The 57671-nt window shown below is 52.4% G+C and carries 58 protein-coding genes and 1 CRISPR repeat array (1 of these 59 running past the window's edge); of the genes, 28 read left to right on the top strand and 30 right to left on the bottom strand.

Translation table 11 applies throughout. The features are described from left to right. The 3 genes from AXA67_03720 to AXA67_03730 form a co-directional block, all read right to left on the bottom strand. A partial coding sequence (locus tag AXA67_03720; protein KXJ41714.1) for a type III-A CRISPR-associated protein Cas10/Csm1 occupies positions 1 to 1891 on the bottom strand: 1891 nt, incomplete at its 3' end. A gap of 102 nt (positions 1892 to 1993) precedes the next feature. Further along, entirely contained in the window at positions 1994 to 3166 is a 1173-nt protein-coding gene (locus tag AXA67_03725) for a CRISPR-associated protein (GenBank protein ID KXJ41715.1), read from the bottom strand. Positions 3167 to 3172: 6 nt separating this feature from the next. Then, the gene (locus tag AXA67_03730; protein ID KXJ41716.1) at positions 3173 to 4132 is read right to left on the bottom strand and encodes a hypothetical protein; all 960 of its coding nucleotides are present in this window, start codon (positions 4130 to 4132) and stop codon (positions 3173 to 3175) included. A gap of 213 nt (positions 4133 to 4345) precedes the next feature. Between AXA67_03730 and AXA67_03735 the strand changes: the two genes are divergently transcribed. Then, the gene (locus AXA67_03735) at positions 4346 to 4951 is read left to right on the top strand and encodes a hypothetical protein (protein ID KXJ41717.1); all 606 of its coding nucleotides are present in this window, start codon (positions 4346 to 4348) and stop codon (positions 4949 to 4951) included. A gap of 275 nt (positions 4952 to 5226) precedes the next feature. Here the strand turns inward: AXA67_03735 and AXA67_03740 are convergent, their stop codons facing one another. The 6 genes from AXA67_03740 to AXA67_03765 form a co-directional block, all read right to left on the bottom strand. Further along, a complete protein-coding gene (locus AXA67_03740; GenBank protein ID KXJ41718.1) occupies positions 5227 to 5481 on the bottom strand; it encodes a hypothetical protein in 255 nt (84 codons plus the stop codon). Between the two features lie 179 nt (positions 5482 to 5660). After that, a CRISPR array of direct repeats spans positions 5661 to 6457; the repeat unit is 36 nt; unit sequence GTCTTAATCCCTTCTTAATCAGGTCACATTCTCGAC. 134 nt (positions 6458 to 6591) lie between these two features. Next, on the bottom strand, positions 6592 to 6909 hold the full coding sequence (locus AXA67_03745) for a hypothetical protein (protein ID KXJ41719.1): 318 nt from the start codon (positions 6907 to 6909) through the stop codon (positions 6592 to 6594). Further along, the gene (locus AXA67_03750; protein ID KXJ41720.1) at positions 6906 to 7670 is read right to left on the bottom strand and encodes a hypothetical protein; all 765 of its coding nucleotides are present in this window, start codon (positions 7668 to 7670) and stop codon (positions 6906 to 6908) included. Before AXA67_03750 ends, AXA67_03745 begins: the two co-directional genes overlap by 4 nt. Then, positions 7652 to 8596, bottom strand: coding sequence for a hypothetical protein (locus AXA67_03755; protein ID KXJ41721.1), 945 nt, complete (start codon positions 8594 to 8596; stop codon positions 7652 to 7654). The genes AXA67_03750 and AXA67_03755 overlap by 19 nt, the downstream gene beginning before the upstream one ends. 5 nt (positions 8597 to 8601) lie before the next feature. After that, positions 8602 to 8886, bottom strand: a complete 285-nt coding sequence (locus AXA67_03760) for a CRISPR-associated protein Cas2 (protein ID KXJ41722.1) — start codon at positions 8884 to 8886, stop codon at positions 8602 to 8604. A 1-nt stretch (position 8887) separates the two neighbouring features. Next, complete coding sequence (locus AXA67_03765; GenBank protein KXJ41723.1) at positions 8888 to 9412, bottom strand: hypothetical protein; 525 nt, start codon at positions 9410 to 9412, stop codon at positions 8888 to 8890. 437 nt (positions 9413 to 9849) lie between these two features. Here AXA67_03765 and AXA67_03770 point away from each other — a divergent pair, with 437 nt between their 5' ends. After that, positions 9850 to 10215 carry a hypothetical protein gene (locus tag AXA67_03770; GenBank protein ID KXJ41724.1) on the top strand — a complete coding sequence of 122 codons (366 nt, stop codon included), beginning with the start codon at positions 9850 to 9852 and terminating at the stop codon, positions 10213 to 10215. Here AXA67_03770 and AXA67_03775 read toward each other — a convergent pair. From AXA67_03775 to AXA67_03820, 10 genes are all read right to left on the bottom strand, one after another. Next, positions 10206 to 10385: a hypothetical protein gene (locus tag AXA67_03775; GenBank protein ID KXJ41725.1), complete on the bottom strand. Its 180-nt coding sequence runs from the start codon at positions 10383 to 10385 to the stop codon at positions 10206 to 10208. The two genes, AXA67_03770 and AXA67_03775, sit on opposite strands and share 10 nt — an antisense overlap. Continuing rightward, positions 10369 to 10818, bottom strand: coding sequence for a hypothetical protein (locus AXA67_03780; GenBank protein ID KXJ41726.1), 450 nt, complete (start codon positions 10816 to 10818; stop codon positions 10369 to 10371). The genes AXA67_03775 and AXA67_03780 overlap by 17 nt, the downstream gene beginning before the upstream one ends. 70 nt (positions 10819 to 10888) lie before the next feature. Then, positions 10889 to 11140 carry a molybdopterin synthase sulfur carrier subunit gene (locus AXA67_03785; protein ID KXJ41727.1) on the bottom strand — a complete coding sequence of 84 codons (252 nt, stop codon included), beginning with the start codon at positions 11138 to 11140 and terminating at the stop codon, positions 10889 to 10891. Continuing rightward, the gene (locus AXA67_03790) at positions 11137 to 12411 is read right to left on the bottom strand and encodes a pyridine nucleotide-disulfide oxidoreductase (protein KXJ41728.1); all 1275 of its coding nucleotides are present in this window, start codon (positions 12409 to 12411) and stop codon (positions 11137 to 11139) included. The genes AXA67_03785 and AXA67_03790 overlap by 4 nt, the downstream gene beginning before the upstream one ends. Positions 12412 to 12686: 275 nt before the next feature. Continuing rightward, positions 12687 to 14537: an aldehyde ferredoxin oxidoreductase gene (locus AXA67_03795; GenBank protein ID KXJ41729.1), complete on the bottom strand. Its 1851-nt coding sequence runs from the start codon at positions 14535 to 14537 to the stop codon at positions 12687 to 12689. Positions 14538 to 14549: 12 nt separating this feature from the next. Further along, complete coding sequence (locus AXA67_03800; protein KXJ41730.1) at positions 14550 to 15014, bottom strand: (Fe-S)-binding protein; 465 nt, start codon at positions 15012 to 15014, stop codon at positions 14550 to 14552. Positions 15015 to 15091: 77 nt separating this feature from the next. Beyond that, positions 15092 to 15871 (bottom strand): hypothetical protein, encoded by a 780-nt coding sequence (locus AXA67_03805; GenBank protein ID KXJ41731.1) that lies wholly within the window; start codon positions 15869 to 15871, stop codon positions 15092 to 15094. Further along, complete coding sequence (locus AXA67_03810; protein ID KXJ41732.1) at positions 15868 to 16707, bottom strand: hypothetical protein; 840 nt, start codon at positions 16705 to 16707, stop codon at positions 15868 to 15870. The genes AXA67_03805 and AXA67_03810 overlap by 4 nt, the downstream gene beginning before the upstream one ends. A gap of 26 nt (positions 16708 to 16733) precedes the next feature. Continuing rightward, positions 16734 to 16964 (bottom strand): hypothetical protein, encoded by a 231-nt coding sequence (locus AXA67_03815; protein ID KXJ41811.1) that lies wholly within the window; start codon positions 16962 to 16964, stop codon positions 16734 to 16736. Positions 16965 to 17230: 266 nt separating this feature from the next. Continuing rightward, entirely contained in the window at positions 17231 to 17800 is a 570-nt protein-coding gene (locus tag AXA67_03820; protein KXJ41812.1) for a CDP-alcohol phosphatidyltransferase, read from the bottom strand. Positions 17801 to 17927: 127 nt separating this feature from the next. Here AXA67_03820 and AXA67_03825 point away from each other — a divergent pair, with 127 nt between their 5' ends. Together AXA67_03825 and AXA67_03830 are read left to right on the top strand one after the other, a co-directional pair. Further along, entirely contained in the window at positions 17928 to 18992 is a 1065-nt protein-coding gene (locus AXA67_03825; GenBank protein ID KXJ41733.1) for a phosphoribosylaminoimidazole synthetase, read from the top strand. A gap of 160 nt (positions 18993 to 19152) precedes the next feature. Then, the gene (locus tag AXA67_03830; GenBank protein KXJ41734.1) at positions 19153 to 19467 is read left to right on the top strand and encodes a TRL-like protein family; all 315 of its coding nucleotides are present in this window, start codon (positions 19153 to 19155) and stop codon (positions 19465 to 19467) included. A gap of 49 nt (positions 19468 to 19516) precedes the next feature. Here the strand turns inward: AXA67_03830 and AXA67_03835 are convergent, their stop codons facing one another. The 3 genes from AXA67_03835 to AXA67_03845 form a co-directional block, all read right to left on the bottom strand. Next, positions 19517 to 19792 carry an acylphosphatase gene (locus AXA67_03835; GenBank protein ID KXJ41735.1) on the bottom strand — a complete coding sequence of 92 codons (276 nt, stop codon included), beginning with the start codon at positions 19790 to 19792 and terminating at the stop codon, positions 19517 to 19519. Positions 19793 to 19933: 141 nt separating this feature from the next. After that, on the bottom strand, positions 19934 to 21568 hold the full coding sequence (gene groEL / locus AXA67_03840; protein ID KXJ41736.1) for a molecular chaperone GroEL: 1635 nt from the start codon (positions 21566 to 21568) through the stop codon (positions 19934 to 19936). Between the two features lie 49 nt (positions 21569 to 21617). Beyond that, positions 21618 to 21908, bottom strand: a complete 291-nt coding sequence (locus tag AXA67_03845) for a co-chaperone GroES (protein ID KXJ41737.1) — start codon at positions 21906 to 21908, stop codon at positions 21618 to 21620. Between the two features lie 113 nt (positions 21909 to 22021). Between AXA67_03845 and AXA67_03850 the strand changes: the two genes are divergently transcribed. Further along, complete coding sequence (locus tag AXA67_03850; GenBank protein KXJ41738.1) at positions 22022 to 22768, top strand: molybdopterin-synthase adenylyltransferase; 747 nt, start codon at positions 22022 to 22024, stop codon at positions 22766 to 22768. A gap of 217 nt (positions 22769 to 22985) precedes the next feature. Here AXA67_03850 and AXA67_03855 read toward each other — a convergent pair whose 3' ends face one another. Then, on the bottom strand, positions 22986 to 24998 hold the full coding sequence (locus AXA67_03855; protein KXJ41739.1) for a hypothetical protein: 2013 nt from the start codon (positions 24996 to 24998) through the stop codon (positions 22986 to 22988). A gap of 209 nt (positions 24999 to 25207) precedes the next feature. On the opposite strand from AXA67_03855, the gene AXA67_03860 reads away from it, so the two are divergent. The 7 genes from AXA67_03860 (at position 25208) to AXA67_03890 (ending at position 33748) form a co-directional block, all read left to right on the top strand. Beyond that, on the top strand, positions 25208 to 25825 hold the full coding sequence (locus AXA67_03860) for a hypothetical protein (protein ID KXJ41740.1): 618 nt from the start codon (positions 25208 to 25210) through the stop codon (positions 25823 to 25825). Positions 25826 to 25904: 79 nt separating this feature from the next. Beyond that, positions 25905 to 27218, top strand: coding sequence for a hypothetical protein (locus AXA67_03865; GenBank protein ID KXJ41741.1), 1314 nt, complete (start codon positions 25905 to 25907; stop codon positions 27216 to 27218). Between the two features lie 134 nt (positions 27219 to 27352). Further along, positions 27353 to 30292: a hypothetical protein gene (locus AXA67_03870; GenBank protein ID KXJ41742.1), complete on the top strand. Its 2940-nt coding sequence runs from the start codon at positions 27353 to 27355 to the stop codon at positions 30290 to 30292. A gap of 460 nt (positions 30293 to 30752) precedes the next feature. Beyond that, positions 30753 to 31664 (top strand): pyrroloquinoline quinone biosynthesis protein B, encoded by a 912-nt coding sequence (locus AXA67_03875; GenBank protein ID KXJ41743.1) that lies wholly within the window; start codon positions 30753 to 30755, stop codon positions 31662 to 31664. Beyond that, positions 31661 to 32389, top strand: coding sequence for a pyrroloquinoline quinone biosynthesis protein C (locus AXA67_03880; GenBank protein ID KXJ41744.1), 729 nt, complete (start codon positions 31661 to 31663; stop codon positions 32387 to 32389). Before AXA67_03875 ends, AXA67_03880 begins: the two co-directional genes overlap by 4 nt. Next, positions 32386 to 32664, top strand: coding sequence for a coenzyme PQQ synthesis protein D (locus AXA67_03885; protein KXJ41745.1), 279 nt, complete (start codon positions 32386 to 32388; stop codon positions 32662 to 32664). The genes AXA67_03880 and AXA67_03885 overlap by 4 nt, the downstream gene beginning before the upstream one ends. Then, on the top strand, positions 32630 to 33748 hold the full coding sequence (locus AXA67_03890) for a pyrroloquinoline quinone biosynthesis protein PqqE (protein KXJ41746.1): 1119 nt from the start codon (positions 32630 to 32632) through the stop codon (positions 33746 to 33748). The genes AXA67_03885 and AXA67_03890 overlap by 35 nt, the downstream gene beginning before the upstream one ends. 56 nt (positions 33749 to 33804) lie before the next feature. Here the strand turns inward: AXA67_03890 and AXA67_03895 are convergent, their stop codons facing one another. From AXA67_03895 to AXA67_03910, 4 genes are all read right to left on the bottom strand, one after another. Further along, positions 33805 to 34554: a hypothetical protein gene (locus AXA67_03895; protein KXJ41747.1), complete on the bottom strand. Its 750-nt coding sequence runs from the start codon at positions 34552 to 34554 to the stop codon at positions 33805 to 33807. A gap of 15 nt (positions 34555 to 34569) precedes the next feature. After that, on the bottom strand, positions 34570 to 35037 hold the full coding sequence (locus AXA67_03900; protein KXJ41748.1) for a hypothetical protein: 468 nt from the start codon (positions 35035 to 35037) through the stop codon (positions 34570 to 34572). Further along, on the bottom strand, positions 35030 to 35350 hold the full coding sequence (locus AXA67_03905; GenBank protein ID KXJ41749.1) for a hypothetical protein: 321 nt from the start codon (positions 35348 to 35350) through the stop codon (positions 35030 to 35032). Before AXA67_03905 ends, AXA67_03900 begins: the two co-directional genes overlap by 8 nt. Before the next feature lie 306 nt (positions 35351 to 35656). Beyond that, the gene (locus AXA67_03910) at positions 35657 to 36310 is read right to left on the bottom strand and encodes a hypothetical protein (protein ID KXJ41750.1); all 654 of its coding nucleotides are present in this window, start codon (positions 36308 to 36310) and stop codon (positions 35657 to 35659) included. 269 nt (positions 36311 to 36579) lie between these two features. On the opposite strand from AXA67_03910, the gene AXA67_03915 reads away from it, so the two are divergent. The 16 genes from AXA67_03915 (at position 36580) to AXA67_03990 (ending at position 54636) form a co-directional block, all read left to right on the top strand. Next, positions 36580 to 37509: a chemotaxis protein CheW gene (locus tag AXA67_03915; protein ID KXJ41751.1), complete on the top strand. Its 930-nt coding sequence runs from the start codon at positions 36580 to 36582 to the stop codon at positions 37507 to 37509. 274 nt (positions 37510 to 37783) lie between these two features. Next, positions 37784 to 38659, top strand: a complete 876-nt coding sequence (locus tag AXA67_03920; protein ID KXJ41752.1) for a hypothetical protein — start codon at positions 37784 to 37786, stop codon at positions 38657 to 38659. Between the two features lie 159 nt (positions 38660 to 38818). Then, positions 38819 to 39211 (top strand): flagellar biosynthesis protein FlgB, encoded by a 393-nt coding sequence (gene flgB / locus AXA67_03925; protein ID KXJ41753.1) that lies wholly within the window; start codon positions 38819 to 38821, stop codon positions 39209 to 39211. 3 nt (positions 39212 to 39214) lie between these two features. Beyond that, the gene (locus AXA67_03930) at positions 39215 to 39634 is read left to right on the top strand and encodes a flagellar basal-body rod protein FlgC (protein ID KXJ41754.1); all 420 of its coding nucleotides are present in this window, start codon (positions 39215 to 39217) and stop codon (positions 39632 to 39634) included. Further along, positions 39631 to 40299, top strand: coding sequence for a flagellar hook capping protein (locus tag AXA67_03935; protein ID KXJ41755.1), 669 nt, complete (start codon positions 39631 to 39633; stop codon positions 40297 to 40299). The genes AXA67_03930 and AXA67_03935 overlap by 4 nt, the downstream gene beginning before the upstream one ends. A 14-nt stretch (positions 40300 to 40313) precedes the next feature. Then, entirely contained in the window at positions 40314 to 41543 is a 1230-nt protein-coding gene (locus tag AXA67_03940) for a hypothetical protein (GenBank protein KXJ41756.1), read from the top strand. Between the two features lie 11 nt (positions 41544 to 41554). Continuing rightward, positions 41555 to 42295, top strand: a complete 741-nt coding sequence (locus AXA67_03945) for a flagellar biosynthesis protein FlgF (GenBank protein ID KXJ41757.1) — start codon at positions 41555 to 41557, stop codon at positions 42293 to 42295. Positions 42296 to 42708: 413 nt separating this feature from the next. Next, entirely contained in the window at positions 42709 to 43497 is a 789-nt protein-coding gene (gene flgG / locus AXA67_03950; GenBank protein KXJ41758.1) for a flagellar basal-body rod protein FlgG, read from the top strand. Positions 43498 to 43777: 280 nt separating this feature from the next. Beyond that, positions 43778 to 44437 (top strand): flagellar basal body L-ring protein, encoded by a 660-nt coding sequence (gene flgH, locus AXA67_03955; GenBank protein ID KXJ41813.1) that lies wholly within the window; start codon positions 43778 to 43780, stop codon positions 44435 to 44437. Positions 44438 to 44482: 45 nt separating this feature from the next. Then, positions 44483 to 45535, top strand: a complete 1053-nt coding sequence (locus AXA67_03960) for a flagellar biosynthesis protein FlgI (protein KXJ41814.1) — start codon at positions 44483 to 44485, stop codon at positions 45533 to 45535. Positions 45536 to 45677: 142 nt separating this feature from the next. Then, complete coding sequence (locus tag AXA67_03965; protein KXJ41759.1) at positions 45678 to 46580, top strand: hypothetical protein; 903 nt, start codon at positions 45678 to 45680, stop codon at positions 46578 to 46580. 14 nt (positions 46581 to 46594) lie between these two features. Beyond that, entirely contained in the window at positions 46595 to 48232 is a 1638-nt protein-coding gene (locus tag AXA67_03970; protein ID KXJ41760.1) for a hypothetical protein, read from the top strand. 3 nt (positions 48233 to 48235) lie between these two features. Beyond that, complete coding sequence (locus AXA67_03975) at positions 48236 to 49225, top strand: hypothetical protein (protein KXJ41761.1); 990 nt, start codon at positions 48236 to 48238, stop codon at positions 49223 to 49225. 300 nt (positions 49226 to 49525) lie between these two features. After that, positions 49526 to 51109 (top strand): hypothetical protein, encoded by a 1584-nt coding sequence (locus AXA67_03980; GenBank protein ID KXJ41762.1) that lies wholly within the window; start codon positions 49526 to 49528, stop codon positions 51107 to 51109. A gap of 5 nt (positions 51110 to 51114) precedes the next feature. Further along, a complete protein-coding gene (locus AXA67_03985) occupies positions 51115 to 54012 on the top strand; it encodes a hypothetical protein (GenBank protein ID KXJ41763.1) in 2898 nt (965 codons plus the stop codon). 24 nt (positions 54013 to 54036) lie between these two features. Beyond that, entirely contained in the window at positions 54037 to 54636 is a 600-nt protein-coding gene (locus tag AXA67_03990; GenBank protein ID KXJ41764.1) for a hypothetical protein, read from the top strand. On the opposite strand, the gene AXA67_03995 is transcribed toward AXA67_03990, so the two are convergent. From AXA67_03995 to AXA67_04005, 3 genes are all read right to left on the bottom strand, one after another. Next, positions 54617 to 55447 (bottom strand): hypothetical protein, encoded by an 831-nt coding sequence (locus tag AXA67_03995; protein KXJ41765.1) that lies wholly within the window; start codon positions 55445 to 55447, stop codon positions 54617 to 54619. The two genes, AXA67_03990 and AXA67_03995, sit on opposite strands and share 20 nt — an antisense overlap. After that, positions 55444 to 56835, bottom strand: coding sequence for a class II fumarate hydratase (gene aspA / locus AXA67_04000; GenBank protein ID KXJ41766.1), 1392 nt, complete (start codon positions 56833 to 56835; stop codon positions 55444 to 55446). Before aspA ends, AXA67_03995 begins: the two co-directional genes overlap by 4 nt. A 131-nt stretch (positions 56836 to 56966) precedes the next feature. Then, positions 56967 to 57671, bottom strand: the 3' portion of a protein-coding gene (locus AXA67_04005; GenBank protein KXJ41767.1) for a 23S rRNA methyltransferase. It continues 69 nt past the right edge of the window; the window shows 705 of its 774 coding nt (coding positions 70-774); its start codon lies off the right edge, out of view; its stop codon occupies positions 56967 to 56969.

A 57671-nucleotide genomic window follows, 5' to 3' on the forward strand; every position in this document is an offset into this window, starting at 1 on the left:
TGGCGTCCAGCCACAAATCGTCTCGGGCAATGTGCTCGAAGCTCTTCGGCGCCAGGGCGTCCCATTCCGCATCTTCTTCGATGCCTTCGTAGCGGTCGGCTTCCCAGGCATTAGCCTCTCCCATTTGCGGCACATAGGCATTGATGCTGCGCCGTGCATAGCCATTGAACAGCACGGCATCCCTGCTTTCGGGCAATGAATAGTCCCAGACGCGGCGCAAGTCTCCCTCGGCAGCCAGCTTGCCGAACTTGCCGCTGGCATCTTCATTTCCAGTAAAGCTGATGTGATAGCCAAACAGGTTCAGCGAAAGGGTATGGTGATTGATGTTGGAGCGCGTTACCAATAGCCGGTCATTGTGAGCCACCCATTTTCCTGTGTTGATCTGATCCAGCGCCAGCAGGCTTATGTACTTGTTGTCTTTTGCCTTGGGGAGTGATTCGCTGGCGGGTGAGCGCCCGTCTATGGCGCAGACGCCTTTGCCATGTTTCTCAAAGCTGTCGAGAAAGCCCTCGAATACCGGCGCGGGCGCGTTGTCACCGCAGAGATCGAGACGGCGCGCCTTGATATCTTCCAGCCGCTTGAAAAGGCGGTCGATGAGCCGTTTGAAAGGCGGCTCGCCATCGCCTCTGTTACGGTCGAGAAAGTCATTGCAGGCCGCCGGTTCCCAAGAGATGCCGATGCCCGATTCGCCCCAGGTCTGTTGCAAAAACCACTGGTTGAATTCGTTCTGAATCCCGGCCAGCTTTTCCCGCACCTCAGACCGGTTGGGTGCGACGATGAGAAACTTGCCCGCCGCGTTGATGACCTGACTGGTGGGCGGCAGACCCAGTTCGTCGAGAATCTTCAGCGCCGCGCATTCAGTGAGCAAGGAGATATAGGCTGAACGCCCCCGCAGCAACCGCGCGGCATTTTTCTGTGTCTCGCTACCACTGGAGAAAATGAACGACTGGATGCCAAAGAAGTCGCCCATCACCAGCAAAAACTTGTCCTCTGTCCATGTCTGCTCCGCCAGCGCCTGGTGCTGCCGCTCCCGATCCCATTGTGCTCGCAGGGCTTCACGAATTTTCTCCGGCTCATCATGCTCGTGATATCGCCACAGTGCAGTGGCCAGAGCGGCGGTAGTTCGGGAATGGTCGTACAGCGATACTTCCGGCTTGGTGTTGCCCGCAGTGGCAGAGGGAATGGCAGAGGCAAACGCCGCCCAAAGCGAATCAAAATGATCCAGCCACAGGCTCCAGTTCTTGCGGTGGCTTTCGGGGATGTTGTCCAGAGCAGCCCGAAAGGCGTCCCACAGCTTGCGGTAGTCCGCCTGGCCCGCCTCGTTGCCCGCCTTTTCGATCTCGCTGGCTGATGCTGGGAAAAGACTGTCTACCGAAAGCGGAGCAAGCGGATAGCGCCAGGCCAGATCCTCCGGCTTGACAGGCTCGCCATTCAGTCGAATCTGTTCGAACAGCGTCAACTGCCGGCGGGTGTAGTGGTTCAGTGGCTTGTTGTCATCATCTACTGCTTGGTTGTAATCATCGAACGCATCGCGCTCGAAACCGGAAGCCACCCGGTCCGCCGTGGCGATAATCCATTGCAGGAAGGTTTGCGGCTTGTGGTGCATGGCGGCGGCATTGATAAGCGAATCGTCAGTACCCTGTTCTTTCCACGCGGTAAATGGGGTAACTTCCACCCCTTTCAGAGGTGGCAGATATTTCTCGATTAAATCGATGGCGATTGCTGTATAAGCCGCATGGACATGCGTGTGGCGCCCATCCCAACTCGGGCAGTAAAGCTGCTTGTTGCGTTCCGCAACGCTATTACCTTGCGCGTCTCTTTCCATTGCTTCCCCGATCCGGGCGCGCTCGGCGAGTTTTCCCAGATCATGGAGATAGGCCGCAAAAGCCATGCGGCAACTGGCATCCAGTCTTGTTCTCATGAATTTAACCTCGATTATTCCTCGGCCATGGAAACTGGCTTCAGAGCTTGACAGGAATTTTGCAATTTTCTTTCATATGCAATTATTTTGTGATGACTCAAAAAGTTTTTCCCCGCCCGCAAGCTTTTCGCCGATAAATGTTATCGCTTCCGGGGCAAGAGTGAGTCCGTAATAGGTATAAGGACGTTGGCCACCTGGGGTAATGAGGTACGATGCGGCCAGGCGTTCACCCAGCGCCCTGACGATGGCCTTGTTGGTTCTCGACAAACGCTGATCGAACCAGTCTTTGCAATCCTCGCAATCCAACGCCTTTTCCGCGCGCACATACTGACCACTGTGCCTGCCGACAACCAAAGCATATTCATTCAAGTAGCGCGGCACCAACGCCTCCGAACGGCTATTCATCGGAGGCAACCCTTCTTTCCGGCTTCGGGCAAACAACGTGTAGAAAGCAAACTCAGCCGGTGACAATTTTATCTGCTCGCCTTGTACATGCAGACAGCGACGCGGCAAGTCAATATCGATATGCGGCGGTAGGCGGGATTTACGCGCTGCGTCAATGGTATCGGAAAAACTGGCCGCGCCTTTCAGTAGCCGATCCGGCAGGCCATCACGCAAACTGACAAAAGGAATCTCCGCCAGGGTCACTTCGGCGTCCCTGGTATCGGCCAGTGCTTTATCGCGGGTTTCGATGATCTGGCTATAGGGGGTGGGGTAGAAAAAATTCCAGCTTGACTCGAAAGGCTCGGACACCAGCACATGGGAAAGCCTGTCCTGGGGCCGGCCGAAGAGCGACAGGGCATACCCCAGATAGTAACCCATGGTCTTGCGCCCGCCGGCGATGGAAACATGCAGTGACGCCGTGGGATCCGCTGTCAAATGACGCACTTTCTCGGTAATAAAGTCAGCGCTGAGGCGGTTATCCTCCGGGGTGCGGATGTCATCAAGTGGTTGCCCCCGGCTGTTTTGCAGTACATGAATATGATCCGCATCGAAAGCAACGGGTGGCAAGTGATAGTCCCGGCATAAACGGTGGAACCAGCCGGGCTCTTCAGACAACAGGCTAAGCTGGGCGCGCCTGGCGCCTTCGGAAGTGGTAATCAGATGAATTTCCGTCGGCACCCAAGGTTCCATCGGATTTTTCACCAATGCGTATAAGGTTTCCGTCACCACCTGGGGGGACAGGCCGGTGACCGCCAGCAATAGGCGCCGGGGATAGGTTTGCGGTAATGCCGGGTCAGGCATAACAAGCTATCCGCCTGGCAATGCCACTGGGCCGCCGCTTAGCCGGTAACCCCCCAGTCCCATCACCGTCCCCTTGCCCACATGCAACCATTGTCCCGCCCATATCCAGGGCCAAAATGGGGCCAAATCACCGCTTTCAAAAGTCAGCCGGCCCATGATCCCGCCCATGTTCATCCAGGTCCGCTGGCGGTTGGAATAGCGGCGCCATTCATTCCAATGCAGATCGGCTTGCACGGGCTTCACCGGGCCGGCCTGTTCCAGCAAGCCCCTAAAATCTAGTGACAATTGTCCTTCTCCATAAAAACAACTCAACAGGGAAAGGCGGCGCATCAACGCCCCCAACCAGCCCCGGAAATGGAAATCCCCCTGCCCCATCAAATTTCCCCGGTATTTAATCCGGGCGGGGGTCGTTAAGTCAATAGAAATCACATCGCCAGGCACCTCTTTTGGAGGAGAAGGCAGCGGTCCGGCCGGGGCAGGCTGTAGATTGTCCGCCCCGGAAATTCCCCGCCAACCAGCGGGAGTCCATTGATCGATTCGTTCCAGTTCAAACCTTCCCTGGCGATTGCCAATACCCTTTTCTCCCATTTTTCGCCAAGCATAAACCAAATAAGGCAAGTGCTGATAACTTTGACCCAGCAAGGTGAGTTCAACGCTGAAGCGGTCGCCCTCGTTCAAACCGCGGGCATTGGTGGCCTCGGGATGGATTATCATTGGATGGGGCGCCGCCGGATATTTCCGCAACACAGGCGAATCCGCCGGCACCGGCGTTTCAAACAGGCTGCTGTAGGCGCAACGGAATTTGAGCAGGCATTGCGCGCAGGATTCAAGACGGGTAATGCATACCGTGCGCCTGAGGGCATGCCCCAGCGCTCCACGCCAGGCGGAACCTGAGTATTTGGGAAACTCGATCAAAGTCTCCGCGCGGCAAAAAAACCGGTAGCGGGCAAAATTCAGGTGATACATCTCAGCTCCTCCTGACTGGAAAATCCAAAGATTACTTCAGCAAGCGGTGACGGGTAAAGCGTTGCAAGCTTGCGGGCGGGCAAGCGTAACAGGAGCCAGGTCTGGACCGGGGCTGGCTAATGGCGCCCTATGTCCGCCGGATCCTGTACCAGGCAAGCCCAATGGGTTATTTGTTAAACTATCCCTTAATTACCTACATTCATGAGAATGCTTATGGCAGAACCCGCCAAACGTCCCGCGACTTACGAGGATCTGTTTGACCTGCCGGAAAACCTGGTGGGCGAGATCATCCACGGCGTGCTCCATACCCACCCGCGCCCGGCGCCAAAACACGCCCGGGCCTATTCCGCCCTGGGACATCATGTTGGTGGCCCATTTGATTATGACTCGGGCGGTCCCGGCGGCTGGTGGATTCTCGACGAGCCGGAGCTGCATTTGGGGGAGAATATTCTGGTTCCGGATCTGGCCGGCTGGCGCCGCGAGCAGATGCCGTCGTTGCCGGAGACCGCCTGGTTCGAGCTGGCGCCGGACTGGGTGTGCGAGATTCTGTCGCCCTCGACGGCGCGGCTGGACCGGGCGGTGAAGATGCCGCTCTACGCCCGCGAAAACATCGGCCACCTGTGGCTGGTGGACCCGGACTTGCAGACGTTGGAAGTGTACGCGCTCGACCGCGATCACGGCGACCCCCGCTGGCTGTTGCTGGCGACCCTGGAAGGCGACGCCCCAGTGCGCCAGCCACCGTTCGAGGCGGTGGAATTCGGGCTGGGGAGTTTGTGGCCCTCTCCCCCAGCCCCTCTCCCGGAGGGAGAGGGGAGTTAAAGACTTACTTCACTGTCCCTCATACCAACCTGCTCCCTTGCCCGCATGCGGGACCCAATCCCTTCTCCGCTCGTGGGGCCACTCCCTCCCCCGCTTACGGGGCCAGCTCCCTTATCTGCTCATGGGATCTACTCCCTCCCCCGCTTGCGGGGGAGGGCTGGTGAAAGGCGCGGTTGCAGGGTGATTAGCCAGACCCGCTACTTAACGCAAGAGATCAATCCGAATCCCCAAATCGAACGAGGCCCAGCTACGGTCGGCGGTCAAGACGGCAAGAGTCAGGCGGCTCCTTCCCGGCGTTCAGCAATCAGCGTGTCGGCCAGATTTTCCTCCACATCCTCGAACATACTCCAAAGTTCCTGCTCCAGGGTCCGACGGGGCTTGAGTACAAGGCGGCCATTTTCGACCCAGGCTACCACAACATAACCTGGCTGTAGCCCCATGGCCTGGCGGAGTCGTTTGGGGATAAGCAAGCGCCCCTGGGCATCGACTGGAAGAGGATAGACTTCTGGTGATTTTAATTCTTTCTCCATAGCGTGGATTCTATGGTGATATGTTGAATCGTGTCAATTTATTCACGTGATTGAAAGTCATAGAGGTGAGCCCAGCCCCTTTTTCAAACTGGAAAAGGGGCTGGGCGAACGACCGGACAGGACGTCCGGGCCGGGGCCTGTCATCCTGAACACCTCTCGCCAGGGACGGCAGGCACTCACGTTAATTCCCTTCTTAATCAGGTCACATTCTCGACGCACGGTTGACGGCGATGAAGTCGCCGCGACCGAGTCTTAATCCCTTCTTAATCAGGTCACATTCTCGACTCCGCCCACACGCGAAAAAGCTCCTCTGCAATTAGTCTTAATCCCTTCTTAATCAGGTCACATTCTCGACTGACAGTATGCTTTGCCATGCATTCCATGGCGTGGTCTTAATCCCTTCTTAATCAGGTCACATTCTCGACCGCTATCTGCGCTATCTAGCGCGTTTTTGATAAGTCTTAATCCCTTCTTAATCAGGTCACATTCTCGACAGCCATGGGGTCATATCTATGGCGGGTGTTTGTGTCTTAATCCCTTCTTAATCAGGTCACATTCTCGACTGGTATCACGCCGGTATATGCATTCAGCGTAAGTCTTAATCCCTTCTTAATCAGGTCACATTCTCGACCCAACACAAATCAACGGTGGACCAACGACTAAACGTCTTAATCCCTTCTTAATCAGGTCACATTCTCGACGATGATAAACCACCCAAACCGCAGCCGGTCCCGGTCTTAATCCCTTCTTAATCAGGTCACATTCTCGACAGAATGCCAATATGAGTGGTGGAAGGCAGAAAGTCTTAATCCCTTCTTAATCAGGTCACATTCTCGACCGGCGGCATATTGGAGTGCAAAACAGCCGGGCAGTCTTAATCCCTTCTTAATCAGGTCACATTCTCGACAACCGCTTGGGAGCACTGGGAATCCGGCAGACGGTCTTAATCCCTTCTTAATCAGGTCACATTCTCGACTGCACCCCTGTTTTTTCTCCTTTTAATACAATTACTTACAATACGCCATGAAGAAAATTGCCTTGCCAAAAAAGTTAACATGGTTATAAGTTAATTCGTATAAGAAATAACAAAATGGGGGTTACCCTCATCGCTTACTCTACCATACCGCTTTCAGGAGGCAAGGGCAGGGTTTGGGGGACGAAGGTTTCCGGCCACATGGGCTGCCCGAAACTTTCCCATTGAGGCTGAAGCGGGAGTGGATAAATGCGGATATCGTCTTCAACCGGGTCAATGACCCGTTCCAGGGCGGCGTGGATTTTCTCCAGTTGCCGGGCGTTGACGTGCAGCAAAAACACGGAATATTGCAACGCCAGGCCGGTTTTTTTCAGATAGCGGTGCACCCGCCCCAGGCGCCCGGGGTCGGCGATGTCATAACAAACCAAATGGGGGCGTTTTTGATGCAGGCTCATGGCAGGTAGGCGCCGCTGTGTTCCAGCCACCGCCACAGGCGACGGATGATATGGCGGATTTTTTGTTCCAGGGCAGGTTCATGGCTTTGATAGACCGTCACAACATCGCGATAGTCGGAAGATGCCGGCGTTACCTTTCCCGAAAGCGCCAAATCCCACAACTCCCATTCGAGTATGCCCGCCAAATAGCGGAGCAAGCCATGCCAATCGTGACCGGGTTCAAGTAATGCCGGATTGATCCGGTAATCGGCCAGCACCCGGGAAATCTGGGCAGTGGCGAGCGATTTCATGGCGCGGACAGGCGCCTCGCCCGTGCCGGGAAATTTCTCCCGCCAAGACTCATGCAACTGTTCCCTTGCCTGCCTGATACGCAAATCGGATATTTCCAGGCTCTGGCGCCGGAGCAGTCTGAGCAGGCGGGCGCGGCTCTGACTGCGGAACCATTGAATCAGGCGCTGGGGACCTTCCGGCAGGGTGAAGAATTGATCCAGCAATTCACTTAATTTGCCATCGTGGGGCCAGGCGCCAAATCCGATGCCCACCAAGCGCCCTTCCCGGTCCAGAAACGTTACCGGAATCCCCATCTGGAAACAGCGCATCAAGGCGGCGGTATGCCAATGGATGACACCCCGGCTGACAATCCGGTTGATTCGCGCCAGGGGCAGATAGCGGTCCGCCTGCTGGCGGGATTGAATACGCAGGGCCGGGCCTTCAAGCACCACCCGGCGCACTATCGGGGCGTTCAAATAGACGGTTTGCATGTTTTCAACTCCTTTACCAGGGTTGTGGCCTGGCGCCTGAGCGCCCGTTGCAGGGGTTTGACCTGTTGCTCAAAGGCACTGAAAAAACGCTGGCGACCGGACTTTCCCAGACGGCAACCGGAACCGGCGCGGGAAAAATGCCCGGCTTGCAGCCAGCGCTGGCGAAACCATTGGTAGGCCCATTCGTCAAGACAGGGCCGCCAGGGTTCCACTAGGTCGCAAGCCAGTGATTCCCGCCCCCAGTAGGGTTGATGGTAAAACCCGAGCAAAGGGTCAAGCCCCGCCGCCCACGCCATTTGCACCGCGCGGGTGTGCAGCAGCGCATAAGACAGGGACAATACCGCATTCACCGGATCAGGCGGCGGGCGCCGCCGGCGGCCTTGAAAACTCAGGCTTGCCGGGAATAGCCGGGCATAGGCCTGAAAGTATATCCTGCCGCCGCTGCCCTCCATGCCGAGTAATTGATCCAGGCTTTGGGCCTGCCGGATATTCCCGGCCAGTGCTTGCAACTTATCGGCGGCATCTTCCAGAACAGAACGGATATCGCGCCGCCGGCCGGTTGTTTCTGTCAGCCAACGGCACTGACGGCGCAGCTTGGCGGCCACCAGGGATTTGGCGAAGTCCAGGCAATAAGCGGCATCGGCGCAAGCCCGGTATTGCGCCAGCCGGACGGAAGCGTCATTGTGGCCGTTGCCAAGCAATTGCGCCCGCCGGGTACCGTGGCGGGGATCCAGCAGCATGACCGCAACGCCCGCTTCCGCAAGCCGGCCAAGCAGGTTGGTGTCAAGATAGGTTTTGGCGGCAATCACCACCCTTTGAACCAGGGCGAGAGGCACAGTTTTGCGCCCTTCCGGATTGCGGATGACCAATGCCCCGCCCTCCAGATTCAGTTCACTGTCTTTGCGGTCAAGATAAAGTGTCGCCATTGCCGTCACCCCAGGTAAAACCAGCCGGGATTGTCCGGCTGCACTGCCTTGCCCAATGTCCGCATTTTTTGGCGGGGATCCAGCCGGATAATCAACAGGCTATCGCACCGGTCATCCAGTACCTGCGCCAGGTCATGGAGTAAATGCCCCTTTTCCGCTTCCGTCATCCAGCATTCGTGCACCGATTTTTGCCCGCCGGTGGCATAGTGGCGGGTGATGTGGAGCGCGGCGCGCAACCGTTTGGGGTCACGCACGTCGTAAGCCACCAGGTAAAGTCCCCGTTGAATCATGTCACGGTTGCGCTTTAAGCGGGCCGAAATTCCGGTAACCCTCTCCAGGCTGGTGCTGGTAAAGGATTACCCGAAAGGTGTTGGCAAGTTCCGCTCCCACCAGGGCGGCGGCTACCAACGGGCCGGCATGGAAATAATGGACCCGGTCGGCGCCGGAGGCGAGCATTTTCCCCGCCAGTTGGCGAATGACTTCATGCAAGTCCGGCATATCTTCCGGACGCAGGATCTGGCCGCGGGTGAGGGTGAATATTCTGTCATCGGGAATCTGGCGCAAGTGTTGATCGGTTTGCCGGAAGACTTCCACCGCCGCGCGAACCTCCCTGCCAGGCAACAAATCCACAATCAACAGTGCGGGTCGCTGGCCGGGTTGCTTCTGGATTTGCCGAAACCAGCGTTGCCTTCGGCGGCGTTCCCCGAAAACCACTTCATGCCAAGTCCAAAATACCGGCAGCGTGACAATCAATCCCAACACCACGCTGACAGGATCGAGCCAGGTTAATACAAAATCAGAAAATGCTTGCCACATATAACGCCTCCAGTCGATGAATCTTTCGCAGTGAAGGATAAACAATATTCCCCCGCAGGGGGGCAACGGCAAGCTTGCGGCTGAATTTTAACCCGGATATTTCACCAGCCGGATTCGGGCTTTCCCATAATTAACTGATTTTTATACACAAAATGCTTAAGTTTCATGATCCACGAAATCCAATTTGGCTTCAGCCCGAATCCTATCCCGGCCCTGGCTTGTCCAAGCACGCCTGGGCTTGGGCTTCCTTCAAGCTATAGCTACAGCTATGGCTTTCAGTCCAGCCCGGCACCCAGCCGCACCTGTACTGCGCCATCATCCGGGATGCTGGTGAAATATCCGGGTTAAGGGACATATCCGTCAACTTTTCTATACTCAATAAGACAACGACAGTGTTGGACAATGGTAGATAAAACTTGATTATTTCGGAGCAAGCAATGAATAAACAGCTTTTGATCATTCCCTTTTTGGCCATGGCGCTATTTGGCAATGCCCATGCGCTGGATAAAGTCCGCCTGTGCAAACAGGCCATTGGGGCCGGATTCGGCATGACCGTGGAAAAAGCCGATAGCCTGCTATTGACGGAACAACGCAAGGACCAAAACTACGCCTTTGTTCCGGCCGATAGTAGAGACCCGGCCACCTACAGTTGTTATCTTGTGATCGGGCAAGAATACGCTTCGGTCACCAAGGAGGAAGCCGGCAAGCTGTATCAAAAAGACATTACCGGCTACGTTTGGAAGGGCAAACTGTATCTGCACGTGGTTCCCGAACCCCGGGGGGACTGGAAAGATTATTTGTAATCCGCTCCAAGGTTTAGCTGAAGCCCACTGGCTTTGTCGCGGACGATGGAGCCAGCGGGCGCTTGGAGGGTTCTCTCAGGAACGGCTCGGTCAGATAACGGACGGAACGCCCGCCGTTCTTCTTTGAAATCCGCCAACGGAAATGCGGGGTTGTTACCTTGCCAGGCCAATCAGCCGGGCCAAAAATTCCAGGGCGTTTTGGTTGAGAATGATGATGGTAAACATCAACACCAGAAACAAAAGGGTGAACTTGCGGTCTATGCGTTCAAAGCGGGCGTCGATTTTTCCGAATTCCCCGCGCAGCTCGGCAATTTCCCCCCGCAGTTCAGCAATTTGCCCCTCTAGCCGGGCTTGAACCTGGACAATTTTTCCTTCGAGCTGGGCTTGACCCTGGGTGATCTCGCCTTTCACCTCGGCGATGTCGCCCCTTAAATCGGCAATATCCGCCTTGAGTCCGGAAACGTCACCCTTGGTGGCCAGATTGTTCCAGACAAACTCCCCCAGCGCTTCGGCCTCCGCCTCGGCAATGGCTTCCGCCTGAGACGGGGGCAACCCCGCGTCCCGCAGGCGCTTGGCAAGTTTGAGGGTATCGAAAGTGATCATTGAACGGCTCCTGTCATGGCATTCATATTAGCCTTACCGGAAAGTCCATTCAAGTAAGCAATATTGATGCTTAGCCACCGGCAATCTCAGGCCAGACGGCGACCACATCTCCCTCTTTCAGTTCAGTCGTCATGCGTTGATCCGGCGGGATATAAACGCCGTTGATCAATACCAGATGGCGCAGTTTTTCGGGGATATGGAAACGGTCGAGACAGGCTTGCACGGAAGCGCCCGGCGGTACTTCAAGCGTGACTTGATGATTCCGGGCGTCTTCCGGGAGGTATTTTTCCAGGGTGGCGAAAAGTTTGACGGTGATTTTCACAACAACCCGGCATTAAAGCCAATGGGTTCCACCGAAGCCAGATAGGCTTCCATGATCCGGGTGGGGTCTTGCGTGAGTTTGGACTTCCAGCCATTCAAATGCACGCCGCTTTGAATCAGCCCCCGCAGCACGCCAATATGATCGGTATGGCCGACACAGGTGGCGCCCACCAACACATCTTCTTGAAACTGGAGGTTGATATAACGGTACCGGCCACGGTCGTAAAGAGTAGCGCTATCGCCTCCTTCCACTCCTTGCCACAGCCCAAAGGAGCTGGAAATCAAACCCAGGGTGTCGAGCACGTTCATGTTGAGATTGCCCTTGTGGCGCGCTGCGCGTCCCGCCATGTTGCGGGCGGCGATAAGGGCGTGATCGGCGGCGGTGGGCTGGATGGCCTGGACTTGCCAGTCGCTGGTGGAAAAGTCCAGCCCCTGGGCCACGTCCCCGGCGGCATAGATATCTTCGGCGCTGGTACGCAGGTGGCGGTCAACGACAATGCCTTGATCCACCTGGATACCGCTGCCATCAAGAAAATCCACGTTGGCCTTGACGCCGGTGGCCAGCACCACCAAATCCGCCGGCAGTGGAGAACGGCCGTCGCACAAAACGCCGAGAAGCGCGTCTCCCGAGGGCTTTGATGTTTCGATACCGGTAATGGGGGTGCCGGTCAAGACGGTGATGCCTTGCTTTTCGCACCACGCCTTGAGCAACCCGCCCGCTTTGCCGTCCATCATCCGCGGCACCATGCGTTCGCCCATTTCCACCACCGTCAAACGGGCGCCACGCTTGGCCAGGGCTTCCAAAATGATACAGCCGATAAAGCCGGCGCCAATCAATACCACGCGGCTGCCAGACTGAGTAAATCGGGCGATCCGGCGGGCATCATCCAGGGTCCAGCAGTGGACGACCCGTTCGTGGTGGACGCCTTCCACCGGCGGCGATAGCGGGGTGGAACCGGTCGCAAGCAGTAATTTGTCGTAGCCCAGTTCACCACCGCTTTGCAGTTTCAGGCGATGCATTGACGGCGCCACAGAGTCAACTCTGTCATGGCGAATTTCGATCCGGCGCTGATTAAAGTAATCCGGTTGCTTGCGCAGATAGGTGCCGGATTCGTTGATTTTGCCGGCCAAATAGTAAGGAATCGCCATGCGGGAATAGGGCGGCTCCGGTTCGTCGCCAATAAGGGTAATCTCGCATTGCGGATCCAGTTTGCGCAGCATGTCGGCGGCTACCACGCCCGCCGGGCCAGTGCCTACGATGACGTGTTTCATGTCCGTTTCCTCGTGTGTATATATGTCCACCGCAGAGGCGCGGAGAATGCGGAGAAGAACTTTTTTGTCATGTCCAAGCCTTGGGTTTTTTGAGGTGTTCCGGTGTTCCTGCCGTGGGTGTTGGCGGCCTGGATGGCCGCCATCAAGCCTCCATGGATGGATTTACGGCGTCCCACGGCAGGAATGCCGGAACACTTTGACTGGGTAGAATCATAACGCAAGTAAAAACCAGTTCTATTTCTGCGTCCTCTGCGCCTCAGCGGTGAAAAAATTCATCATAACCCCAACCGGCTGAGGGTTTCGGGCAAAGGCACGCCTTCCGGCGTCCAGCCCCTTAACTGATAGTATTCCGGCAGCATTTTGTGCAGTTCGTTGACCTTGCCCTTGGCGGGGCCGGTCTTGGCCGCTTCCTTGAGAATCCGCTTGGGCAAGGTGTCGTCCTTGGCGGTGATGCCGGCATCAAGGTTGAACTTGCGTTCCAGATTCCAGATCCGCTCGCCCACCTCCATCAGTTTCTCCACCGTCCACTCACCCTCGCAGGCGGCGTCAATCTGGGGGGCGATATTGTCCAGGGTCCAGGCGAAGGTGGTGAACACGCACAGGCCGGAAGAATCCACTGCCGCGGTGGCGTCCTGGAATTCCTTGACCATGGCGGCCTTGCCTTCGGTCACCAAGGGATCGGTCTTCACCGGAACGCCCAGTACCTCCGAAGAAACCGTGTAGGAACGCAAATGACACGCGCCCCGGTTGGAAGTGGCGTAGGTCAACCCCATGCCTTGCAATCCCCGGGGATCGTAAGCGGGAAATTCCTGGCCCTTGACGGTCATGGACAGGTCGGGATTGCCGTACTTTTCGCACAGGCGCCTCGAACCCAGGCCGATTTCCAGACCAAACCCCTCGCCCCGGGCGGTCAATTCCGCCACCCGCACCAGCGCCTCGGCATTACCGAAACGCAAATCGATGCCGCCGGTATCTTCCAGGGTCAATTGGCCGTTTTCAAACAATTCCATCGCCGCCGCGACAGTGGCGCCAAAGGAAATGGGATCGAGGCCATCCTCGTTACAGAGAAAATTGCAATAGGTCAAGGCATCCAGATCATCCACCCCCAGGTCCGAACCCAGAGCCCAGGCCGCTTCGTACTCCACGCCGCCGGAAGCGTGCCAGTAGCGGGGCTTGTTGACGACGGAAAAGTGCTTCTGGTCGATGGTGGAGATCCGCCCACAGGCGATAGTGCATCCAAAGCAAGCGGCATTGGTCACCAGATTGGGCTTGCCGTCGGAAGGCCGGGGCTGGTGCATGGCCTCGCCGGAGATTTTGTAGGCCCCTTCAAATTGCACTTCCCGGTAGTTGCGGGTCGGCATGGCCCCCACTTCGTTGATGATATTCATCAATACCTGGGTGCCATAGGTAGGCAGCCCCTCGCTGGTGACCGGACTTTCCGCCAATACTAGCTTGGCGGCTTCGGTGCTTTGAACGAAACGCTTGGGGTCTTTTAAATTGGCGATGCCTCGGGTGCCGCGCACCGCCACCGCCTTTAGATTTTTCGACGCCATCACCGTCCCTACCCCGGAACGGCCCGCAGCCCGGTGCAGGTCGTTAATGATGCCGGAAAAGAGGCAGCCCTTTTCCGCCGCCCGGCCCACAGTGGCGATTCTGAGCAGCGGATCCTGGTGCTTTTTATGGAGAATCTCATCAGTGTCCCAGACCGATTTGCCCCAGATTTCATCCGCCGGAAGCAACTGCGCTGTTTCGTTTTCAATATAGAGATAGACCGGCTGCGGGGACTTGCCCTCAAAAATAATCATATCCCAGCCGGCGAATTTCAGTTCGGCACCGAAAAAACCGCCGGAATTGGAGCAGGCAATGCAGCCGGTCAGCGGGCTTTTGGTGACCACCGAATAGCGACCGGCGGTGGAAGCCATGGTGCCGGTCAACGGCCCCGTCACCATGATGAGCTTGTTTGCCGGCGATAACGGATCCACTTTGGGATCGACCTCTTCACTCAAATATTTGCTGGCCAGGCCCCGTTGCCCCAAATACTCCGCCGCCCAGGCCATATTGAGGGGTTCTTCCCGGCAATTGCCGCTGGTCAAATCCACCCGTAGCACTTTGCGTGTCCAAGCCATGTCTAGTCCTCCTTATTCGCTCAACAGGGTTGCGGCATGGGCGCGCATCCGTTGATAACCGGTTTGCTGGGCATCCACGAAGGTGATGGCCTCGGTGGGACAAGCCTTGGCGCAGGCCGGGTCGCCGCCGCACAGATCACACTTGTAGACCACGCCGCTGTCGACATCGTAATTCACTGTGCCGAAGGGACAGGCGATGGTGCACACCTTGCAGCCGACACAGGTATCGGCCAGTACTTGTTTCACGCCGGTGGATTCATCCAGCACAATGGCTTCCACCGGACAGGCGTGGAGACACCAGGCCTCGCTACACTGGGTGCAGGTGTAGGGGGCAAAACGCCCGCTATCATGAAAGTTGAATACCTTGATCCGGGATTTGGCCGGGTTGAACACCCCCTCCTGCTCGAACGAGCACGCCAATTCACATTGCAGGCAACCGGTGCATTTTTCCGGTTCCAGTTGCAGGGCTTTGAGCATTGCCACTCTCCTCCGATTGCTGATATTTGCATGGTATGAAGAAGCGCTGCCGGGGTCAATGGCGCGGTCAATCTAAATTACTCTATCTTGACTTCCACGATTAATCCCTCCTCCAACCATTGGCGCAGCATCAATGCGGCTTTTTCGGCAGCATTCATCTCATCTTGCCAATGGATCAATCCTTCGCAGATTTCGGCAAAGTTTTTTCCCTCCAAAGCGGTTTGCAGTGCCTGGGCTTCCGGTGCCTTGAGGGAACGGAAAAATGTTTTTAATCCATTCCGCCAGATCAGCCAGGTGACAGGCTTATCCGAGGGTTGGCATACAGGGGGGGATTTGTCTTCCTGAAAGGCCTTCCAGACCTGGGACACGGGATAGGTCAAATCCAGCAGGCGGACACTGGGATGAAAATGGAAGACCAGCCCGGGCCATGCTTCAGGCACTACCGTCATCAAAGCATCGGCGGTCAAAGGCTGGGCGTCGGGGCAATCGAAAGCTTCCCCCAAGGCCCACTCAAAGCGGGCCATTTCCGCCAGTTGGGGTTGGCTTGACCAGGGGGGGCGGGATTGGAGAAAAGACGGCAACTGCTTGCCGTACCAGCGAATAGAAGCATATTGAGAGGGGCAGGCAGCAATAAACTCGCCAGCCATCCCAACGAAAGCTTCCTCTCCCAGCCAGCGGCATAAATGGGGAAATTCGACTTTCAGCGCGTCAGTAAGTCGTAATCGATAGGCATTTCGATAAATAGCAAAACGTTGCTCTGCATCCTCACCTGCAATGAAATCAGAAACAGCACTATCCGGCTGGAGGATTGCCTGCTGAAAAATCTTTTGCAATTGCACCAGGTCCGGCGCTTTCATGCCGCCAACCGCCAGTATGGCGTGGCTATTCTCTGTGCCCGGGAAAGCTCTTCCAGCAATTCATTCAGAGGGGGAATCCGGTCGTCGCGCTCAATCATGGTGGAAACCGGCCCGAAACGCTTCACAGCGGTTTCGTATAAGGACCACACTTCCTCCCGCACCGGATGGTCGTGGGTATCGATGATGCAATGACCCAAATCGGTGTGACCGGCCAGATGAAATTGCCAGACACGCTCACGGGGAATTGACTCGAGATAGGCAAGGGGATCAAAGCCGTGATTGCGGGCGCTGACGTAAATGTTGTTGATATCCAGCAGAATCCAACAATCGGCCCGCTGCGCCACTTGCGTGAGGAATTCCCACTCCGTCATTTCGCAGTGGCGGTAACAGACATAGCTGGAGACATTTTCCAGCAAGATCCGCTGGCCGAAAAAATCCTGCACCTGCTGGACCCGGCTTGCCACATGCTCGATAGCCTCTTCGGTATAAGGCAGTGGCAGCAAGTCGTGAAGATTGAGCCCGCCGGCGCCGGTCCAGCACAGATGATCAGAGATCCATTGGGGCTGAACCCGGTCGATCAAAGCTTTGACTTGCTGGAGGTATTTCCAGTTGAGAGGATCGGTACTACCAATGGATAAAGATACCCCATGAATGACCATGGGGTAATCGGCCCGGATTTTGTCCAAATAATAGAGAGGTTTGCCCCCCTCCACCAGATAGTTTTCGGTCAGGATTTCAAACCAATCCAGTGAGGGGCATGTTTGGAGCACCGCTTCAAAATGCTCCTTGCGCAACCCCAGACCAAAGCCCAAAAAAGGCCGGCTGGCAGTGGACATAATGATAATCCTTCCCGAATAGAACCTTACATTTGCGGCGTAATCACCTTGCCGCCAGCCGCTTCGCACTCTTGCAACGACATATATAGGTAACCTTTACCCTTACAGCTATTCAAACCCTTGCATGCGTTTTCAGGCGTGGCGCACTCGGATTTGCCCTTACATTCATTAACGCCAAAACAAGCCACCTTGACTTCAGTGGCCTTTTCGCCGGATTGTTTCGCTCCTGTGGCGGCAGAGCCCGCGGACTGCTGCATTTGCTCACCTTCCTGGGCCAGCGTCGAGGAAACAGTATCGCCCTTTTCCGCGCAGCCCGAAGTAAAAATAGCCGCTGCCGCAGTCGCCAATACCACACCGGTGGATTTTCTCATCGTCGTCATTGTCTAAAATCTCCTCTTTTCCTTAAATAAAACCGCAGCACTTCCCTTTCTGCAAATAAATACCAGTCATTCCTTGAATGGCGCTGTTTAATCTTACTGACTATGTCGCATTGAATAAAGCAGAACTTACAGGCAAACCTCTTTCAGTCTGAAAAAATTTTCTTTTCCCGGAAAAACTGTTTACCCCAGCGGGTGACATATTGAATGCCACTCACAATTGTAGTGGCGGCCACTAGATATATAAGGCCATTCATCCAATGCGGGGGCACCGATTGAAAGCCCCCTTGCCAAAGGGTGGTCAGCAATAAGAGGATCTGGCAAAAAGTGTTGAGTTTGCTGGTCCACGTGGGCTGCCCTTCGAAAGGATGAAGTAGGAAATAATATCCCACCGCCCCCACGATAATGACCAAATCCCGAACCGCCACTAAAATCGCCAACCACCAAGGCAACAGCCCAATCGATGCTGCCGCCAGATAGCAAGAAGTCAGCAACAATTTGTCGGCGATGGGATCCAGCAGCGAACCGATCCGGCTAATCCAGCCGTAGTGCTTGGCTAGAAATCCATCGATGGCATCCGAAACACCGGCAATAAAAAACAGCACCAGCGCCCATTGGAACTGGCGTTTCAGAATCATCATCACCGTCGGCCACACCAACACTATCCGCACGATGGTAATGATATTGGGGATATGGCGAGGGGAGAGATAAGTCATGAAATCATCCTGCAGGCATTCGTTTTTCTGGTAGCGTACAATATTCTTTGGCTTGGCGGACAAGTTTTTATAGTACCGCCATTGTGACATTTCAGATGCCACCAATTATTCATTGACGGGGGATTCATTGGCACACAAAACACCTTTGGACTACAAAACTTCCGGCGTTGACATTGCTGCGGGCAACTTGCTGGTGGAAAAAATCAAACCGCTGGTGAAGCAGACCTTCCGCCCGGAAGTACTGGCCGGGCTGGGCGGCTTTGGCGCTTTGTTTGAACTGCCCTGGGAACGTTACCAAAAGCCGGTTTTAGTGTCTGGCACAGACGGTGTTGGGACAAAACTGAAATTGGCCATGGAACTGAACCGTCACCATACCATTGGTATCGATCTGGTCGCCATGTGCGTCAACGATATTGTGGTCCAGGGAGCGGAGCCTTTGTTTTTTCTCGACTATTTCGCCACCGGCAAACTGGAAGTCGATACCGCCGCCCAGGTGATTGAGGGCATCGCCCGGGGCTGCAAAATGGCCGGCTGCGCTCTCATAGGGGGAGAAACGGCGGAGATGCCGGGATTCTATCAGCCAGGGGAATATGATTTAGCGGGCTTTAGCGTGGGGATTGTCGAAAAAGATCAGCTCATTGATGGCAGCAAAGTCCAGGAAGGCGATGTATTGATAGGACTGGCTGCTTCCGGCCCCCATGCCAACGGTTACTCGTTAATACGCAGGATACTGGAAGTCAACCAGGTAAACTTGGATTTGAAGCTGGATAACCGGCCTTTGTCCAAGTGGCTATTGGAACCCACCAAAATCTATGTCAAGCCTCTATTGCAATTGATGGCCTCAGTAGCGCCGCATGCCTTGGCCCATATTACCGGTGGCGGTATTACAGAAAATCTGCCACGGGTGCTGCCAGAAGGTTTGAGCGCGGAGATCAATCTTGAGGCGTGGGACTTGCCGCCTATATTTCGCTGGTTGCAAGCCCAAGGAAATCTGGCCAAGGATGAAATGCTGCGCACTTTTAATTGCGGGATTGGCATGATCGTTACCGTCCCTCCATCCTTGCAAGCCAAAACGCTGGAAATCCTGGCGCAAGCAGGCGAAACCGCCATGCCTATTGGAATCGTGGAAAAATCCACAGCGGAAGAAAAAGTACGCTATCAAGGTCAGTTGACCTGCCGAGAGAAAGAATAACCATTTTCTTATCCACAAAGGTTGCACAAGGACCTGCCTTTGCTTACTATCAAAAAGGGAATGGGGTTTTCCCTAGATAACCAGGAATAGTTAACACAAATCCTGTTTTGTGGGGGAAGTCTCCGTCAACCACCTACATTAATAACAGAGGAGGAAAGGTATGATTAGGAAAATCGCTTTAGCCGGTTTAATAGGTTCATTTGGCCTTTTGGGAGGATGTGCATCCAATTATCCTGTGGGTTTGGCATTCACGGACGTTACCTTGCCAATTCATGCCACAGAACTGGGAGGGCGCCCCCATCAAGTGGGCACCGCCGAGTGTACCAGCATTTTAAGCCTGGTTGCTCAGGGGGATTGCAGCATCGAAGCAGCCAAACAAAACGGCGGCATCACCAAAGTGCATCATATCGATTGGAAGGTTAATAATATTTTGGGCGTGATTGGCAAATACAAAGTCACCGTTTATGGTGAATAAAGCTTAATTATAAATCTGTGCGGCAGGGAGCCGGTTTCCTGCCGCCTTTTTAATAACGTATCTGAAAACCAGTCAAGTCACTTTCACAGGGAATTTCCTCCACATCCACTTTGTCCACCCTTGCCGCTGGCGGCCCCTGCCGGCACCAATCCAGCAATTGATTCAAAGCTTCCGGCTCGCCTTCTGCCACCATTTCCACCCGGCCATCGGGAAGATTTCTGACCCAGCCTTTCAATCCCAGAGAACGGGCAACTTCCACGGCAGTAGCGCGGTAGAAAACTCCTTGTACTTTTCCTGAAACCAAAATTTGCAAACGCTTGCTCATTTCCTGTCTCTACAAAATGATGGCTACTGGACCCAAAGGTATTCCTGATCCCGTATAACGCAAATTTTACCTCTTACAGCAAAAAGCCCCGCCCATAAAACGGGCGAGGCTTTTGATTTTCAGGTCAATGGTCGGCCTGATTTACATCATGCCGCCCATGTCTCCCATGCCGCCGCCCGGCATGGCGGGACCTTCTTCTTCCTTGGGCTCTTCTGCCACCATTGCTTCGGTGGTGATCATCAAGCCCGCCACGGAAGAAGCATTTTGCAACGCGGTCCGGGTAACCTTGGTAGGATCGAGAATACCCATTTCGATCATGTCGCCAAACTCACCCGTCGCGGCGTTGTAACCGAAGTTACCGGTACCTTCAGCCACTTTGTTCAACACCACGGAACCTTCTTCACCAGCGTTTTCGACAATCTGGCGCAGAGGCGCTTCCATGGCTTTCAGCGCGATATTCACACCCACATCTTGATCATGGTTGGCGCCTTTCACGTCCAGCTTTTGCAGTACTCGAACCAAGGCCACGCCACCGCCGGGCACAATGCCTTCTTCCACTGCGGCACGAGTTGCATGGAGCGCGTCTTCAACACGGGCTTTCTTCTCCTTCATTTCCACTTCGGTAGCGGCGCCCACTTTGATTACCGCAACACCGCCGGCCAGTTTCGCCAGACGCTCTTGCAGCTTTTCACGATCATAATCAGAAGTGGCTTCTTCGATCTGGGCCCGGATTTGCTTGATCCGCGCTTCGATATTTTCCTTGCTGCCTGCACCATCGATGATGGTGGTATCGTCTTTGGTAATCACGACCCGCTTGGCGGTACCCAGATCTTCCAAAGTGGCTTTTTCCAGGCTCATGCCCAGTTCTTCGGAGATCACGGTGGCGCCGGTCAAGACCGCGATATCTTCCAGCATCGCTTTGCGGCGGTCGCCAAAACCAGGCGCTTTGACCGCGCAAGCTTTCAAAATGCCGCGCATATTGTTGACTACCAAAGTCGCCAAGGCTTCCCCTTCCACATCTTCAGCAATAATCAACAACGGACGGCCCGCCTTGGCGACAGCTTCCAGAACCGGCAGAAGATCACGGATATTGGAGACTTTCTTGTCATGAATCAGGATCAGCGGGTTTTCCATTTCCACGCTCATGTTTTCCTGATTGGTAATGAAATACGGCGACAGGTAACCACGGTCGAATTGCATCCCTTCCACCACATCCAGCTCATTTTCAAGACCGGAACCTTCTTCCACCGTAATAACGCCTTCCTTGCCGACCTTGTCCATCGCTTCGGAAATGATGTTGCCAATTTCTGCGTCATTATTCGCCGAGATGGCACCCACCTGGGCGATGGCTTTGCTGTCCATGCAAGGAACGGATAGATTTTTCAATTCGTCCACCGCGGCAATCACGGCTTTGTCGATGCCGCGTTTCAAATCCATGGGGTTCATGCCCGCCGCCACGGCTTTCAAGCCTTCATTCAAGATGGCTTGCGCCAAAACGGTGGCGGTGGTGGTACCGTCACCGGCGGCGTCGGAAGTTTGGGAAGCGACTTCCTTCACCATTTGCGCACCCATGTTTTCGAACTTGTCTTTCAACTCCACTTCCTTGGCGACGGAAACGCCGTCCTTGGTCACGGTGGGGGCGCCGAAGCTCTTTTCCAAAACCACATTACGTCCTTTGGGGCCCAGGGTCACTTTGACTGCCTTGGCCAACACATTAACGCCATGGGCCATCTTGTGGCGGGCGTCGTCACTGAATTTAATTTCTTTTGCTGCCATGTTTCTTTACCTTTATCTTAAATTTAAAAATGATCGATTTTTTAACGACTTAGCCTTCCAACACGGCCATAATGTCGTCTTCGCGCATGACCAGGATTTCCTCGTCATCCACCTTGACTTCGGTGCCGGAATATTTACCGAACAGAACCTTATCCCCTACTTTGACATCCAAGGGACGAAGTTCGCCATTTTCCAGCAGCTTGCCGTTACCGACGGCGACCACTTCCCCTTTCATGGGTTTCTCCGCTGCAGTATCGGGAATGACGATGCCACCGGGCGTCTTGTGTTCTTCTTCCAGACGTTTGACAATGACACGGTCGTGTAATGGACGTAGTTTCATAGCTTTTCTCCTATTGCATGGATTTTTGTTAGCACTTAACCTTTGTGAGTGCTAATGATAGTTTGGTTTTTTCCCCTGTCAAGACATTTCACTAGCCACACAGATTTAATTGCATGAATGACGAACTGCTTTTACGCTACAGCCGCCAGATATTGCTGCCTCAAATCGACATATGGGGTCAGGAAAAAATAATTCAAGCCCGGGTTTTGATAATCGGCGCCGGCGGTCTGGGATGTCCTGCCGCCATGTACCTGGCCGCCGCCGGCGTTGGCCACCTGACCCTTGCCGATGATGACCGGGTGGAACCGTCCAACCTGCAACGGCAAATCGCCCACCATACCGAGGATATCGGTAGGCACAAGGCGGAATCGGCAAAACGAACGCTGCTTTCCCTCAATCCTAACGTCCAAGTCGAGTCGCTCTGCGAGCGATTGCAGGGCCAATCCCTGTTGGATCAAGTCAAAAAAGCCGATATCGTCCTGGATTGCAGCGATAACTTCCCTACCCGCTTTGAGGTCAACCGCGCCAGTATCGAGACCCAAACCCCCCTGGTCTCGGGCGCGGCAATCCGGTTCGAAGGCCAAGTGGCGGTCTTCGATTCCCGCCAGCAAGACAGCCCTTGCTACAATTGCCTGTATCCAAATCTGGAAGAACTGGCCGAAAGCTGTTCGGAAACCGGCGTGATTGCCCCGATTACCGGCATTGTCGGCAGTATCCAAGCCCTGGAAGCCATTAAGGTTCTCCTGAACATTGGCCAGCCTCTGATTGGCAAATTATTATTACTCGATGGCCTGTCCATGGAATGGCATTGCATGACCCTGCCAAAAAATCCGGCCTGCCCCACTTGTGGTGCAAATTAAAGATAAAGCTTACTGACTCTATAACAAATATGCTCCACCCAATGAGAGTACGATCATCTCCGGAAAGTCACCAATATTATGTCTTTACAGAAAAGCTCTGGAATCTCTTGGGCATTCCCCAAGTAAACAGCCAGACAAAAGTAATCAAATATTTGCCTGGCTGTTACATAAATAAAAGATGTTGCGATCTCTTATTCTAAATATTGTGCATTTAATTTCAAAATTCCGATAACGGACAATCCATCCTCCCGAAATCAGCATTAAATACAGCCAAGTCAGATCCATCAACATCTCCATCGTTATCAAAATCACCTTGACATAAACCGTTACACTCCGTTCGGCCAAAGTTTTGATTAAAAATAGATAGATCCCTTCCATCTACATCGCCATCCCCGTCAAAATTCCCTTCACAAGGCAGAACTATCGTCCCTATATTTAGGGTTACAGTCTTTGCATTGTTATTTTCGTTAGATTCATCGATGACGTTGTTATAAATTGCCAAAGGATGTCTATCTGCATTTGCAGTGACTTCATATATTCCATTTTCTTTACCATCCGGGAAATTAATAGAACAGCTGGCTCTTTCAGTTGGCCCGAGATTAACACTGATTCCACAGACACCATCCCCAAATAAACCTCCAAAACCACTCAAAAGCACACTAAACCCACCACTTGTAGCAGCATCACCTTGATTTTTCACCCTGATAACTACTGTGAAAGGCTCAAACCTGGATGGGACTGGGGGATCGAAGACTATAGAATCCACTATCAAATCAGGTTTATGTAAGACTAGTTCGATTTTCTGGGCATAGATATCTTCATCAAATCCACGCTCATCTATCCATCCTATAATTGCACCTGTTGGTAACGGGCCTGATCCGTCAAATACTACTTGAGGGAATGTTTCATCTGTCGGGTTTTCTGAAGTCATGTCATCATAAACATAGGTATAAAATCCTCTTGATCCATCAGGCTGCAATTTGACTGCAATAATATCCCAATCGCCCCCGGCATGATCTTGAAACACCACCATGGCTCCCCCTTCTCGTGTACCGATGACCTTGGGCTTTCTTTGACTACCCTGGGGATAAAGCCAAACAGGAATGCCGCCACTAGTCCATTGTAAGCTACCATCTTCGCTTATACTTTGGGCATAAATATCGTCATTTCCCCCTAATCCAGATTCATGACGCCAGTCATTCCAAGCCACGACTGCCCCACCCAATCCATCAGCTGTAATCGATGGTATAAGCTCATTGATTCTCCAGGCAGCATCATTCCCCCCGACAATCGAGGAATCCACCAGGATCAATCCTCCAGGTGCCCAAAGGGCATTTCCGTTGCTATCCAAATGCTGTGCAACCACATGATTTCCCGCTGGATCACCAACAGGGTGACGCTGCCTAACCCAGGCGATAAATGCTCCGCCTGAACCATCGCTGACTATATCAGGGCGAGCTTCTCGCCTGGGATCGCAACTAAGGTTAACTGGATTGGCGCCCCAGGGGAGACTCAAATCTGCTGCCACTTTTTGAACTCTTGTGCACCAGCCGTCGGCCATGACAACCATAACCGACCCTGGAGCAGTGCCTGCAATTGCCGGCCCTCCACCTGCAATCGCTCCGCCACCCAGAGCAATCCCGTTTATTCCAGGCGCTACTAGATTTCCATTTTTTTGTACGCGGACGCATCTCACGCCTAATGCGGTTTCAAAGGCAATAAATGCACCCCCCATACCATCCGGAGCAATCGCAATGGGGTTGAATGAATCCACGCTGCTGTTATCACTAATCTGAACGCCGCCCGAATGCCATTGAATATTGCCATTGGCATCTATGTGTTGTGCATACAGATTGGCACCTGTTTTCCAAACGATAATTGCTCCCCCCGAGCCATCGGAGGCAATCTCTGGCAATCTTTGTTGATCGGCACCTTGGGCAATAGGAGTGCCATTTGTACCCCAAAGAATATTGCCATCGGCATCGAGCCGTTGGGCATAAATGTCCCAATTATCGTTTCCGAAAATGTCTTTATTTCTATTATCTTCCCAAACGATGATAGTGCCTCCCTCACCATCGCTGATCATTCTTGCGTGATCCTGCTCATGACTAGAAGTAACGACAGGCACTCCTTCCGCTGGCCATAAACGATCACCTTCATTAGCCATAGCAATACAATCATTCCAAAGCATTATAAATAATAACAAAATTATCGATAATATTTTATTCATGCTATTACCTTCAGTTAAATTAATATATGTATATATTAATTTATTTGCCTTTAGTCATAAATTCAACCTGCTCTAAATTTGATTTAAATCAAATTTTGATAGGATCAAACTAAGCATTTGATTTCCATGATAATTTATTTTTGACTCCATACCTAATGAGTCATAGTATATAAATTCCTTAATCGGAAATTAATTTAAGGAGTATAAAAATGATTAGATACTTGCTTAGGATATTAGTTATTGGCTGTGCCGGTTTTACTACTCAAGCATATTCAGCCATCGCCGTCTTTTGGGATGGCGAGGGGATTGGAGATCCACTTGATGGCAGTGCAGATACCGTAATTCAGGTACAACCCAACACGCCATTTTCGGTGAATTTATATGCGGCCACTTTCAATCCACAATCCCCGAATGATACCGATGACGGGCATGGTGGACTGCTTAGTTGGGGCGGCATTGTAAACTTTGATGCCACAGCGGCAACAGTTAATAGTTCTACAATTCCAGCAGCAAATTGGTTTGTGGTTGGCAAAAACGACATCACGCCAGGATCGGTAAACTTGGTGGCGGGCAGAGTTGGCGCTGGCCTTATGGGCCCGCAACTATTAACTACTTTAAACCTAACTGCGTCAAAATCTTTTACCTTATCGCTGGCTGATCATCCATCACCTTTTGATGATTTCGTCGCCCACGACGGCACTGTTTACGACGGCACCTTTACCTTGCCTACGCTCAATGTGCAGGCCGTTCCTCTGCCCGGAGCGGCTTTACTCATGATGTCAGGATTGATGGGAGCCTTTGGTATCAAATTAAGCAAACAGCGTTAGTAAAACTGATTTCCTCTCCTTTGCAAACAAAGGAGAGGAAATCGACAAGTCTTGATTCTGTTTGAGTGGAGGGGTGGTCATGATGAGGGCAAATTTAATTCTTGAACTAGTGTTCTCAAGTTTCCTTATAGCTTTCTCCCAGGCTACATTATCAATTCAAATTTTCAGTGAAGATTTCGAATCTGGATTGGGTGGATGGAATATCGATCAAGGGGTGTGGGAGGTTGGTACCCCAAGTGCCGGCCCCGCCGCGTGTAACGAGGGAACCGCCTGTGCCGGGACAGTATTGGGTGGTGATTACCCTGGAGATACCGACAGCCGCTTGATCAGCCCGCCCATTCAATTACCAGCGGTCAATGATAATGAAAGAGTATTTTTGAGCTTTTGGCAGTGGTTTTCCTATGCTTCTTGCGATCAAGGGTTTGTACAAGTTTCAACTTGGGATTCCAACACCAATACCTGGTCGGATTGGACCAATCTTAATGGCCCCCTGGCGAATACTTCCCCTTGGTCCAAACGGATGGATGATATAACCTCGTTTGCAGGACAAATCGTTCGGATTGCTTTTTACCATACTGCCCGAACTGGCGGCTCCTTTCATGGTTGTGATCCTAGCAGCACCGGCTGGTATATTGACGATGTGTCAATGGACAAAGAGGCTCCAAATTTCACCGGAGACTTCGAGCTGGGTTGGAAACAATGGAGTGCCGACCGGGGAGTATGGCAAGTCGGGACGCCCACAGCCGGACCTGATGCCTGCCATAATGGCAACGGCTGTGTGGGGACGGTATTGGATGGTGATTATCCTGGAGATACTGACAGCCGCTTGATCAGCCCGCCCATTCAGCTTCAAAGCAATGTCGATATCTTCCGCCAGGAACCCTCGTTACGGTTCTGGCACTGGTTTTCATACGCCTCTTGCGACCAAGGCTTTGTACAGGTATCGACTTGGGATGCCCAAACTGAAACGTGGTCGGACTGGACCAATCTCGGCAGCCCAATTGCAGGCAGCTCTCCACTGTGGACCTCACAAAGAAGGGATCTGTCGTCGTTTGCCGGACAAATCGTTCGGGTTGCTTTCTATCATACAGCCCAAACTGGCGGTTTTGGCGGTCATTGTAATCCTAGCAGCACCGGCTGGTATATTGACGATGTTAGACTGCCCGGTGTCTTCCTCCAGCCTTGTGAATTTGACTTCGACAACGATGGCGATGTGGATGGCAGTGACTTGAATCGCTTCAATCTTCACTTTGGGGCGACGAACTGTTCAACAGATAACTTCTGTTATGCCGATTACGACCGGGACGGGGACGTTGACGGGTCCGATCTCATCATCCTCAACGAGGATTTTGGCGAAAATGCCTGTTATGCACCTGCCGCACCGCAACCTTGACCAACAAATTCTCTATTCCATAGATCTCTGGGGGAGCGCTTAGCTGCGCTCTCCCAAAGATGCCAAGCAGTTCACATGTAGACAGTTTTTACCATTGGGACCTGCCTCCATGTTTTATTCAAGAGGATTTTGAGATGAAAAAATGCAAAGTCAAAAAAAACGGCTGGATAACCATGGTCACCTCGGCATTATTGATGCTGTTCGGATGTCACGGATTCCAAGTCTCGACAGATGGGGCAGCAACTTCGACAGCTCAGCTAAAGCCTAGTGATCAGCTGAACGAAAAAGATAATCCCATCAATCCAAAAAGTTTTAAACCACCCATCGCTTTTATTCCAAACCGTGGTCTGAAGAATTCACACATCCTTTTCTATGAGCCGGGGGCAGGACACACTCTGTACATAACAGAAGAAGGGATTTTAATTGCCCTATATCACAAAAAGACAGCAGGGAGGCGTGTTGGTGATTCTAAAATCCTTAGAAATATCGTTCGACTCAGCTTTCCGGGAGCCAACCCTCATCCGAAAATCGTCGCCGGCGCGCCACTTCCCGGCACAGTGAATATTTTCCACGGTAATGATCCCGCGAAGTGGAAAACAGGATTGCCTGTCTTTGACAGTGTGACATATCAGGATCTTTATCCGGGAGTGGATCTTAGCGTCCACGGTAATCAGGGACAGCTAGAATATGATCTTATTGTTCGGCCAGGAAGCAAGGTTTCGAATTTACGTTTTGCCTATGATGGCGTCAAGACATTGAAAGAAATGCAGAGCGGTGATTTGCAAGTTGTCCTGGAGCACGGCAGCATTCACCAGAAAAAGCCCATTATTTATCAAGAATTTCAAGGCAAACGGCACCAAGTGGACGGACGATTTGTCCTGCTAGGCAAAGACAACCAAGGCCGCTATGAATTTGGTTTTGATATCGCACAATATGATATCACTCAACCTTTGATCATTGATCCAGTATTGGTTTTCTCGACTTACTTAGGTGGTCACGCTGGAGACTCTGGCTTTGGCGTAGCCACCGATAATGCCGGTAATGTCTATGTTGTGGGAGAAACAGTCTCCGATGATTTCCCTGTCGTTGCTTCACTTCAGCCTTTCCGTGGACCTTCGGTATCTACGATTTACCAAGATGTCTTTGTTTCCAAGTTTAATCCAAGCGGCGCCCAGCTGATCTATTCTACCTATCTTGGTGGAGAAGATAATGATTATGCAAAGGGGATTGCTGTAGATAGTGGAGGTAACGCCTATATCGTGGGATGGACCCAATCGGTAAAATTTCCCCTTCAATCAGCCTTCCAACTTGTAAATCGCGGACGTGGCGATACCTTTATTACCAAATTGAATGCAGCAGGGAGCGCACTTGCCTATTCGACTTATTTAGGAGGCTCCGACTTGGATATCGCCACTGACGTGGCAGTAGATGGCATAGGTAATGCTTATCTAACTGGCTGGACAACCTCTACAGACTTTCCCGTTCAGGCTGCGATTCAAGCGCAAAACGGCGGTTGGAACACTCACTTTTGGGACGATGCTTTTGTTGCCAAAATTAATGCCACGCCAGCCCTAGTATTTTCCACCTATCTGGGAGGGTCAGGAATAGATTCTGCCGCTGGCATCGCCCTTGGCCCCGATGGTGATATTCATATTGCCGGACAATCGGATAGTTTTTCTGACCTGCCTGGTCTCCCACCTGGCGCAATCATTGGTGGCGCAAAAGATGCCTTCATGTCAAGGCTATCCAGTGATGGATCTACTTTAAAATATTCTTTTTTTATCGGTGGTAGTGGATCGGAAGGTGCGGAAGATATTGCAGTTGACCGATTAGGCAGGATTTTTGTCACCGGCGCCACTTTTTCTGATGATTTTCCGGTCTGGGGACCAGGCAACACTAATCTATGTATTCCCCTGATATCATGCCCATTTCAAATGACAAGAAAGGGGGATTTGGATCTTTTTATCACAGCTTTTGAGGCTGATGGTATTCATGGACTGTATTCCACTTACTTAGGTGGTTCAAGCCGGGATGAGCCAACTGCAATTGCGGTTGATTGGTCCGGCAATGCCTATATAGTCGGGCAGACAGAATCGACCGACTTTCCAACTATTCGAGCACTGCAAACTACTCTCAAAGGGGCTGGTCTACCCGGTTTTACAGCAAAGGACGGGTTTATCGTCAAAATGGATAATTCAGGTACTAGTCTAGATTTCTCGACCTATTTGGGCAGTGACGGTTGGGATAATCTAGAAGCCGTTGCGTTAGGGGTGGATGGTGAAGCCGTTGTTTCAGGCTGGGCATCTGATACGAACTTTCCGACGGCTCCAAATCCACCTTGCATAAGCGGCACAGACTGCCCTTTTCAATTTAACAATGCAGGTGCAAGAGACGCTGTGGCATTCAAGCTAAAGGATATTCCAGACAACGATGTTTGTGGCGGTGCTCAAATAGTTACAACTGGCACTTATCGAGGAAGTCTTTTATCTGCCTCCCCTTCGGGAAGTGCTTCTTGTGGCAACAGTGCTTCACAACCAGATGCTTGGTATGTTTTTACAGCACCTTCCGCAGGTACACTGTTTGTTGATTCTTGTGGAAGTAATGATATGGGCAACACCGATGCGGGGGTTGATACGGTCATCTCTCTGCATCAAGGTTGCATAGGGACTACCGCTAATGAAATAGATTGTAATGATGACTGGCCAAGTGGATTAGTTCCCAATGCTTGCAGTGGCACAGATGGTGGAATGCATCGTGATTCGGCATCGAAAATACATCTTTTGGCCGGAGAACAAAGTATTATTCGGGTTTCCCGTTACGGAGGGAATCCCGTAGGAGGAGATTTTCTTTTTCATGTGACATTTCAACCTGATAGCGCGCCACCTTGCACAGGGGACTTTGATAATGACGGAGACGTAGATGGCTCCGATCTCAAGGTCTTTAATGCTGAATTTGGACGAAATAACTGTAGCACTTCATCACCCTGTAAAGGGGATTTCGACAATGATGGGGATGTCGATGGAACGGACCTTAATAAATTCAATTTAGATTTTGGAAGAAATGATTGCCCATAGAAAAATTTAGGATGACCTTGGTTGTTCTATGGATTTGTAGCGTTGACTATAACTTTTAGCCAAGATAGCTACAATGATATTGCGCTCTCCCCACAGGGGTCGTATACTTCAAGTCTCAGCTTATGTTGAGAATGAATCCATATTAGGAGGTACGCACAATGAAATGGGAAAAACCCAGCTACAATGACTTGCGCTTCGGTTTTGAAGTCACTATGTACATCTACAATCGTTAAGCACAAGCTTTGCTTTTGATTCCAAGGGGGTTTCTTTTTGAAGCCCCTTTTTTGTGGATTACATTTAATTTCAATGGCATCTTCAGCACCCTTTTTGACACAATGATGTAAGCCGGTTTTCCTTCCGTGGGACGAGGTGGACTCATCCGTGAGAGTTTGAGGGTGATCATCCCGACGCTAACATCTTTGGAAAGAAAACGAAACACCAGCATGTAGGCAGATTGTTTATGCAAATTCGAGTATTAGGATCAGGCGCCGGTGGTGGATTTCCCCAGTGGAATTGCAATTGCGACAATTGCCGCCGGTTGCGCGCCGGGGAAATCAACGCCAAACCACGAACCCAATCTTCCATTGCTGTTAGCGGTGACGGCGAGCGTTGGGTACTGTTCAATGCTTCTCCCGATATCCGCTTCCAGCTGGAAGCCCATCCGCCATTACAACCCAAACAGGGCGTACGCGATACCGGCATCCACGCCATTGTGCTGATTGATGCACAAATCGACCATACCACGGGCTTGTTAATCCTGCGGGAAAGCGTCAAGCCGCTGGACATTTATTGCACGGACCCTGTGCATGGCGATTTAACCTCTGGCTTCCCAGTCCTGGCCATGCTGGATCATTACTGCAAAGTCAACCGCCACCCGGTTCCCCTGGACGGCAGTGCTTTTGAAATCCCCGGCATCGACGATTTGCATTTTTACAGTCATGCCCTCAAAAGCAAGGCGCCACCCTACTCTCCCCACCGAAATCACCCCCATCCTGGCGATAATATCGGCGTGGTAGTCGAACAAATCTCCACCGGCAAAAAGCTTTACTACGCTCCTGGACTGGGTGAAATCGAACCCCATGTCTTTGACGCCATGCAAACGGCTGATTGCCTGCTGGTGGACGGTACTTTCTGGACCGACAACGAAATGGCCAAAGTAGGCAATCCCAAAAAGGCACGGGAAATCGGGCACCTGCCCCAATCTGGTCCGGGGGGCATGATGGAAGTGCTCGGTAAAGTCCCCAAGCCGCGCAAAATTTTGATCCACATCAATAACACCAATCCCATTTTGGATGAAGATTCCAACGAGCGCCGGCAATTAACCGATGCCGGCATTGAGGTTGCTTATGATGGCATGGAGATTGTTTTATGAGCTTAGATGTAACACCTTGGTCTCGGGAGGAGTTTGAAGCCAAACTCCGGGAGAAAGGCAAGTATTATCACATTTACCACCCTTACCACCTCATGATGGCCGAGGGGAAGCTGAACGAAGAACAAATCCGCGGCTGGGTGCTCAATCGCTTTTACTATCAAATCATGATCCCCCGCAAAGACGCCGCCATCATGGCCAATTGCCCGGACCGGGAAACCCGCCGCGAGTGGGTGCAAAGAATCCTCGATCATGACGGCAATGGCGAGGACAACGGCGGCATCGAAGCCTGGATACAACTCGGGATCGCCTGTGGCCTGGATCGGGAAGAGATCACCTCCCTCCAGCGCGTTTTGCCGGGCGTTAAATTCGCGGTGGATGCCTATTTCAACTTTGCCCGCACCGCTCCCTGGCAAGAGGCGGTCTGTTCGTCCTTGACCGAGCTGTTCGCCCCCACCATTCATAAACAAAGGTTGGCAGGATGGCCTGAGCTTTATCCCTGGATCAAGCCCGAAGGCTTGACCTATTTTCAAAAGCGCGTCAGCCAGGCCCGGCGTGATGTGGAACACGGGCTCGAATTCACCCTGGATTACTTTGGCCGCAGCCGAGAATTGCAGGAACGGGCCCTGGAGATTCTCCAATTCAAACTGGATGTGTTATGGTCCATGTTAGACGCCATGCAAATGGCCTATCTCAATAATCAACCACCTTATTTCAATATTCAATGAGCCTAAATCCCGATATCCCACTGGCGTTTTCTCCCCTGCACCGGTTGCAGTGGGAAGAAGCCCAGCAAAAATATGTGATTCTGTACCCTGAAGGCATGGTGGAATTGAATGCCAGTTCGGCTGAGATACTGAAATTGTGCGATGGCCAGCATACGTTTAAAACTATCGTCGCTGAATTGGAGCAAAAGTTCCAAACCACCGGTCTAACCAAAGACATTCAAGAATTCCTGGAGATTGCGCTTGAAAACGGCTGGATCCAAACCCAAGATCACTAATCCCCGCTGGCTGCTGGCAGAGCTCACCTACGCCTGTCCACTGCAGTGCCCTTACTGTTCCAACCCTGTCGATTACGCCCGTTACAAAGAAGAATTATCCACTGAAGATTGGAAACGGGTATTAACCCAGGCCCGGGAAATGGGGGCGGTACAATTGGGTTTTTCCGGTGGTGAACCTCTGACTCGGCAAGACCTGTCAGACTTGGTCGCCCACGCCCGCCAATTGGGTTATTACTCCAACCTCATCACCTCCGGCTACGGTTTGACCGAAGACAAAATCCGGCAATTGAAGCATGCGGGGCTGGATCACATTCAAGTCAGCATCCAGGCGCCGGAAAAGGATTTGAGCGACTTCCTGGCGGGCACCGAAAGTTTCGAACACAAAAAACAAGTGGCCCGCTGGGTGAAAGCCAACAGCTATCCCATGGTCTTGTGCGTGGTCATCCACCGCCACAATATCGAACAAATGGAAGGGATTCTGGAAATGGCCATCGAACTGGGCGCGGATTATCTGGAACTGGCCAATACCCAATATTATGGCTGGGCCCATCTCAATCGCCCTCAGTTGCTCCCTTCCCGGGAACAGTTCGAGCGGGCCGAAGCCATTGCCCATCGCTATCAGGACAAGATGAAGGGCAAAATGAAGATCTATTACGTCATCCCCGATTTTTACGAAGACCGCCCCAAAGCCTGTATGAATGGCTGGGGCACGACCTTTCTGACCATCGCCCCCGACGGCTCCGCCCTCCCCTGCCACGCAGCCCGGGAACTCCCCATTGACGCCTTCCCCAACGTTCGGGAAATGAGCGTCAGGGAAATCTGGGAGAAATCGGAAATCTTCAACCGCTTCCGGGGATTCGACTGGATGCCCGAACCTTGCCGCTCCTGCGATGAAAAAGCCAGGGATTATGGCGGCTGCCGCTGCCAAGCCTATCTCTTGACAGGCGACATGAACGCCACCGATCCTGTGTGCTCAAAATCTCCGCAAAGAAAGTTGATTGACGAAATCATAGAAGGCGCCAATAAACCGGAAGAAGCGCCGCTGGTCTTCCGCAATCCGAAAAATTCAAAAACGCTTGCTTAATTACTCTCCCATACCGGAACAGACCACCCATCGGGCCTGAGCAATTACGCTCTTGCTTAATCCTTTTTCATCATCCGCTCCAGGCGAATGACTTCGCTGCGGATCAATTTGGCGGTTTTTCGGGAAAGATTGACGAAACGGCCGCCCACCCGCAGCAAACGGCCATCCCGCAATGTTTTCACGTTACGCACTTCCAGATCAAAATTGATATGCTTGTCTTCCCCCAAACGCAGCACACAAAATCGAAGCACATCATTTTTGCGCACGTAAATGGAAGGCTCCAGCGTAAAACCAATCCCTCCCATACTGATATCTTCCACCCTTCCAACCACCACATCGGGCACCGAATCCACCCCGCCTTCCGCTTTGATGTGAATCGGAAGTTTAAATAACCGGGTTTTGACCCGGAAGACAGTTCGCTTTTGCGGAAAGTAAATTTTCTCGGGCAACACTATTTTGTATTGAACCGACTCGTTTTCCTTGCAAATCCCCGTCAGAAAGCAATCGAACGTCACTGAAACTTCTTCGTACTTTGCCAGCGCCTTGAAGCGTTTTTTTTGCAATAATTCAGCGTGCCCTGCTTCGCTGCATACGCGATCCAACAATACCCCCCCGTCCCAAACCTTGGTGATAGAGGAAGCATATCCCGTACCGGGTTGATCGACAAAATATAACGAGATCACCACCTTTTCTTCCTGTAAAGCCTGGAGGAGATCGATAATCTGCTCCCGCTCGGTAAGAAAATGGGGATTATGGGGTTTGGATTGTGTTTCCTCTTTATGGAATATTTTTTTCAGTAGCAACATGGAAGCCGCTCGTACTTAACCGGCGCCCAATAAGCGCGCGTCGCTATTAGCCCGGGTTTGACCATCCGCGCCATAATCGACCTGCTCACGCCGTTGTCCGAAAAACAAAGTCATGGCCTGGCGGTTGGTTTCTTGCATTAACGCAATCAGAGCACCGTTGGTCTCATTCATTTCCCGGCATCGGCGGGTCAGCTCCTGGATCCGCCGCCATTGCCGGACAATTTCGGAACCCTCACCAACATCCAAGGCATTGAATAGGCTTTCGATAAAATCTTCCCCGGCTTTGGGCGCACTCGAAAGTTGCACCATCAACTCATTAATTTGGGTGACTGTCTTGTTTTTTTCTTCACTCAAAGAAATCAGCGCTTCAACCTGTCGTCCCTCCAACGCAGCGCTTTCTTGTTCTAACAGCGAATGGAGCCTTTCGGTTTCAACCGTCAAGTGCCGGAGCCATGCGGAAAAAGCCTCAAGTTTATCATCCATCGCTCATTTCCTCGGCGGGAAGCTGAGCTTCCATTTCAATGATCTTTGCGGCAATCTGTTCCGCATCAATCTCGTATGTCCCTGCATTCAAAGCACTGGCAACCCTGGCCACCAATGCCGTATCAATGACCGCTTCTGAAACAAATGCCTGACTAGCCTCTCTTAATTTCGTGGCGGCATCAGTCAAAGAAACCGCGTCTGCTTGAGCAGGGGATTCACTGCTGGTTTCAACCGGCATTTTCTGACGCGACAACGGTTTCCCCGTCGCCGGATCAACTGCCTTGCCTGTCACCGTCCGCAGATCAATAGCCATGTAATTTTCCTCGTTTCATTGCCTTCCTGTGGTCAGACCTAATATTACAAGCCAACCATAATTCTCATATTTAAAATCGGCCATTTACTTAAAAAGTTTAGACTAGATTTCTTCTTCATTCGTTGCGGTCTGATTCGAAAGGCTCGCCAGCAAGGAGGCCAGCGTGAAGTCTACATGGGCGAGCGCCCGAACAAGGATGTTTGGGCAGGGCTTTCTTGCACAGCTCGATTGCGCAGCCAGAATGTATTCACAGCGTTTTTCGAAGCAGACAACCTGCCCCGGCTGGAATAGATGACAGAATCCTGGTCAAAATGGGACCATGACTTGACCTGGTCCCTGGACAATGGCTTCAATGATTCTATTTGAGCGGTCATTCCGCACCCGGATGGACTCGCCCATCGCACCCGCCATTAGCGCATGCCCGCCCATGCGAACCTCCAAAACCGGAGAACTGGCGCGTATCACCACCTTATCTCCTTTCGATATCACTTTGGCCGAAGTCAGCATCGCGGGATTCAAAACCTTCCCTTCCGGCAAGGAACGTTTTAACTGTTTGCCGAGTATCTGCCCGGGCTCGGAGAAATAGCCCTGGCGCAAGCTGCCAATATCCACGCGTTTCAATGCCACCGCATCTTTATGGATTATCGCGCCCCTTGGTAGCGCCTGGTTCAATACCACTACCGGCCGATAGGCTTTGATGACGGCCTTGGTGTAAATCGTCCAGGGATGCTCCCCATTGCAACGCACGCCCACCGAATGCGCCCCAGCCTTAACCGTGCCGCGCAGCGGGAAAACCTCCAAAGGGCGCTGACAAACCGGTAATTTCAAACGGGAATCCAATGCCGACACATCGATGTCAAAATCTTGGTATTGGCGTCGGATTTTTGACGAGAGGTAGTCAACGACGGCATTGCGGATACCGGCGAGTTTCTGATAACCAGAATCGCCATAAGCAGGCATAAACCAAAGGCATCCACCCACTATCACCCAAATCGTCTTACATTTCATAACTATGCTTTTGCTGTTGTCCACCTTGTCACTAGCAAAATTGGTGCCGTTAATTTATCCAAATTCAGCTCAAGTTCTTCCTGGATTTGCCGACAAGAAAAGAAACTCTGATGTATTCAGGCATTTCAATGCCAATTTTATTCATTCACAGATAAATTATCTGTGGCACCCATAAATTTTTCACTGACAACCAGCCCAAGAGAAAAACAGGGAGACGCAACATGGCCAGCATCCTAGCCGGAGTCGATCAAAGAACCCAACTAGCCGGACACAACCGTCTGGAGCTGCTTTTATTCCGGCTAGAAGGACACCAACGTTTTGGCATCAACGTCTTCAAGGTACAGGAAGTCATCAGTTGTCCGCCCCTGACCCAAATCCCCGACGCTCATCCAGTCATGTGCGGCGTTGCCCATTTGCGCGGGCGCACGGTACCCATTCTGGATTTATCATTAGGTATTGGCTCTACCCCGCAACCCCGCGATGGCACAGGTTACGCCATCATCAGTGAATATAACCGATCGGTGCAGGGGTTTTTGGTGCGCTCGGTGGACCGGATCATTAACATGGGCTGGGATGAAATCCAACCGCCGCCCAAGGCGGCAGGGAAAAATAGTTATCTCACCGCGGTGACAGAATTCGAGAACGAGTTGATTGAAGTCATCGATGTGGAAAAAATCATGAAGGAAATCACCGGTGGTAGCGAGGAAGTATCGGAAGGCGTTATCGATCAAACCTTCGAATCTGAGGAACATCACATTCTGGTGGTGGATGATTCATTGGTTGCCAGAAATCAAGTCAAGCGCGTCCTGGAACAATTAGGCGTGGAATGCACCTTGGCCAAGGACGGTCAACACGCCTATGAAATTCTGAAAGGCTGGGTGGAAGAAGGCAAGGATCTTAACCAGTTTCTAACCATGATTATTTCCGACATTGAAATGCCCATTATGGATGGTTACACCCTGACCACCAAAATCCGGGAACACTCGGACATGAAGGCCCTGTATATCTTACTGCATACGTCTTTGAGCGGCGTTTTCAACCAAACCATGGTTGAAAAAGTCGGCGCCAATCGCTTTCTGGCCAAATTCGCCCCGGATGATTTGGCCAATGCCGTGTTGGAACGCTTGAAAATTCATAGTGAAGCTGCCTGATAGTTGTGGGTGCTGCCATCATGCAGAATGAGATGGAACAATTCACCACTCATCCAGGGCTCCGTCATCCATTCAAGCCGGGGCAGGTGGTCTGCTTGCAGAGAGGCCAGCACGGAGCCTACAGGGAGGTATTCACGGCGTTTTTCGAAGCAGACTACCTGCGCCTTCCATCAATCCTTTACGTGTTTAAATGACGTGGTCCTGATTACTCATCTCATTCTCTTGTTTTTTATCTCTCCTCTCTTCCATAATTTTTTCCAGTAGGAAATCGGTGATGTTCAAGGGCGGAGCATTACAATCCTCTAACCCATCCGGCCTCTTCGACAATGCCATTTCCGACCAAGCATTTAACGCTTTTCAGCAATATATGCGCGATAAATGCGGCATTGCCATCGGACACAGTAAACGCTACATGGTACAAAGCCGGCTCGACAATATACTTCGGGAAACGGCGATTTCCAACGTCAATGATCTGATTGATGCCCTGATCAAGAACACCCTGCCCCAAAAAATAAAAACCCGCATAATTGATGCCATCACCACCAATGAAACTTATTGGTTCCGGGATGGCCGCCAGTTCGATGTATTGACAAAAGAGATTCTCCCAGAGCTGACCAAGCATCCTTTTAATTCTTTACGGATATGGTCGGCTGGTTGTTCCTACGGCCAGGAGCCTTATTCCATTTGTATTGCCATGCAAGAATTCGCCCGGCTCCACATGATAAAACTCCCGAAATTACAAATTATCGGCACGGATCTTTCTCATAAAGTCTTAGACATTGCCCGCCAAGCTGTCTATTCAGAATACGCTCTATCCCGCGGTCTCCCAACCCCCTTGAAACAACGCTACTTCGTCTCTTCGGAACAAGGGTGGAAATTAAAACCTGAAATCACAAGCAAAGTCAGCTTCAGACCTTTCAATCTACTCAACTCCTTTTCCATGATGGGTAAATTTGATGTCATTTTTTGCCGTAACGTTTTGATTTATTTTTCCAGCGAAGTCAAACTACATATCCTAAACCGCATGATTGCCAGTCTTAAACCCGAAGGATCTTTATTTCTAAGTTCCACGGAATCCCTCCCTCCTGGCCTCAGCGGTTTGAAAACGCTACAAGGCCACGGAACCCGTTACTATCGCCGCATGGATTGATCATAACCATTTCCCCTCCCTCCTTCTTAAAGCGGCAAAAAATTGCCACCTTCCGCCATTACCCACACATAAGTTGTTGAATTAATTAAACTCATTCCCTGGCACAAGCGTTGCATAAGGTATTAGCAAACGCTTAAACCCTGCTAAGGAATGGAATCAATGAAAATCAGCTTTGACAATGCCCTTGGTTTTTTTCCGAAGTCACTGGAACTTCGGGCAAAACGGACCGAACTTTTGGCTTCCAATTTAGCCAATGCCGACACGCCGGGTTATAAAGCCCGGGACTTTAACATTGACCGGTTACTGCAAGAAGCCAAGCCCCAGGAAATCCCGTTACAGACCACCCGACCAGGCCATCTCTCGTTATCCAAAGACGGGATTGAAGGCAAGCTGCTTTACCGGGTGCCACAACAGGCTTCTTTGGATGGCAACACCGTGGAAGAACACATCGAACAAGCCAAATTTGCCGAAAACGCCCTGCGTTATCAAACCACCCTGCGTTTTATCAATGGCAGGATTTCCAGCCTGATGCTTGCCTTGAAAGGAGAATAAATCATGGCCTCGTTCAAAATATTCGATGTCGCCGGTTCCGGCATGAACGCGCAAATGGTGCGGCTCAATATCACCGCCAGTAACCTGGCCAACGCCGACAGCATCAGTAGCAGCATCGAGCAAACCTATAAATCCCGGCAACCGGTATTCGCCGCCCAATTCCAAAATGCCTTTGACCGCCTCCATGGCACGGCCACCAAAGTCAACATTCTCGGGGTGGTGGAAAGCAAGGCGCCATTACAAATGGAGTACGCCCCCCATCACCCCATGGCCAACGAACAAGGCTACATTTTCAAGCCCAATGTCAACACGGTGGAAGATCTGGCCAATATGATCGCCGCTTCCCGTTCTTACCAAAATAATATTGAAGTACTCAATACCGCCAAAGAATTGATGTTACAAACCTTGCGATTAGGTCAATAAGCATGGAAATCCAAAAACTGCAAGAGCTGGGGTTGGTCAAGCCAGAAGCGCCTTCCAAACCCCGTAACAAACTGAACCAAGATCAATTTCTCAAATTGATGACAACCCAAATGACCCACCAAAACCCGCTCAAGCCCATGGAAAACACGGAATTCCTAACCCAGATGGCGCAATTTGGCACAGTCACCGGCATTCAGGAATTGCAAAAATCCTTTGCCGATTTCGCCTCCGCCATCAGTTCCGACCAAACCCTTCAAGCCTCCAATTTAGTGGGCAGAAAAGTATTGGTCGAAAGCCAGCAAGCGCTACTGACTGCCAATGATCCCGTCAGCGGTGCCATCGAATTGGAAAACCCCGCCACGGCGGTTACCGTGCAAATCCTGGACACCGGCGGCGCGACTGTCCGAACCTTAAGCCTGGGTGCTTTGGACAAGGGCATCACTGACTTTTCCTGGGACGGCCTCAAGGATGACGGCACCTATGCTAATCCAGGCGTCTATCAACTCCGGGCGGAAGGCATGGTGGATGGTGAAAACCAGGCCCTTAAAACGCAAGTGATCGCCCCCGTGGAAAGCGTCTCCCTGGACCGAAAAAGCCACGGCATCAAAGTCAATCTGGAGGGTATCGGCAGCGTCGATTTTAAACAAATCCAGCAAATTCTGTAACAAAGGAGAAATAAATGGCATTTAATACTGCACTCAGCGGACTCCATGCCGCCTCGGCCGATTTGCAAACCACCGGCAACAACATCGCTAACGTGAATACCATAGGATTCAAAAAATCCAGGGCGGAATTTGCCGATGTCTATGCCACCAGCTTTTTCGGCTCGGGAACCACCACCATCGGTAGTGGCGTGCGGGTTACGGAAATTGCGCAAATGTTCACCCAGGGCAACCTGGAATATACGGAAAACGTGCTCGATATCGCCATCAGCGGCCGGGGATTTTTCTCCTTGAGCGATAGCCCGGACACCGAACCTACCGCCTTCACCCGCAACGGCGCGTTTCAACTGGATAAAGATGGCTATATCGTTACCGATCAAGGACAATATTTGTTTGGCTGGCGCAAAGACTTCAGCCAGGGGGCGCTTCAGGTAGAAACCAACAAGGGCGACCCCAAGGCTTCCACCGATGTCAACATGAATCTCAATCTGGATGCCGCGGGAACCGCTCCTGCCGTAGCAACTTTCGACCCCGCGGACCCGGCCACATACAATAAAGCCACTTCGGTCACGGTCTATGATTCCTTGGGCAATCCCCATTCTCTCACCTCCTACTTCGTGGCCAAAAATCCGACAACACCCAATCAGTGGGACGTCTATCAATATTTGGACGGGCAACCGCTGGACCCGGCAAAAAACCCGGTCACGCTGGAATTCAACACCAATGGTGTCCTGGTCAGCGTGGATGGCAACGCGGGGGCCACCAAAGTCAGCTATGCACCCCATCCGATCACTGGCGCTGATGATTTGACCATCACTTACGACTACGCCGAATCCACCCAATTCAATACCCAATTCAGCGTCAACGCCTTGACTCAAAACGGTTACCCCGCCGGGGATTTCACCGGTTTGGAAATCAGCGACGCAGGCGTACTGTTCGCCCGTTTCAGCAACGGCAACGCCGAACGTCTGGGCCAGGTGGCCCTGGCCCGGTTTCAGAACGAACAAGGTCTTATCAAACTGGGCGATACCCAGTGGGCGGAAAGTTCGGTCTCGGGGGAGAAGCTTCTTGGCGCGCCCGGAGAAAGCAATCTCGGTACGGTGCAATCCGGCGCCCTGGAGGCATCCACCGTGGATTTATCTGAGCAATTGGTGCGCTTGATTGTTGCCCAACAGAGTTATCAAGCCAATGCCGAAAGCATTTCCACTGAAGACACGATCATCCAGACCTTGTTGAACATCCGATAAGGTAACCACTAATGGATCGTAGCCTTTTTGTGGTCATGAGCGGGGCAAAGGAAACCTTGCACGCGCAAGCGGCGGTCAGTAACAATCTGGCCAATGTCAACACCGCAGGATTCAAGGCGGACCTGGAGCAGTTCCGCAGCATGCCGGTCTTTGGGCCTGGTCATCCCTCCCGGGTCTATGCGCTGGACGAGCGGCCAGCCACGGACTTCGACCCCGGCGCAACGCAAACCACCGGCAGGGATTTGGATATCGCCATCAAAGGAGAAGGGTGGATAACGGTGCAGGCGCCGGACGGATCGGAAACTTATACCCGGCGGGGGGATCTGCGCGTCTCCCCCAACGGCTTGCTGGAAACCGGCAATGGCTTGCCGGTCATGGGAGAGAACGGCCCCATTGCCATTCCGCCAGCACAAAAAATTGATATCGGCCAGGATGGCACCATCAGCATTGTTCCCTTGGGAGAAAATCCCGATACCTTAGTGATTGTGGACCGAATCAAACTGGTCAACCCGGACCCAGCCCAATTGGAAAAAGGCCTGGACGGGTTAATCCGCTTGAAAAATGGCGAAACCGCCGATGCCGACGCCAGCGTCACCTTGATCCCCGGCTCTTTGGAAGGCAGTAATGTCAATTCCGTTTCCGCGCTGGTGGAGATGATCGAACTGGCCCGGCGCTTTGAATTGCAAATCAAAATGATGAAAACCGCCGAGGAAGACGCCGATGCCACCGCTCAACTTTTACGCATGGGTTAACCGAGGATGTGTGCCAATTGATAATGTCAATTGATGTTACGCACTGTCATTCCAAAGTAGCCCTCAAACGCAGTGCGCGATCTGGCAAGGAAGCCTGTCATTGGCTCGCGGGCAAGAACAGGGTGCCCCCTCCCCGGCCCTCCCCCGCAAGCGGGGGAGGGAGCGACGAAACCAACCTTGAATCCCCTCTCCCTTTGGGAGAGGGGTTGGGGAGAGGGTGTGACGGCGCTGTCCTTGCCGTAACGTAAATTGCGTATCATCAGTAATAAAGTTGAGAAGGAACGTGGAGCGGCTTTTGGGAATGTTGGCGGCCTGGATGGCCGCCATCAAGCCCTCAGGGATGAGTTCACGGCGTTTTACAAAAGCCGCTCCACGCCTCTATCGAGATAGGTACTTAATAGGAGTATGACACCATGACTGACCGAGCCTTATGGGTGGCCAAAACCGGCCTTGACGCCCAACAAACCCGCATGGCGGTAATTTCCAACAACCTGGCCAACGTCAACACGGTTGGTTTCAAAAAAGGACGCGCCCTGTTCGAAGACCTTTTGTATCAGAATGTTCGCCAAGTGGGCGCCCAATCCAGCGAAAGCACGCAACTCCCCTCGGGACTACAACTGGGCACTGGCGTGCGGGTTGTCGCCACGGAAAAACTCCACACCCAGGGCAACGTCATCCAGACCGGCAACGCCCTGGATGTGGCCATTTCCGGCCGGGGTTTCTTCCAAATCCTGATGCCCAACGGCGAAATCAACTATACCCGCAACGGCGCCTTCAAATTGAATTCGGAAGGTCAATTGGTGACCGACAGCGGTTATTTTCTGGAACCTGCCATCACCGTGCCGCCCGATGCCATCAGCGTCACTATCAGCAAGGATGGCATTGTCTCCGCCTTGCAGCCGGGCAGCGCCACCCCCGTGCAACTGGGGCAAATCCAGCTGGCGGATTTCGTCAATCCCACAGGACTCGAACCCATTGGCGAGAATCTGTTCCGGGAATCGGTTGCCAGTGGTCCCCCGACCGTTGGCAATCCCGGCACTGACGAACGGGGCGACCTGGCTCAACATTCCCTGGAAACCTCAAACGTCAACGTGGTGGAAGAGTTGGTCAACATGATTGAGACTCAACGGGCCTACGAAATGAATTCCAAGGCCATTTCAACCACCGATCAGATGCTGGCTTTCGTGACAAATAACTTATAAGCCAATGAGGATTATGTCATTGAAAGCTTTATTTCACCGCAAGGGCGCAGAGAACTCTAATGTTAGTATTGATTTTTTGTTAACGTTTGGACCCCATGCCGGGGGATTGACTGAAGGGCGTACGCGGCCTGGATGGCCGCGTCCGAGCCCCCAGGGAAGGGTTCACGGCGTCCCTGAAGGCAATCCCCCGGCATGGGCCTCGATGGGCAGACAAATATTTAGACTCTGCGCCCTCTGCGTCTTTGCGGTGAAAAAAAAATATTCATCCTTACCTTGGATCATGGTTGGTCTCGCTGGCTTGATGGTCACAGGATGTACCAGTCTGCCGGAATCCATGCCCCGCCATAATCCAGCGTTTGCCCCCATTCCGCCCCGCTATCAATCCCGGCCCTTGCATCCCACAGGGAGTATCTATCAGGCTAACCAGGATATGCGTCTGTTTGAAAATATCAGCGCCCGCCGGGTGGGCGATATCCTCACCATTCGCCTGGTGGAGGCCACCAAGGCTTCCAAGGACGCGGATATGCAAATCAAAAAGGGGAACAGCATTTCCGCTTCCGCGCCAATCCTGTTTGGCCAGGCCAAAACCTTGGGCATCGAATGGGAAAGCAAGGCTACTACGGACAAAAACTTCAAGGGCAAGGGGGCGACCAATCAGAGTAATCAGCTCAAGGGCAACGTCACAGTGACAGTGGTGGAAGTCCTCCCCAACGGCAATTTAAGAGTACAAGGCGAAAAAAGGATTACCATCAACGACGGTCATGAATATGTGCGGCTGGCCGGTATCGTGCGCCCAGTGGATGTAGCCGCGGATAATTCGGTTCCCTCTACTCTGGTCGCCGATGCCACCATCATGTACACCGGCGAGGGCGCCATGGCGGATGTCAAGGAAGTGGGGTGGCTGACCCGGTTCTTTAACAGCCTCTTTTTTCCCTTTTAGGAGCGTCGCGTGAAGTTCATTGCCGGAAGTTTGCTTTTACTTTTCATGGCCCTGCCTGTGTCGGCGGAGCGGATCAAGGACCTGGCTTCCATTGCCGGTGTCCGTGACAATCAATTGGTGGGGTACGGTTTGGTGGTGGGCCTCAACGGCACGGGAGACAAAACCAAATTCACCGGCCAGGCACTGCGCAATATGTTGACCCGATTGGGGCTCACCCTGCCGCCAGGCGTCGATCCAAAGGCCAAAAATGTGGCCGCGGTTTCCGTGCATGCGGTTTTGCCCCCCTTCGCCAAACCGGGCCAGACCATTGACGTGACGGTATCGTCCATCGGCGATGCCAAAAGCCTGCGCGGGGGATCATTGTTAATGACCCCCCTGAAAGGAATCGACAATCAAGTTTATGCCATCGCCCAGGGGAATCTGGTGGTAGGGGGACTGACCGCCTCGGGCCAGGATGGTTCGAAAATTACGGTCAATATTCCCAGCGTTGGCCGCATCCCCAATGGCGCCACCGTGGAACGGACCGTGGCTTCGGCATTTTCCACCGCCAAATTCATCACCTTGAATCTGCACCAGCCGGATTTCACCACCGCCCAACGAATCGCCGCCGCCATCAACCGGGTTTTGGGGCCGGATACCGCCCGCCCCGCCGACAGTACTTCCATCCGCGTTGGCGCGCCCCAGGATCCGGCGCAAAAAGTCACTTTTATGTCAATGATTGAAAACATGACTGTGGATCCGGGGGAAGCGGCAGCCAAGGTCATTGTCAATTCCCGCACTGGCACCGTGGTCATCAGCCGGCATGTAAGGGTGCGCCCGGCGGCGGTCTCCCACGGCAATCTGGTGGTCACCATCCGCGAGAATCCCGAAGTGAGTCAACCCAACCCGCTGGCCGGCGGGACCACCACGGTGGTGCCCCGGTCGGATATCAATGTTGAAGAAGAAGGCAAACATATGTTCATGTTTGATCCCGGGATTTCTCTGAACGAACTGGTGCGCGCCGTTAACCAGGTGGGGGCCGCGCCTTCGGATTTGGTGGCCATTCTGGAAGCCTTGAAAAGCGCCGGGGCTCTGCAGGCAGAGTTAATCATCATCTAATAGCAGGTCATGAACAGGGTGCGGGGAGAGGTGTTCCGGAAATGTTGGCGGCCTGGATGGCCGCCATCAAGCCCCCAGGGAAGGGTTTACGGCGTTTTCCGGAACACCTCTCCCCGCCCCCATTGTGAGAGAGTCTAAAGTTATGCAAAAAGCCGCCGCTAATCTCTATACCGACTTCAAACAACTGGCCGATCTCAAGCGCCAGGCAAGGCAAAACAGCGAGCAAGCGTTGGAGAAAGTGGCCAGGCAGTTTGAGGCGGTTTTTTTGCAGATGATGTTGAAACAAATGCGCCAAGCCAGTATGGGAGACCCGATTTTCAATAGCAATGGACTCGAATTCTACCGGGATATGCACGACCAGCAATTGGCGATGCATTTATCTGATCAAGGCAGCATCGGCATTGCAGATTTGATCGTACGGCAATTACAGCCGAAAAACGGTATTGCAGACCAAACTCAGAAAACTCTGGAAGATTACCAGCGCCGGCCATTTCCATCTCCTTCGATGCCGATAAAAAAATCCAGTAAAGATGTGGCTAAACCAAGTCTGGCTCCGGTGGAAAAATCTGAAACTGACCGTTTTGATTCTCCCCGGGAGTTCGTTAAGACGCTGTTGCCGGAAGCCCGAAAAGCAGCCGCCAAAATTGGCGTCGATCCCAAATTACTGATCGCCCAAGCGGCCCTGGAAACCGGCTGGGGCAAAAAAATCATCCACCATACGGATGGCCGCAGCAGCCATAATCTGTTCAATATCAAGGCTGGCCGCATCTGGGAAGGCGACCGGGTAAATGTCGGCACGCTGGAATATCTGGATGGCGTGGCAGTGAAAAAGCAGGCGGATTTTAGAGCCTATGACAATTACCGGCAAAGCTTTGACGATTATGTGGCCCTGCTCCAGCAACCTAGATACCGGCAGGCGCTAGACAAGGCGGGCGATCCCAGGGCCTATCTGGAAGCCTTGCAACAAGCCGGCTACGCCACCGACCCTGATTACGCCAACAAGATTTTATCCCTTTACCAACGCCAAACCCTGGCCGCTTTATAGGAAGGAATTAGCCCATGGGCAGCAATATACTGGACATCGCCACCTCCAGCCTGCGGGTTGCCAAGCAAAAGCTGGAAGTCACCAGCCATAATATCGCCAATGTTAACACTGAAGGTTACAGCCGCCAGCGGGTCAACGCCAATGCCCGCCCGCCGCAATTTTCCGGCGCGGGCTTTATGGGTTCCGGGGTAAAAGTCACTTCCATAGAGCGCGCCTACGACAAATTCCTCACCAACCGAGTCAGAGCCACCACTTCCAGCTTTGCAGAGGTTGACCGTTTTTATCAAATGACCAGCAAAATCGACAACATCATTGCCGATCCTGATTTGGGCGTGGCCAAATCCATGGAAAACTTCTTCAACGCCGTGCACGATGTCGCCGATGACCCGACTTCTCTCCCCGCCAGGCAAACCCTGTTGACTGAAGCGGATACCCTCACGGATCGCTTCCATACCTTGAGCGGACAATTGGATGCCATGGAGTCTCAAATCCAGCAGGAAACTCAAGATCATGTGAACGAAATCAATTCGCTGGCGGAACAGATCGCCACCCTCAACGAAAAAATCGTCTATGAGGTGGGTAAATCCCAGGGCAAGCCGCCCAACGATTTGCTCGACCAACGGGATGCGTTAATCAACCAATTGTCGGAGAAAATCGACGTCTCCCCACTTTCCAGACCCGATGGAGCGGTGGATATTTTTATTGGCAAGGGCCATGCCTTGGTCATGGGCGCGGACCGCAGCACCTTGGGGCTTCAGGCCAACCCCCTTGACCCGGACAAGCGGCAAATTACCTTGACGAACCAATTCCATACCATGGTGATTGATGAAGGACTCAGCGGTGGAGAACTCGGCGGGCTTATCCAGTTCCGGGAACAAGTCATGATTCCAACGGAAAATAAACTGGGCCGGTTAGCCGCAGGCTTGATGGTAGAATTCAACCAGCTACACAAAGCAGGATACGATTTGGACGGCAATACCGGCGTGGACTTCTTTACCATGCAGGCACCGGAAATTCCTATCACCCAAGAGGGCACTGGTACGGTCACCGCCAGTTATGTGAACATCGCCGACCTTGAGGCCAGTGATTATCAATTGGCATACGACGGCAGCGCCTATACCCTGACACGCTTGAGCGATCAAACCCAAACGACAATATCCTCTTTTCCGGCCACCGTGGATGGCATCGAAATTGACTTGGCATCCCCACCGACTGGCCCCAGTACTTTTTTAATCCGCCCCACTCAACAAGCTGCGGGGAAGATTAGTCTGAATATTTCCGACCCCCGGCAATTTGCCGCCGCCCAAACCGATACTTCTACAGGATCGATTGGCGATAATAGCAACGCCCTGGAAATGGCCTGGCTAGAATCGGCAAAAAAAATGCTGGGCGGCACCGCCACTTTTCAGGATAGTTACGGACAAATCGTAGCGGAAATCGGCACCACAGCGCGCTCAGCCAAAATCAGCCGCAACGCCCGGGAAGTCATCAAAAACCAGGCCACGACCGAACGGGAAAGTCTCTCCGGCGTGAATCTGGATGAGGAAGCGGCCAACTTGCTCAAATTTCAGCAAGCCTATCAGGCATCGGCGCAAGTCATCGCTATTGCCAGTCAAACCTTTGACGCCCTCCTCGGCGCGGTAAGGAGATAAATCATGCGCCTTTCCACCCACTTGATGCAGAAAATGAGCATAAACTCGCTGCTCGATCAACAAAACAAACTCAACAAAACCCAGCTGCAATTGGCCAGCGGCAAAAAGGTGTTGACACCGTCAGATGATCCCATTGCCGCGGCCAGATCGGTCGACTTGCAGGAAGAGCTGCGCAAACAAGAACAATTTCAGGATAATATCACTGTGGCTACCCATCGTTTGTCTTTGGAAGAAGCCACCCTGGCTTCGACTACCGATATTGTGCAACGAGTTCGGGAATTGGCGGTCCAGGCCAATAATCAGGCAGTGCTGCGCCCTGAGGACAAGACTGTCATTGCCAAAGAAGTTCGCCAACTTCTCGACGAAATGGTGGGACTGGCCAACACCAAGGACGCCAACGGTGAATACTTGTTCGCCGGGTTTAAATCCGATACCCAACCCTATCCCAATGCGCCAAGCAGCGCCCAACCTCCCTTTTACGAATTTCAAGGCGATGCCAACCAACGAATGCTGCAAATAAGCGCCACCCGGCGCCTGGCGGACGGGGATTCAGGGCAAACGGTATTCGAGGACATTCCCACCGAAGGCGATTATGCCGACGCTACTGGCAATAAGGATAATCTCTTTAACATCGTTTACCACTTTGCCCTGGCGCTGGAAGGCAATCCGGCCGATAACGACACCAACACAGCAAACGGCGTTCCTGAAACCGCCGATGATTTCCTCAACAGCACCCTGGCCAACCTCGACCATGCCCTGGAACGGATTACCGAAGTGCGGGCCAGTGTCGGCGCGCGCTTGAATGTTCTGGATCAGCAACGGCAAGTCAATGAACAATTTGCCCTGGAAATAAAAACCACCCTTTCCCAAACCCAGGATTTGGACTATGCCGAGGCCATCGGGCGCTTCAACTCAGAGCAAATCGCCCTGCAAGCGGCGCAGCAGTCTTATATCAAAGTCCAAGGGTTGTCTTTATTCAATTATTTGCGTTAACTGATAGGCTATCCTCTCCTTAGCTTCCATTAATCAAGCCCAGCTTGTTTTTTCCACAAAACAATCGCTTGTCTCACTTGGTTTTGGCGCTACCTCCTTGTGCCGCAGGCAACTCTGAATAAATCAGAGTTGCCCTAACATAAAACTGAAATGGTACGCCCAAAAGGGATCAGCTATTTCACCCGTCATTAGACAATTGCAAAAAGATTGTATATAAAGGTGTTAACCCATCTTTCATGTTAGCCGCCTTATTATTACGTTAGTCTGGTTTTGAGGGGGGACAGAATAATAATTCATCGATTGAAGCCACCACCTCACTTTGGCGTGCGGTACAAAACAGTTTGTATTGCTTTATTTTTGTGTCTTACTTCCTCCTCCTTAAAATCAGCAGAATGGATTTATGAAATCCAGCGGGGGGACAATCTGTGGAACCTTTCCCGTCAATTTCTTATTGACATTAATCTATGGCCAAAACTCCAGTCCTTAAATGGCATTAAGCAACCTCGCCGCCTTCAGCCAGGTACCAAGATCCGTGTTCCCATGGAATGGCTCAAGATTGTTCCAGGCAGTGCCTCAGTCTTAAATCTTTTCGGCAATGTTACTGCCATCGGCATGGCGCAAAAATCCCGGAAATTGGCCAAAGGTGATCTCTTGCCAACCGGTACTGTTATCCAGACGGACGCCTCCTCCAATATAACTCTGCGATTTGACGATGGCTCGATTTTCCTGCTTAAAAGCAACGGCCAGGTAAAGCTCAAAAACCTCAAGGTTTACCCAGGCACCGGAATGGTGGATACCCGTCTGGAACAAAAAAAAGGTAAATCCGAAAGCAAGGTCAAGCCTAAAAAAGGACCAGGATCCAGGTTTGAAATCAAAACCCCATCGGCAGTGGCAGGGGTTAGAGGGACTGCCTTCAGGGTAGAGACATTACCTGATGGTGAGGTGACTGATTCTGAAGTCATCGAAGGGGAAGTAGCCGTGGCAGCAGGTGGTGCCACGCAGACAATACCCAAAGGCTTCGGCACTTCTGCAAAAGCCGGCGGACAGCCTTTACCTCCAGTCGAACTGCTGCCCGCGCCCAATCTCACACAAGTCCCTTCTACTTTTGAGCGAGACCCTTTTTATTTTCGCTTTCCCCATAAAACCGGTGCGATTGGTTATCTATTGGAAATAGCTCCCAATCAAAAATTTACTCAACTCCTTTATGAACAGGAATATCCTTCCACCACAATCAAAGTTTCCGGACTCGCGGAGGGGAGCTATGTCTTGAGAATCCGCGCCATGGACCGGCATGGACTCGAAGGCTTTGACGCTTACCACCCCTTCACGGTCAATGTCCATCCACCACCGCCTGAATTACTGCAACCCTTACCCGCCAGCCAAATATTTGCACATCAACCCATTTTCCGTTGGCGACCCGTTGAAACAAGCTTTGGTTACCATCTGCAGTTAGCATCGGATTTTCATTTTCGCCATCCACTAATCAATGAATCGCACCTACAAGCCATCAGCCACATCGCCGGATTTTTACGGCCAGGCAAGTATTATTGGCGGGTTGCAGCCATTGACAGCCATGGGAAACGCGGGCCTTTCAGCCCTGCCCGGGAATTTATCCGCCTGCCTCCGCCACCTGATATGGACATTATTAATACCAATGGCGTACCCAGCGCCTTGCAATGGCAAGCACCTTACGAAGACGCGCGTTACCGGCTCCAAATTGCCTGGGATCGTGGGTTTGAAATGGTCATTGCCGACATTCTGCTTGATAAACCGAAATATTTTTTAACCCCACTCAAACATGGGGATTATTTTATCCGGGTAAAAACCTATGATGCCCAATGGGAAGGCCCCTACAGCCAACCTTTACTCTTGAAAGTACCTTGACGATCATGAGTTTATCCATATTTCACCAGCCGAAAAAACCGATGGTTCTGCCCAAGCGTCAGGGCCACAAAGAACTGGCCCTGCTTTGGCTGATTTTATTGCTGATTGCCTATGCCCTTTTCCACTCGGGTGTTATTCAACGATGGAATTTATTGGCTTTCGACTATTCCGTGCGCCTCTTCTTTCGTGAACCGAATCCGAAAATCGCCACTATCGCCATCGATGACCGAAGTTTGCAATCGCTTGGCCGCTGGCCCTGGCCCCGCTCAATTCACGGCAAGTTGATTCAGCGTTTGACCCAAGCCAAAACCTCTGCCATCGGTTTCAGCCTTATCTTCTCGGAACCAGATCCCAATCACCACAACAGTGACTTAAAGCTCGCAAAAGCAATACGAGCCAATGGAAAAGTGGTTCTACCCGTTTTGCATTTGCAAGATCCTGCCGTCATTGATGCCATCACGGCACATCCCCCTCTACCAGACCTGGCCCGGCAAGCGGCGGCACTCGCCCATGTTGACGTGGAGCTGGATATGGACGGCCTGGCGAGAGGGCTTTTTTTGCGCGCCGGGGTTGGCTACCCTCAGTGGTCAACATTAGCTCTGGCAATGTTGGAAGTAGGAGGTGAAGCTATGCCTGAACCTTTACCCGGTAGCCGCAATACTAAACTAGATCATCCCTCACCCAAAGCGTGGGTAAGGGACCATCACGTCCTCGTTCCCTTTGCCGGACCGACCGGTACTTTTCCGGTTTATTCTTACGTGGACGTTCTAAGAAATGATCAATTACTTGAACAACTGCGCGGCAAGTATGTTCTGATTGGGGTCACTGGCACCGGATTAGGGGGAAATCTGCCAACCCCTGTTTCCAGCACCTTTCAACCCTTGACCGCTCTGGAATTCCACGCCAACGTGCTGGATGGACTACTGGGCAACCTTCTTATCACCCCCTTACCCCAATGGTGGGAAATGGTGTTTACCTTATTTCTTGTTGCCATATTGTTAATAGCCTATGCCGCTACCCAGCCCCGATGGGCAGCACTGGTTGTCCTTGGGCTTATGATTCTGGCAGTGATGGCAAGCGCAATCCAGCTAAAGTTTTTTCACCGCTGGTCCGGCCCGGCGCTGCCGATATCCGGACTATTTTTTGGCTTCCTTGCGGGCAGTTGGCATCACCTCGATACAATTTTACGTCAACTTCACCACGAGAAAGAAAGAGCTGAAATTACCGTGCATTCCATCGCTGACGGTGTGATTACCACAGACCGACGTGGCCGTGTGGTATTCATGAACAAAATGGCAGAATCGTTAACCGGTTACAACCTTGCCAAAGTCAAGGGCCAATCCTTGGAGGCTGTTTTTCGTTTAAAAAATGAAAACGGCCAACCTGTTCCCATTCGTTCTCTATTGGAAAACAGCAGGCGGAGCAAATTCAGCAGGCTGGACCAACAAACCATCCTCACCAATCGCCATCAAAAAGAACATATAGTCCGTGTGACAGTCAACACATTGCGCCAAGGGAGTAACGATAATCAGGGAATGGTACTGGCTTTCAGTGATATCAGCGAAACCAAAAATCTGATAGAACGCTTAGCTTATCAGGCCCACCACGACGAACTTACCGGCTTGCCCAACCGGACTTTGATCATGGACCGGATGAATCACGCCATCGCCCACGCCCGCAGAATGAATGAGCAAATCGCGGTGCTGTTCATTGACTTGGACAATTTCAAAAAAATCAACGACGGCCTCGGTCATTCCGAAGGCGATGCCTTGCTAATTGCAGTCGCTGACCGCCTCAAGAAGGTCATCCGGGAAACTGACTCGGTAGCCCGCATTGGCGGTGATGAATTCATCGTTCTTTATGAAAACCTGAATCACTCCGGCGGAGTCGCCTTGCTCGCCCAAAAGCTACTGGATGCCCTATCCAAGCCCTTTCAGATTAATAGTCATAAAATTTATCTTTCATGCAGCATTGGTATCAGTTTGTACCCCAAGGATGGGCACGACGTGGAATCGCTTTTAAAACATGCGGATATTGCCATGTACCGGGCCAAGGAAATGGGCCGCAACAATTTCCAATTCTTCTCCCAGGCAATGAACGAGCAGATTGTGGAGCAGTTGGGATTGGAAAAAGCGCTGCGCCATGCCTTGGAGCATGACGCTCTTGAACTTTACTACCAACCCCAGGTTCATCTGGCCTCTGGAAAAATTGTGGGTGTGGAAGCCCTGGTGCGCTGGGAACACCCTGAAATTGGCCGGGTTTCACCGGCAAAATTCATTCCTTTGGCGGAAGAAACCGGCCTAATTATCCCCTTGGGAGAGTGGGTATTACGCCAGGCTTGCCAGCAGATGAAAATTTGGCAAACCCGACACAAATACCCCATATCCATGGGAATCAATCTTTCCCCTCGTCAATTCGCCGACACCAATTTAATGCCTATGATCCGGCACATAATGGAGGAAACACAGATTAATCCAACTTGCCTGAAACTTGAGATTACCGAAGGCGTTTTGTTGCAAGATTTTGATCATTCCATCCAATTCTTGAAATATTTTCGGGATATGGGCGGTTCCATCTCCATTGATGACTTTGGCACCGGCTACTCTTCCTTGAGTTACCTGAAGAAAATCCCCGCCGACCAGCTCAAAATCGACCAATCCTTTGTCACCAGCATTGCTGACGACCCCCATACCAAGGCCATCACCCAAGCCATTATTACCATGGCCCACGCTATCGGTTTGGACGTGGTTGCCGAAGGGGTGGAAACGCATAAGCAACTGGAAATTCTGAAGACTCAACGATGCGATGAGGTCCAGGGGTTTTTTATCAGCCATCCCCAGCCGGCGGAAAGAATCGGCAGATTACTGGATGTCTGCTTCGACACTCAGATTTCGCTCAATTGATTATCCTCAACAATGAGAACAGCTATGCGCTTGTTATTCCGTATCATTTTTAGCATGAGTGTTATGTGCGTCATCCCTCCTGCCAATGCTTCTGATAATTGGCAACCGGGAAGAAAATTTATTGGGCTTCAGGCTGGCTGGGGAGAGGGGTTTTCTTTGGGGTTTTCCGGCAATGGTGATGGCCGGAGAGCAGAATATATTGCTATTTTGCCACAGATTGGTATGGATATTTCCGGCCTGGTAGGAACTGGCCGCTGGTATCAAGGAAATCTAGACGCCATCTTGGAAGCGGAATATTTCCACCAACAAGCGCCCGGGAATTCTGGGTTTTCCGCAGGCGGTGCATTAATTCTGCGTTACAACGCCCGCCACTGGCGGCGCTGGTCGCCTTACTTGGAAGCCGGAATTGGCATGGGATATTTAGACTTCGACTTACGGGACCAGGACGATGGCTTGGTGTTCTACCCTCAAGTAGGTATTGGTGCTAACGTTAGACTGACAAAAAACTTAGCGTTTAACGCCGGATGGCGGTTTCATCATATGTCAAACGCTGGCACCAGATTGCCCAATAATGGCATTAACGCCAATGTCTTCCTTCTGGGTTTTATGGTGTCTTGGCATTGACCTCCATCACTTCGACACTATCTCCCACCTTTAACCTTCCCTGCCCCTCGTGAATGGCATTTTGGCCAAACCAAGCCTCATTGCCGTGCTTACGGTACGAAAATAAAGTCTGGAGCGGTTCGCTACCGGTTTTCTCCCCGCTGTCAGGGTCGACTGTGGTGACGACACACCGGGAACAAGGCTTGGCAATACGAAATGGAATGCCGCCAATGGCAATTCTTTTCCAGGCATCCTCTGCATAGGGCTGACAGCCCGAGACGACCAGATTGGGCCGGAAACGGCGCATGGAGACAGGTTCTGGCAAGCGGCTGTTGAGGTCGTCCAAAGATCCCTGGCCAATCAGCAAAAACGGATAGCCGTCGGAAAACGCGGTTTTCTCTCCCTTGCGGGCGTGTTTGAGATTGACTTGCCGGACTTCGTCGTCAGGGAACCAAACCAGCCGGCAAGGTTTGCCAATGGCTTCACTCAACCATGCATCCACGGCAAGATCGACCAAAACCGCCTTGACATGGCTGCGCCAAACCGTCACTTCCTTACGGGATACCGCTTCCGGCGCGTTGGGAACCTGCATTTCTCCCAATTGGGGATGATTCAAAGTCAATGCGCCGCTTCCCGGATCGATGGCGGTACCGATTTTAGCCATGTGAGGCAACTGGCGCTGGGTCAGAAAACGGCCATTTTGATCCACCACCATCCAGCGCCGGTCGAAACGCAGTCCGAAGCTATCCACTTCCCATGCCTGTACGGCAATGCCGCGCAGAGATTTCACTGGATAAAGATACAGCTCGCTCAAGATTAAGTTATCACTCATGCCCCAACAATGCCTCCTTCAGTCAAGCGTGTGGGATCCAGCAGTTTTTCCAGTTCCTGCCGGGATAAATCCGTCATTTCCGCCGCCACATCAATAATCGGCCGGCCTTCCTTGTAGGCTCTTTTTGCGATTTCAGCCGCCTTGGCATAACCGACCACGGGATTCAGGGCGGTCACCAATATGGGGTTCTTGGCCAAAGGTTTGGCCAGATTTTCTTCCTTGACCTGAAATCCCCTCACCGCTTTATCCGCCAATACCCTGGCGCCATGGCCAAGGATTTCGATACTTTGCAGCAAGTTATAGGCAATGACCGGCAACATCACATTCAGCTGAAAATTACCCGATTGCCCCGCGACAGTAATGGTTGCATCGTTGCCTATGACCTGGGCAGCCACCATGCAAACCGCCTCTGGAATCACGGGGTTGACCTTGCCCGGCATAATGGAGCTACCCGGTTGCAGGGCGGGCAATTCTATTTCCGCCAACCCAGCCAAGGGACCAGAATTCATCCAGCGCAGATCGTTACAGATTTTCATCAGGCTGACGGCGGTGGTTTTCAATTGTCCAGAAACCTCTACCGCGGTGTCCTGGCAACTTAGGCTTTCAAAAAAGGTGTCGTTAGGCTGGAAGGGAAAACCTGTCAGTTTGCCGAGCCTGGCCGCAAACCGGGGAGCAAACTTAGGATGCGCATTGATGCCGGTTCCCACCGCAGTGCCGCCTTGGGCGATTTTGTATAACCTTGGCAGACTGCTTTCAAGCCGTGCGCTATCGGAATCGACCTGCGCTTTCCAGCCGCTCAGCTCCTGTCCCAAACGGACCGGCATGGCGTCCATCAAATGGGTACGCCCGGTTTTGACAATGCCGTCCAGCGCTTGCGCGCGTTGCCCAATCATTTGGGATAAATGCGCCAGAGCCGGCAACAAATGATGGTGAATGCCCCGCACGGCGCTGAGATGGATTGCGGTGGGAATGGTGTCATTACTGCTCTGGCTCATATTCACGTGATCGTTGGGATTGACCTTTTCCCCGCTGATTTGGCTGGCCAGATGGGCAATGACCTCGTTGACATTCATGTTGGTGCTGGTGCCTGACCCAGTCTGGAATACATCCACGGGGAATTGGTCACGGTATTTGCCCTCTAGAATTTCTTGGGCCGCCTGCACAATGGCATTGGCAATCTTGCTGTCCAAAAGCCCTAAATCTTTATTGACTTCCGCCGCGGTACTTTTGATCAAGACCACCGCATCAATAAACGCCGGCGGCATCCTAAGACCACTGATAGGGAAATTATTGACCGCTCTTTGGGTCTGGGCGCCGTACAAAGCGGTTTTTGGCACCTCCAGTTCCCCCATGCTGTCCCGCTCGATTCGAAATGCTTTTTCTGTCATCTCTATGAACCCAATTGATATTGATACTGTATATAACAGGAATTTTTGTCTGTAACTGTGCGGCATTGGGGGAGGGTATTCGGGGTGTACGCGACCTGGATGGTCGCGTCCAAGCGCCCAGGGATGGGTTCTCAGCGTCCCCGAATACCTTCCCCCAATGCCCGATGCTGATATTCACGCTGCCGCAGCGTTTCGTATAGCATTACTCCGGCAGCCACCGAAAGATTCAAGCTTTCCACCGCCCCCTTCATGGGCAGTTTAACCAAAAAATCGCAGGATTCCCGGGTCAACCGGCGCAGCCCCTTCCCTTCCGCCCCCATCACCAACGCCAACGGCCCGGATAAATCCGCGTCAAAAACCGTCTGCTCTGCCTCTCCTTCGGCGCCGGCAATCCAAATATTGGCGGCTTTTAGCTGTCGCAGTGTCCGGGCCAGATTGGTTACCCGGAATAAAGGTACGGTTTCGACGGCGCCACTGGCCACTTTGCAAACGGTTGGCGTCAAGCCAACGGTCCGGTCCCTGGGTAAAATCACACCTGACACGCCCACGGCGTCACAGGTGCGAAGACACGCTCCTAAATTGTGAGGATCCTGAACCTGATCCAGCACCAAAAATAAAGGCTGTTTTACAGTTTCAATGAGTGCCTCCAAATCAGCTTCACCCAACGCCTTGGGAGGAACGGTTTCCAGCACAACCCCCTGATGATGGCTATCCCCGGCGATTTGATCCAGGCGCTTACGATCAGCATTTTCGAGGGGAATGCCGCACGCCGCTATTTGCCGGCGCAGTTTTTCCAGCGCCGGATCCCGGCGCTGGGCATCCACCCAGGCGCGTAT

The sequence above is a fragment of the Methylothermaceae bacteria B42 genome (assembly GCA_001566965.1).
GTDB lineage: Bacteria > Pseudomonadota > Gammaproteobacteria > Methylococcales > Methylothermaceae > Methylohalobius.

Bases quoted from the DNA above. Each gene is read 5' to 3' on its own strand.
- AXA67_03725 (KXJ41715.1), bottom strand. From the start codon at position 3,166: ATGCCTGACCCGGCATTACCGCAAACCTATCCCCGGCGCCTATTGCTG.
- AXA67_03730 (KXJ41716.1), bottom strand. From the start codon at position 4,132: ATGTATCACCTGAATTTTGCCCGCTACCGGTTTTTTTGCCGCGCGGAG.
- AXA67_03735 (KXJ41717.1), top strand. From the start codon at position 4,346: ATGGCAGAACCCGCCAAACGTCCCGCGACTTACGAGGATCTGTTTGAC.
- AXA67_03740 (KXJ41718.1), bottom strand. From the start codon at position 5,481: ATGGAGAAAGAATTAAAATCACCAGAAGTCTATCCTCTTCCAGTCGAT.
- AXA67_03745 (KXJ41719.1), bottom strand. From the start codon at position 6,909: ATGAGCCTGCATCAAAAACGCCCCCATTTGGTTTGTTATGACATCGCC.
- AXA67_03750 (KXJ41720.1), bottom strand. From the start codon at position 7,670: ATGCAAACCGTCTATTTGAACGCCCCGATAGTGCGCCGGGTGGTGCTT.
- AXA67_03755 (KXJ41721.1), bottom strand. From the start codon at position 8,596: ATGGCGACACTTTATCTTGACCGCAAAGACAGTGAACTGAATCTGGAG.
- AXA67_03760 (KXJ41722.1), bottom strand. From the start codon at position 8,886: ATGATTCAACGGGGACTTTACCTGGTGGCTTACGACGTGCGTGACCCC.
- AXA67_03765 (KXJ41723.1), bottom strand. From the start codon at position 9,412: ATGTGGCAAGCATTTTCTGATTTTGTATTAACCTGGCTCGATCCTGTC.
- AXA67_03770 (KXJ41724.1), top strand. From the start codon at position 9,850: ATGAATAAACAGCTTTTGATCATTCCCTTTTTGGCCATGGCGCTATTT.
- AXA67_03780 (KXJ41726.1), bottom strand. From the start codon at position 10,818: ATGATCACTTTCGATACCCTCAAACTTGCCAAGCGCCTGCGGGACGCG.
- AXA67_03790 (KXJ41728.1), bottom strand. From the start codon at position 12,411: ATGAAACACGTCATCGTAGGCACTGGCCCGGCGGGCGTGGTAGCCGCC.
- AXA67_03795 (KXJ41729.1), bottom strand. From the start codon at position 14,537: ATGGCTTGGACACGCAAAGTGCTACGGGTGGATTTGACCAGCGGCAAT.
- AXA67_03800 (KXJ41730.1), bottom strand. From the start codon at position 15,014: ATGCTCAAAGCCCTGCAACTGGAACCGGAAAAATGCACCGGTTGCCTG.
- AXA67_03805 (KXJ41731.1), bottom strand. From the start codon at position 15,871: ATGAAAGCGCCGGACCTGGTGCAATTGCAAAAGATTTTTCAGCAGGCA.
- AXA67_03810 (KXJ41732.1), bottom strand. From the start codon at position 16,707: ATGTCCACTGCCAGCCGGCCTTTTTTGGGCTTTGGTCTGGGGTTGCGC.
- AXA67_03815 (KXJ41811.1), bottom strand. From the start codon at position 16,964: ATGCAGCAGTCCGCGGGCTCTGCCGCCACAGGAGCGAAACAATCCGGC.
- AXA67_03820 (KXJ41812.1), bottom strand. From the start codon at position 17,800: ATGACTTATCTCTCCCCTCGCCATATCCCCAATATCATTACCATCGTG.
- AXA67_03830 (KXJ41734.1), top strand. From the start codon at position 19,153: ATGATTAGGAAAATCGCTTTAGCCGGTTTAATAGGTTCATTTGGCCTT.
- AXA67_03835 (KXJ41735.1), bottom strand. From the start codon at position 19,792: ATGAGCAAGCGTTTGCAAATTTTGGTTTCAGGAAAAGTACAAGGAGTT.
- groEL (KXJ41736.1), bottom strand. From the start codon at position 21,568: ATGGCAGCAAAAGAAATTAAATTCAGTGACGACGCCCGCCACAAGATG.
- AXA67_03845 (KXJ41737.1), bottom strand. From the start codon at position 21,908: ATGAAACTACGTCCATTACACGACCGTGTCATTGTCAAACGTCTGGAA.
- AXA67_03850 (KXJ41738.1), top strand. From the start codon at position 22,022: ATGAATGACGAACTGCTTTTACGCTACAGCCGCCAGATATTGCTGCCT.
- AXA67_03855 (KXJ41739.1), bottom strand. From the start codon at position 24,998: ATGAATAAAATATTATCGATAATTTTGTTATTATTTATAATGCTTTGG.
- AXA67_03860 (KXJ41740.1), top strand. From the start codon at position 25,208: ATGATTAGATACTTGCTTAGGATATTAGTTATTGGCTGTGCCGGTTTT.
- AXA67_03865 (KXJ41741.1), top strand. From the start codon at position 25,905: ATGATGAGGGCAAATTTAATTCTTGAACTAGTGTTCTCAAGTTTCCTT.
- AXA67_03870 (KXJ41742.1), top strand. From the start codon at position 27,353: ATGAAAAAATGCAAAGTCAAAAAAAACGGCTGGATAACCATGGTCACC.
- AXA67_03875 (KXJ41743.1), top strand. From the start codon at position 30,753: ATGCAAATTCGAGTATTAGGATCAGGCGCCGGTGGTGGATTTCCCCAG.
- AXA67_03880 (KXJ41744.1), top strand. From the start codon at position 31,661: ATGAGCTTAGATGTAACACCTTGGTCTCGGGAGGAGTTTGAAGCCAAA.
- AXA67_03885 (KXJ41745.1), top strand. From the start codon at position 32,386: ATGAGCCTAAATCCCGATATCCCACTGGCGTTTTCTCCCCTGCACCGG.
- AXA67_03895 (KXJ41747.1), bottom strand. From the start codon at position 34,554: ATGTTGCTACTGAAAAAAATATTCCATAAAGAGGAAACACAATCCAAA.
- AXA67_03900 (KXJ41748.1), bottom strand. From the start codon at position 35,037: ATGGATGATAAACTTGAGGCTTTTTCCGCATGGCTCCGGCACTTGACG.
- AXA67_03905 (KXJ41749.1), bottom strand. From the start codon at position 35,350: ATGGCTATTGATCTGCGGACGGTGACAGGCAAGGCAGTTGATCCGGCG.
- AXA67_03910 (KXJ41750.1), bottom strand. From the start codon at position 36,310: ATGCCTGCTTATGGCGATTCTGGTTATCAGAAACTCGCCGGTATCCGC.
- AXA67_03915 (KXJ41751.1), top strand. From the start codon at position 36,580: ATGGCCAGCATCCTAGCCGGAGTCGATCAAAGAACCCAACTAGCCGGA.
- AXA67_03920 (KXJ41752.1), top strand. From the start codon at position 37,784: ATGTTCAAGGGCGGAGCATTACAATCCTCTAACCCATCCGGCCTCTTC.
- flgB (KXJ41753.1), top strand. From the start codon at position 38,819: ATGAAAATCAGCTTTGACAATGCCCTTGGTTTTTTTCCGAAGTCACTG.
- AXA67_03930 (KXJ41754.1), top strand. From the start codon at position 39,215: ATGGCCTCGTTCAAAATATTCGATGTCGCCGGTTCCGGCATGAACGCG.
- AXA67_03940 (KXJ41756.1), top strand. From the start codon at position 40,314: ATGGCATTTAATACTGCACTCAGCGGACTCCATGCCGCCTCGGCCGAT.
- AXA67_03945 (KXJ41757.1), top strand. From the start codon at position 41,555: ATGGATCGTAGCCTTTTTGTGGTCATGAGCGGGGCAAAGGAAACCTTG.
- flgG (KXJ41758.1), top strand. From the start codon at position 42,709: ATGACTGACCGAGCCTTATGGGTGGCCAAAACCGGCCTTGACGCCCAA.
- flgH (KXJ41813.1), top strand. From the start codon at position 43,778: ATGGTTGGTCTCGCTGGCTTGATGGTCACAGGATGTACCAGTCTGCCG.
- AXA67_03960 (KXJ41814.1), top strand. From the start codon at position 44,483: ATGGCCCTGCCTGTGTCGGCGGAGCGGATCAAGGACCTGGCTTCCATT.
- AXA67_03965 (KXJ41759.1), top strand. From the start codon at position 45,678: ATGCAAAAAGCCGCCGCTAATCTCTATACCGACTTCAAACAACTGGCC.
- AXA67_03970 (KXJ41760.1), top strand. From the start codon at position 46,595: ATGGGCAGCAATATACTGGACATCGCCACCTCCAGCCTGCGGGTTGCC.
- AXA67_03975 (KXJ41761.1), top strand. From the start codon at position 48,236: ATGCGCCTTTCCACCCACTTGATGCAGAAAATGAGCATAAACTCGCTG.
- AXA67_03985 (KXJ41763.1), top strand. From the start codon at position 51,115: ATGAGTTTATCCATATTTCACCAGCCGAAAAAACCGATGGTTCTGCCC.
- AXA67_03990 (KXJ41764.1), top strand. From the start codon at position 54,037: ATGCGCTTGTTATTCCGTATCATTTTTAGCATGAGTGTTATGTGCGTC.
- AXA67_03995 (KXJ41765.1), bottom strand. From the start codon at position 55,447: ATGAGTGATAACTTAATCTTGAGCGAGCTGTATCTTTATCCAGTGAAA.
- aspA (KXJ41766.1), bottom strand. From the start codon at position 56,835: ATGACAGAAAAAGCATTTCGAATCGAGCGGGACAGCATGGGGGAACTG.